This window comes from Pseudoxanthomonas sacheonensis (assembly GCF_010093305.1).
GTDB classification, from domain to species: Bacteria; Pseudomonadota; Gammaproteobacteria; order Xanthomonadales; family Xanthomonadaceae; genus Pseudoxanthomonas_A; species Pseudoxanthomonas_A sacheonensis.
In genome coordinates this window covers 1-54,913 of record NZ_PDWS01000006.1, presented here as the reverse complement: position 1 = coordinate 54,913, position 54,913 = coordinate 1, and the positions used below count along the sequence as shown (strand labels likewise).

Annotated in this window: 57 protein-coding genes (1 of these 57 cut by a window edge); 32 read left to right on the top strand and 25 right to left on the bottom strand. The window is 65.3% G+C overall.

Features of this window, described 5'->3' with window-relative positions:
* From CSC73_RS07255 to CSC73_RS07225, 7 genes are all read left to right on the top strand, one after another.
* Positions 1-534, top strand: the 3' end of a protein-coding gene (locus CSC73_RS07255) for an Hsp70 family protein (protein WP_163839776.1). The gene continues 834 nt to the left of window position 1, outside the view; the window shows 534 of its 1,368 coding nt (coding positions 835-1,368); its start codon lies beyond the left edge, outside the window; its stop codon occupies positions 532-534.
* Between the two features lie 204 nt (positions 535-738).
* Complete coding sequence (locus tag CSC73_RS07250) at positions 739-1,155, top strand: hypothetical protein (protein ID WP_163839775.1); 417 nt, start codon at positions 739-741, stop codon at positions 1,153-1,155.
* Between the two features lie 67 nt (positions 1,156-1,222).
* Positions 1,223-1,585 carry a gamma-glutamylcyclotransferase family protein gene (locus tag CSC73_RS07245; protein ID WP_163839774.1) on the top strand — a complete coding sequence of 121 codons (363 nt, stop codon included), beginning with the start codon at positions 1,223-1,225 and terminating at the stop codon, positions 1,583-1,585.
* A 133-nt stretch (positions 1,586-1,718) separates the two neighbouring features.
* A complete protein-coding gene (locus CSC73_RS07240) occupies positions 1,719-2,597 on the top strand; it encodes a methylglyoxal synthase (protein ID WP_163839773.1) in 879 nt (292 codons plus the stop codon).
* 1 nt (position 2,598) lies between these two features.
* On the top strand, positions 2,599-3,792 hold the full coding sequence (locus CSC73_RS07235) for a benzoate/H(+) symporter BenE family transporter (protein ID WP_163839772.1): 1,194 nt from the start codon (positions 2,599-2,601) through the stop codon (positions 3,790-3,792).
* 219 nt (positions 3,793-4,011) lie between these two features.
* Positions 4,012-4,452, top strand: a complete 441-nt coding sequence (locus CSC73_RS07230; protein WP_163839771.1) for a PepSY domain-containing protein — start codon at positions 4,012-4,014, stop codon at positions 4,450-4,452.
* 119 nt (positions 4,453-4,571) lie between these two features.
* Positions 4,572-4,931: a hypothetical protein gene (locus tag CSC73_RS07225; protein ID WP_163839770.1), complete on the top strand. Its 360-nt coding sequence runs from the start codon at positions 4,572-4,574 to the stop codon at positions 4,929-4,931.
* A gap of 27 nt (positions 4,932-4,958) precedes the next feature.
* Here the strand turns inward: CSC73_RS07225 and CSC73_RS07220 are convergent, their stop codons facing one another.
* The 7 genes from CSC73_RS07220 to recC form a co-directional block, all read right to left on the bottom strand.
* On the bottom strand, positions 4,959-5,804 hold the full coding sequence (locus CSC73_RS07220; protein ID WP_246197412.1) for a D-hexose-6-phosphate mutarotase: 846 nt from the start codon (positions 5,802-5,804) through the stop codon (positions 4,959-4,961).
* 2 nt (positions 5,805-5,806) lie between these two features.
* Positions 5,807-7,075 carry a TCR/Tet family MFS transporter gene (locus tag CSC73_RS07215; protein WP_163839768.1) on the bottom strand — a complete coding sequence of 423 codons (1,269 nt, stop codon included), beginning with the start codon at positions 7,073-7,075 and terminating at the stop codon, positions 5,807-5,809.
* A gap of 261 nt (positions 7,076-7,336) precedes the next feature.
* Positions 7,337-7,693 (bottom strand): endonuclease domain-containing protein, encoded by a 357-nt coding sequence (locus CSC73_RS07210; RefSeq protein ID WP_163839767.1) that lies wholly within the window; start codon positions 7,691-7,693, stop codon positions 7,337-7,339.
* Positions 7,694-7,744: 51 nt separating this feature from the next.
* Positions 7,745-8,356, bottom strand: coding sequence for a GTP cyclohydrolase I FolE (gene folE / locus CSC73_RS07205; RefSeq protein WP_163839766.1), 612 nt, complete (start codon positions 8,354-8,356; stop codon positions 7,745-7,747).
* A 40-nt stretch (positions 8,357-8,396) separates the two neighbouring features.
* Entirely contained in the window at positions 8,397-10,346 is a 1,950-nt protein-coding gene (gene recD / locus CSC73_RS07200) for an exodeoxyribonuclease V subunit alpha (protein WP_163839765.1), read from the bottom strand.
* A complete protein-coding gene (gene recB, locus CSC73_RS07195) occupies positions 10,343-13,984 on the bottom strand; it encodes an exodeoxyribonuclease V subunit beta (protein ID WP_163839764.1) in 3,642 nt (1,213 codons plus the stop codon). Before recB ends, recD begins: the two co-directional genes overlap by 4 nt.
* Positions 13,981-17,388, bottom strand: coding sequence for an exodeoxyribonuclease V subunit gamma (gene recC / locus CSC73_RS07190; protein WP_163839763.1), 3,408 nt, complete (start codon positions 17,386-17,388; stop codon positions 13,981-13,983). Before recC ends, recB begins: the two co-directional genes overlap by 4 nt.
* 180 nt (positions 17,389-17,568) lie before the next feature.
* On the opposite strand from recC, the gene CSC73_RS07185 reads away from it, so the two are divergent.
* Genes CSC73_RS07185 through CSC73_RS07155 form a run of 7 tightly spaced genes read left to right on the top strand, consistent with a single transcriptional unit; the run spans position 17,569 to position 21,872 of the window.
* Complete coding sequence (locus CSC73_RS07185) at positions 17,569-18,357, top strand: ABC transporter ATP-binding protein (RefSeq protein ID WP_093289596.1); 789 nt, start codon at positions 17,569-17,571, stop codon at positions 18,355-18,357.
* Complete coding sequence (locus tag CSC73_RS07180; RefSeq protein WP_163839762.1) at positions 18,354-18,563, top strand: hypothetical protein; 210 nt, start codon at positions 18,354-18,356, stop codon at positions 18,561-18,563. Before CSC73_RS07185 ends, CSC73_RS07180 begins: the two co-directional genes overlap by 4 nt.
* Positions 18,563-19,315 (top strand): MlaE family lipid ABC transporter permease subunit, encoded by a 753-nt coding sequence (locus CSC73_RS07175; RefSeq protein WP_163839761.1) that lies wholly within the window; start codon positions 18,563-18,565, stop codon positions 19,313-19,315. Before CSC73_RS07180 ends, CSC73_RS07175 begins: the two co-directional genes overlap by 1 nt.
* Before the next feature lie 4 nt (positions 19,316-19,319).
* Complete coding sequence (gene mlaD, locus CSC73_RS07170; RefSeq protein WP_163839760.1) at positions 19,320-19,865, top strand: outer membrane lipid asymmetry maintenance protein MlaD; 546 nt, start codon at positions 19,320-19,322, stop codon at positions 19,863-19,865.
* On the top strand, positions 19,862-20,521 hold the full coding sequence (locus tag CSC73_RS07165) for an MlaC/ttg2D family ABC transporter substrate-binding protein (RefSeq protein ID WP_163839759.1): 660 nt from the start codon (positions 19,862-19,864) through the stop codon (positions 20,519-20,521). The genes mlaD and CSC73_RS07165 overlap by 4 nt, the downstream gene beginning before the upstream one ends.
* On the top strand, positions 20,508-20,819 hold the full coding sequence (locus tag CSC73_RS07160) for an STAS domain-containing protein (protein WP_163839758.1): 312 nt from the start codon (positions 20,508-20,510) through the stop codon (positions 20,817-20,819). The genes CSC73_RS07165 and CSC73_RS07160 overlap by 14 nt, the downstream gene beginning before the upstream one ends.
* 15 nt (positions 20,820-20,834) lie before the next feature.
* Positions 20,835-21,872 carry an MlaA family lipoprotein gene (locus CSC73_RS07155; protein ID WP_163839757.1) on the top strand — a complete coding sequence of 346 codons (1,038 nt, stop codon included), beginning with the start codon at positions 20,835-20,837 and terminating at the stop codon, positions 21,870-21,872.
* Between the two features lie 250 nt (positions 21,873-22,122).
* On the opposite strand, the gene CSC73_RS07150 is transcribed toward CSC73_RS07155, so the two are convergent.
* On the bottom strand, positions 22,123-23,469 hold the full coding sequence (locus CSC73_RS07150; protein WP_163839756.1) for a DNA recombination protein RmuC: 1,347 nt from the start codon (positions 23,467-23,469) through the stop codon (positions 22,123-22,125).
* Between the two features lie 169 nt (positions 23,470-23,638).
* Between CSC73_RS07150 and CSC73_RS07145 the strand changes: the two genes are divergently transcribed.
* From CSC73_RS07145 to CSC73_RS07120, 6 genes are all read left to right on the top strand, one after another.
* A complete protein-coding gene (locus tag CSC73_RS07145; RefSeq protein WP_163839755.1) occupies positions 23,639-24,019 on the top strand; it encodes a VOC family protein in 381 nt (126 codons plus the stop codon).
* Positions 24,020-24,144: 125 nt separating this feature from the next.
* On the top strand, positions 24,145-24,534 hold the full coding sequence (locus tag CSC73_RS07140; RefSeq protein WP_163839754.1) for a YciI family protein: 390 nt from the start codon (positions 24,145-24,147) through the stop codon (positions 24,532-24,534).
* Between the two features lie 54 nt (positions 24,535-24,588).
* Positions 24,589-25,032: a hypothetical protein gene (locus CSC73_RS07135; RefSeq protein ID WP_163839753.1), complete on the top strand. Its 444-nt coding sequence runs from the start codon at positions 24,589-24,591 to the stop codon at positions 25,030-25,032.
* A 52-nt stretch (positions 25,033-25,084) separates the two neighbouring features.
* Complete coding sequence (locus CSC73_RS07130; protein WP_163839752.1) at positions 25,085-25,351, top strand: hypothetical protein; 267 nt, start codon at positions 25,085-25,087, stop codon at positions 25,349-25,351.
* Between the two features lie 28 nt (positions 25,352-25,379).
* Positions 25,380-25,856, top strand: coding sequence for a group II truncated hemoglobin (locus CSC73_RS07125; RefSeq protein WP_163839751.1), 477 nt, complete (start codon positions 25,380-25,382; stop codon positions 25,854-25,856).
* An 80-nt stretch (positions 25,857-25,936) separates the two neighbouring features.
* Positions 25,937-27,358: an amino acid permease gene (locus CSC73_RS07120; protein WP_163839750.1), complete on the top strand. Its 1,422-nt coding sequence runs from the start codon at positions 25,937-25,939 to the stop codon at positions 27,356-27,358.
* Positions 27,359-27,532: 174 nt separating this feature from the next.
* On the opposite strand, the gene CSC73_RS07115 is transcribed toward CSC73_RS07120, so the two are convergent.
* Positions 27,533-28,699 carry a class I SAM-dependent rRNA methyltransferase gene (locus CSC73_RS07115; RefSeq protein ID WP_163839749.1) on the bottom strand — a complete coding sequence of 389 codons (1,167 nt, stop codon included), beginning with the start codon at positions 28,697-28,699 and terminating at the stop codon, positions 27,533-27,535.
* A 360-nt stretch (positions 28,700-29,059) separates the two neighbouring features.
* On the opposite strand from CSC73_RS07115, the gene CSC73_RS07110 reads away from it, so the two are divergent.
* The 3 genes from CSC73_RS07110 to CSC73_RS07100 all read left to right on the top strand — a co-directional run bounded on the left by CSC73_RS07110 (position 29,060) and on the right by CSC73_RS07100 (position 32,180).
* Positions 29,060-29,839: a rhomboid family intramembrane serine protease gene (locus tag CSC73_RS07110; protein ID WP_163839748.1), complete on the top strand. Its 780-nt coding sequence runs from the start codon at positions 29,060-29,062 to the stop codon at positions 29,837-29,839.
* Between the two features lie 140 nt (positions 29,840-29,979).
* Positions 29,980-31,116, top strand: a complete 1,137-nt coding sequence (locus CSC73_RS07105; protein ID WP_163839747.1) for a glycoside hydrolase family 18 protein — start codon at positions 29,980-29,982, stop codon at positions 31,114-31,116.
* An 80-nt stretch (positions 31,117-31,196) separates the two neighbouring features.
* Positions 31,197-32,180, top strand: a complete 984-nt coding sequence (locus CSC73_RS07100; protein WP_163839746.1) for an NAD-dependent epimerase/dehydratase family protein — start codon at positions 31,197-31,199, stop codon at positions 32,178-32,180.
* A gap of 164 nt (positions 32,181-32,344) precedes the next feature.
* Here CSC73_RS07100 and CSC73_RS07095 read toward each other — a convergent pair whose 3' ends face one another.
* Entirely contained in the window at positions 32,345-34,636 is a 2,292-nt protein-coding gene (locus CSC73_RS07095) for a TonB-dependent receptor (RefSeq protein WP_163839745.1), read from the bottom strand.
* A gap of 322 nt (positions 34,637-34,958) precedes the next feature.
* Between CSC73_RS07095 and CSC73_RS07090 the strand changes: the two genes are divergently transcribed.
* On the top strand, positions 34,959-35,402 hold the full coding sequence (locus tag CSC73_RS07090) for a hypothetical protein (RefSeq protein WP_163839744.1): 444 nt from the start codon (positions 34,959-34,961) through the stop codon (positions 35,400-35,402).
* 215 nt (positions 35,403-35,617) lie between these two features.
* On the opposite strand, the gene CSC73_RS07085 is transcribed toward CSC73_RS07090, so the two are convergent.
* Positions 35,618-36,100 (bottom strand): Lrp/AsnC family transcriptional regulator, encoded by a 483-nt coding sequence (locus CSC73_RS07085; protein ID WP_163839743.1) that lies wholly within the window; start codon positions 36,098-36,100, stop codon positions 35,618-35,620.
* A 131-nt stretch (positions 36,101-36,231) separates the two neighbouring features.
* Between CSC73_RS07085 and phhA the strand changes: the two genes are divergently transcribed.
* Together phhA and CSC73_RS07075 are read left to right on the top strand one after the other, a co-directional pair.
* Entirely contained in the window at positions 36,232-37,119 is an 888-nt protein-coding gene (phhA, locus tag CSC73_RS07080) for a phenylalanine 4-monooxygenase (protein ID WP_163839742.1), read from the top strand.
* A 229-nt stretch (positions 37,120-37,348) separates the two neighbouring features.
* Positions 37,349-39,475, top strand: a complete 2,127-nt coding sequence (locus tag CSC73_RS07075; RefSeq protein WP_163839741.1) for a TonB-dependent receptor family protein — start codon at positions 37,349-37,351, stop codon at positions 39,473-39,475.
* A 184-nt stretch (positions 39,476-39,659) separates the two neighbouring features.
* On the opposite strand, the gene CSC73_RS07070 is transcribed toward CSC73_RS07075, so the two are convergent.
* The 7 genes from CSC73_RS07070 to CSC73_RS07040 form a co-directional block, all read right to left on the bottom strand.
* Positions 39,660-40,349, bottom strand: coding sequence for a helix-turn-helix transcriptional regulator (locus tag CSC73_RS07070; protein WP_163839740.1), 690 nt, complete (start codon positions 40,347-40,349; stop codon positions 39,660-39,662).
* Between the two features lie 39 nt (positions 40,350-40,388).
* On the bottom strand, positions 40,389-40,892 hold the full coding sequence (locus CSC73_RS07065; protein WP_163839739.1) for a hypothetical protein: 504 nt from the start codon (positions 40,890-40,892) through the stop codon (positions 40,389-40,391).
* Positions 40,889-41,614 (bottom strand): NIPSNAP family protein, encoded by a 726-nt coding sequence (locus CSC73_RS07060; protein WP_163839738.1) that lies wholly within the window; start codon positions 41,612-41,614, stop codon positions 40,889-40,891. Before CSC73_RS07060 ends, CSC73_RS07065 begins: the two co-directional genes overlap by 4 nt.
* 98 nt (positions 41,615-41,712) lie before the next feature.
* Entirely contained in the window at positions 41,713-42,066 is a 354-nt protein-coding gene (locus CSC73_RS07055) for an NIPSNAP family protein (RefSeq protein ID WP_246197411.1), read from the bottom strand.
* Positions 42,067-42,089: 23 nt separating this feature from the next.
* Entirely contained in the window at positions 42,090-42,695 is a 606-nt protein-coding gene (locus tag CSC73_RS07050; protein ID WP_211840838.1) for a hypothetical protein, read from the bottom strand.
* A gap of 95 nt (positions 42,696-42,790) precedes the next feature.
* The gene (locus tag CSC73_RS07045) at positions 42,791-44,320 is read right to left on the bottom strand and encodes a carotenoid oxygenase family protein (RefSeq protein WP_163839736.1); all 1,530 of its coding nucleotides are present in this window, start codon (positions 44,318-44,320) and stop codon (positions 42,791-42,793) included.
* 37 nt (positions 44,321-44,357) lie between these two features.
* A complete protein-coding gene (locus CSC73_RS07040; RefSeq protein ID WP_163839735.1) occupies positions 44,358-44,789 on the bottom strand; it encodes a DUF2141 domain-containing protein in 432 nt (143 codons plus the stop codon).
* 23 nt (positions 44,790-44,812) lie between these two features.
* Between CSC73_RS07040 and CSC73_RS07035 the strand changes: the two genes are divergently transcribed.
* From CSC73_RS07035 to CSC73_RS07025, 3 genes are all read left to right on the top strand, one after another.
* Positions 44,813-46,045, top strand: a complete 1,233-nt coding sequence (locus CSC73_RS07035; protein ID WP_425502284.1) for a sensor histidine kinase — start codon at positions 44,813-44,815, stop codon at positions 46,043-46,045.
* Between the two features lie 10 nt (positions 46,046-46,055).
* Entirely contained in the window at positions 46,056-46,694 is a 639-nt protein-coding gene (locus CSC73_RS07030) for a response regulator transcription factor (protein ID WP_163839733.1), read from the top strand.
* Between the two features lie 199 nt (positions 46,695-46,893).
* Complete coding sequence (locus CSC73_RS07025) at positions 46,894-47,586, top strand: 2OG-Fe(II) oxygenase (protein ID WP_163839732.1); 693 nt, start codon at positions 46,894-46,896, stop codon at positions 47,584-47,586.
* Between the two features lie 96 nt (positions 47,587-47,682).
* Here the strand turns inward: CSC73_RS07025 and CSC73_RS07020 are convergent, their stop codons facing one another.
* Together CSC73_RS07020 and CSC73_RS07015 are read right to left on the bottom strand one after the other, a co-directional pair.
* Positions 47,683-48,201 (bottom strand): tetratricopeptide repeat protein, encoded by a 519-nt coding sequence (locus tag CSC73_RS07020; RefSeq protein ID WP_163839731.1) that lies wholly within the window; start codon positions 48,199-48,201, stop codon positions 47,683-47,685.
* Between the two features lie 174 nt (positions 48,202-48,375).
* Complete coding sequence (locus tag CSC73_RS07015; RefSeq protein ID WP_163839730.1) at positions 48,376-49,452, bottom strand: PA0069 family radical SAM protein; 1,077 nt, start codon at positions 49,450-49,452, stop codon at positions 48,376-48,378.
* Between the two features lie 151 nt (positions 49,453-49,603).
* On the opposite strand from CSC73_RS07015, the gene cls reads away from it, so the two are divergent.
* The 3 genes from cls (at position 49,604) to CSC73_RS07000 (ending at position 52,187) form a co-directional block, all read left to right on the top strand.
* The gene (gene cls, locus CSC73_RS07010; RefSeq protein WP_163839729.1) at positions 49,604-51,058 is read left to right on the top strand and encodes a cardiolipin synthase; all 1,455 of its coding nucleotides are present in this window, start codon (positions 49,604-49,606) and stop codon (positions 51,056-51,058) included.
* A 78-nt stretch (positions 51,059-51,136) separates the two neighbouring features.
* Positions 51,137-51,400, top strand: coding sequence for a hypothetical protein (locus CSC73_RS07005; protein ID WP_163839728.1), 264 nt, complete (start codon positions 51,137-51,139; stop codon positions 51,398-51,400).
* Between the two features lie 31 nt (positions 51,401-51,431).
* Positions 51,432-52,187, top strand: a complete 756-nt coding sequence (locus CSC73_RS07000) for a pyridoxine 5'-phosphate synthase (RefSeq protein ID WP_163839727.1) — start codon at positions 51,432-51,434, stop codon at positions 52,185-52,187.
* A 36-nt stretch (positions 52,188-52,223) separates the two neighbouring features.
* On the opposite strand, the gene CSC73_RS06995 is transcribed toward CSC73_RS07000, so the two are convergent.
* The 5 genes from CSC73_RS06995 to CSC73_RS06975 all read right to left on the bottom strand — a co-directional run.
* The gene (locus CSC73_RS06995; protein WP_163839726.1) at positions 52,224-52,622 is read right to left on the bottom strand and encodes an ExbD/TolR family protein; all 399 of its coding nucleotides are present in this window, start codon (positions 52,620-52,622) and stop codon (positions 52,224-52,226) included.
* Positions 52,623-52,775: 153 nt separating this feature from the next.
* The gene (locus CSC73_RS06990) at positions 52,776-53,195 is read right to left on the bottom strand and encodes an ExbD/TolR family protein (RefSeq protein ID WP_093289455.1); all 420 of its coding nucleotides are present in this window, start codon (positions 53,193-53,195) and stop codon (positions 52,776-52,778) included.
* Positions 53,196-53,198: 3 nt separating this feature from the next.
* A complete protein-coding gene (locus CSC73_RS06985; protein WP_163839725.1) occupies positions 53,199-53,627 on the bottom strand; it encodes an ExbD/TolR family protein in 429 nt (142 codons plus the stop codon).
* Between the two features lie 41 nt (positions 53,628-53,668).
* A complete protein-coding gene (locus CSC73_RS06980) occupies positions 53,669-54,418 on the bottom strand; it encodes a MotA/TolQ/ExbB proton channel family protein (protein ID WP_163839724.1) in 750 nt (249 codons plus the stop codon).
* A gap of 103 nt (positions 54,419-54,521) precedes the next feature.
* The coding region (locus tag CSC73_RS06975; protein WP_163839723.1) for an energy transducer TonB at positions 54,522-54,913 on the bottom strand (392 nt) is incomplete at its 5' end.

Genomic DNA, 54,913 nt, shown 5'->3' with positions numbered 1-54,913 from the left:
AGCATGGCCCACTTCATGCCGCTGTTCGGGCGCGGCGATACCCGCGTGCCCGCGCATCATTTCGTGGATGCGGCCATGGTCCAGGACATGCCGCGCCAGCGCGCCTTCCACAAACGCGATTTCAGCGAAGTGCCCGCGCCTTACAACGCGCGGCTGCGGACCTTGCAGCACGACGGCGGCACCACCCGTTTGTATCGCGCGGTGGAGTCCATGAAGATCCGGCTCAGCGAACAGGACGACAGCCGGCATGCGCTGGACTATATCGATGCGGCATTGTCGGTCGCCGCCAGTCGCGAGGACCTGCGGATCGCCAGCGTGGATTTCCTGAGCCGGCTGGAACGGCTGCTGCGCGAAGTGGCGAGCGAGCTGGAAGCGCGCCCCGACAGCATTTTCCTGACCGGCGGCATGTCGCGCGCGCCGTATGTGCAGGCGGTCGTGCGGGAAGCATTTCCCAATGTGAGATTGGTGTTCGGGGATCCCTCGCTGGGAGTCGTTTCGGGTCTGGCCGATCACGCGCCGGGCGGGTTGAACTGATTTCCGGCCGGCGTTGACCGCCCGCCGACTCGCCGCTGCGTATTGGTATGTTTTCGCGTCGGCGTTCACCTTGGTCAGCGAAGGTCTTCACTCAAGTCATGAAGCCGTGCCTAAGCGCTCGCCTTCGGCTAAAGTTACAACCAGTCGCCACCCCACTCCGGTTCAGCTGAATTCAGGCGTTATTCGCCAGGGAGATTCTGTCGCATGCGTTTTATTGCCCCCCTCCTACTTGCTTTCGCATTGGTGCCGATGAGCGCGGTCGCGCAGCAGGATCCAGCGGCACGTAGTCCCTTCGTCGTCGAGCAGACTTATTGGATCAAGCCCGGCAAAGAGCTGCAGTTCATCGGCTTGTTCGAGAAGAACCGGATCCCGCTTTTGCGCGCCAAGATAAAAGACGGCCGTATTCTATGGGCGCGCTTGTCCAGGCCACGCTTCAACTCTGCCAACGAGCAATGGGATCTGCGGGTCACTGTCGCCTGGCGCGACGCGGACAGCGCCGTAGAGCCTGTTGCGCAGGGGAAGACGCAGCTGACCACGGAGCAGCAGATCATCGAAGAACTTGTCGTGGAGCGCACCGACGTGCCCATTCAAGAGTGGAATGTGAACATCAGCAGCAACTGACAGTCCATCCAAGCCTGGCCGCCTGGCGTGCCAGCTCATTTCAGGCGTTGATCGCCTTGAGGATTCAATGACCGACCGACTCTTCGTCTACGGTTCGCTCGCACCCGGCCGCCCGAATGCGCATGTGCTGGCTGAGGTTCCCGGCACCTGGGAGACCGCGACAGTCAGAGGCGCGTTGCGTCAACAAGGCTGGGGAGCGGCGATCGGCTATCCGGGCATCGTGGTGGATGAAGGCGGCGGCGAGGTCGCGGGATTCGTCTTTTCCTCCGGTGAGCTGGGCGCGCATTGGACGCGGCTCGATCGGTTCGAAGGCGAAGGTTATGTGCGCATGCTGGTTCCGGCAAAGCTCGAAACCGGCACTGTTGTCCAAGCCTACATTTACGCCCTCAGTGGAAACGGCCTGTCCCGGAGCCCGTCTGGCGACAGCTAAAGAAGATCCGAGCAAGTCGAATGTCATCCCGAGCGTAGCGAGGGATCCGATTTTTTCCCGAAAAAAGCAGATCCCTCGCTACGCTCGGGATGACAGAATTAGACTGTCTTCTCCTACACCCACGGATTCCCCCATGCGCCTGGGCCTCGCAGCCAATCGCCTACACCATCAGAACCAGGACGCGGCCCTGTTCCGCTGGTTGCGCGCCTGCGAAGCCGGCATCCGCGAACTGAAGCTGGGCCTGCATGCGATCGGACGTACCCACGACGCCATCGCCGCGGCCGGCATGCTGGCCCACTATCCTGGTCTGCGGCGTTATCCCTACGGTCGCGAAGGCGGCCTGATGAAGCTGGTCGCCGAAGTGGTGGGCCTGGAAGGCGCCGAGCGCAGCCTGGATGGCGCCATCTACCTGATCGATCCGGTGGACCCTTCCTCCATTTTTCCGGAAGCGATCGCGCTCAAGCGCCAATGCGTGATCCATGGCAAACCCTTCCTGTCCACGATGGCCTCTGCGCACGACTGGATCGAGATGGAGCGCATCCACGCCGGCTTTGCGCCGGACCCCGGCGCGGACCGCTTCCACGCGCTGGAAACGCAAACACTGGCGCTGATCGCGCACGATGCGATGAAGCCGCAGATGCTGGCCTTCGCGGCGGAGCATTTCGATACGCTGTCGCGTTTCGCGCACCGGATCGCCACCGGCACCACCGGCCAGCGCCTCAACGAACTGGCCTGGAGCCTTGGCTGGCCGCAGGACCGCCTGTGGGCCGAACGCTACCAGAGCGGGCCCATGGGCGGCGATGCGCAGATCGCCGACCGCGTGCTGGAGCGCCGGTGCCAGCGCGTGGTCTTCTTCGAAGATCCGCATGTCGCCCGGCAGCACGAAGCCGATATCCAGTTGCTGGAGCGCGCCGTCACCACGGTGACCGACGATGCGGTCTGCACGACCTCGCCCGCCGTCGCCCGTCGCTGGCTGCAGGCGGTCGCGCTGCGTGCCGGTCGCGGCGCCTGACATGGCCGGTTCTTCTTCGTCGCGCCTGCTTCGCGATTTTTCCCTTTCCGCAGTCGCCGCCGGTTTCGTCACCGTGCTGGTGGGCTTCACCGCTTCGGCGGTGATCGTGTTCCAGGCTGCGCAGGCGCTGGGCGCATCGGAAGCGGAGATCGCTTCATGGATGTGGGCGCTGGGCCTGGGCATGGGCCTGACCTGCATCGGCCTGTCGCTGCGCTACCGCATGCCGGTGGTGACGGCATGGTCCACGCCCGGCGCGGCGATGCTGATCGCCAGCACTGCGGGGTTGCCCTATCCGGAAGTGATCGGCGCCTTCGTGCTCTCGGCTCTGCTGATGGCCATCGCCGGCTTCAGCGGCGTGTTCGAGCGCAGCTTGAACCGCATTCCGGCCTCGCTGGCCTCGGGCATGCTGGCCGGCGTGCTGCTGCGCTTCGGACTGGATGTGTTCGTCTCCATGCAAACCCAGCTGGGCATGGCCTTGACCATGTTCGTGACCTATCTGTGCGGGCGCCGCCTGTTCCCGCGCTATGCGGTGATCGTTACGCTGTCGATGGGCATCGCCATCGCCGGCGCGACCGGCTTGCTGCATGCTGGCGGAGTGCGGCTGGAATTCGCACGCCCCGTGTTCACCCTGCCGTCGTTGTCGTTGGCTTCTGTGTTCGGCATCGCGCTGCCGTTGTTCATCGTCACCATGACCTCGCAGAACGTACCGGGCGTGGCCGTGATCCGCGCTTCGGGTTATGAGGTGCCGATTTCGCCTGTGATCGGCTGGACCGGCGTGGCCAACGTGCTGTTGGCGCCGTTCGGCGCGTTCGCCTTGAACCTGGCCGCGATCACCGCGGCGATCTGCATGGGCCGCGAAGCGCATCAGGATCCGGAGCGCCGTTACGTGGCCGCGGTGTTCGCCGGCCTGTTCTATGTGCTGGTCGGTCTGTTCGGCGCCACGGTCGCTGCGGTGTTCGCGGCGTTCCCGAAAGAGCTGGTGATGGCCATCGCCGGGCTCGCGCTGTTCGGCACCATCGGCAACAGCCTGGCGGCGGCGATGCGCGAGGAAAGCGATCGCGAACCGGCGCTGATCGCATTCCTGGTGACGGCTTCGGGCATCTCGCTGGGCGGGATCGGTTCGGCGTTCTGGGGACTCGTCGCCGGCGCGGTCACCTTGCTGGTGTGGCGCCGAAAAAATCATCTGAACGCGTAGGAGCGACGTGAGTCGCGAAGGCATCCTTCTCGCTCATCTATCGCAATCATTCCATTCATGCGCGGTTTGAAGCTATCGATTCGCGACTCACGTCGCTCCTACGCGCCCACGCGCCCTTTCCGTTTGCATTCGCTCAGCAATGTGCAGAGGGCGTGAGTTCATGCGGCAGTCCGATATACAGCGGCACACTCGCTGCTCATTCCAACGCGGGAGAAATCCATGCGCAAGTTCCAACCACGAATATTGTTGCTGTCTGCCGCACTGGTCGCGTCGGGAGCGGTCCTGGCGCAAAGACCCAAGGCCGATGCGCTCACCGAACCTCAAGTCCGCGCACTGCTGACGGAGAAGGGCTATACCCGCATCGACGATCTGGACTTCGAAGACGGCGCCTGGGAAACCGACGCCACCAGCGCCGATGGAAACCGTGTCGATGTGCGTGTCGATCCTGCCAGCAAGCGTATTTTCGCCGAAGCGCTGGTGTCCACGCTGAGCGAAGACGATGTCAAGGCCAAACTTTCGACGGCCGGCTACTCGAAGGTGCATGACGTCGACTTCGACGACGGCGTGTGGAAAGCCGAAGCCGAACGCGCCGACGGCAACGATGTCGAGATCCATCTCGATCCGAAGGATGGACACATCCTGCACGTAGAAAACGACTGAGTCCCCGCGACTCGCGAACAAGGAGAAGGCCGCAGCGATGCGGCCTTCTCTTTTTGTGAGGACCGGGCTGGCGCAGAGACGGCTTGCAATCCACAATGCCCTCACCCGGAGGACACCCCATGTTGAAGCGCAGCCTCATCGCCACCCTGCTCGCCGTCAGCGCGGCCGCCAGCGCCCAGACCGCGCCAGCGCCTGCGTCGCCCAAGGTCAGTCCATCGCTATACGCGATCAATTCGGCGGCGCTGGCGTCCGCCATGACTTACTGCAGCACCAAGCACGGCAACCTGCTGACCGGATCGCCGGGCCAGGCCTGTTTCATGAAGGCACGGCAGATATTGGCCAGTTACGGTTTGAAGAGAGTTTCCGCCGACGTCGACGAACGTTGCGGCAATCCCGCGACCTTCAATACCTGCCTGACGCCCGAAGTGGGCAAACTGGTGTACGCACTGAACGCTGAGTTCGTGAAGCAGGGCTTGTGACCTGCCTTTCGTAAGACGCCGCCGCTTCTACAGGCGGACAGCGCCGATCGTCTGTTGCAAAGCGTGCGTTTGGCCGGGCGCCAGCGAAACCGTATCTTCGCTGGCATTGGCCGCTTCCAGGCATACGAATCGATGCCAGCCGTCGGCCGGCGCATCGCCGATTGCGGCGATGCCGGACGCGCCCGGATTCCAGACCACCAGCGAACGGCTGCCCGAAGTGGTCAGGTCGATACGGCGGTGCAGCACCGGATCGATCAACGCGAAACGATTGCCGGTGCGGTGGTAGATGCGGTCGCTGCGGCCGGGATCGCGCGGATCCTGCAGGTTCCATTCCCCCGATTGCGCGTGTTCGTCGCCATCGTACTTGTCCGCATAGGTCAATCCGTCCAGCCCGCTCACCCGCACGCGTTCGGCATCGCCGACTTGGAAATAGGTATGCAACGCCTGGGTGAATACGACTGTTTCCGTGCCGGTGTTGCGCGTGGTCAACGATTGATGCAGTTCATGGCCGATGTGCAGCGTCTGCTTCAATCGCAGCGGAGTGTCCGCGCGTTCCGGCAGAGCCAGTTCTATCGTCGCCGCGCCTTCGGAATCGATGTTCGAGTCCGTCAGCGTCCACTGGGTGTTGCGCGCGAAGCCGTGCTGCGGCGCATCCGCCGATTGTCCCTGGCGGCCGAAGTACGGCCAGCACACCGGTACGCCACCGCGGATAGCGTCGGGCGCACGCTTGCTGACCGGCGAGAGCCACAACAGGTCGTCGAAGCCCCGCGGCGCATAGGACAGCAACTGGCCGCCATGCAGCGAGATCGCGGCGCTGGCCAGGGGCGTGTCGATCAGCAGCGCGGGCAGGCCCAGGAATTGGCCTGTTTCCATTTTCATGGCTCCTGTTCGGCGCGCGACCAGCTGGCGGGCGCGGGATGGGGCGTGCGAGCGTAACGCCAGCCTACCAGCCAAGCGCCGAACAGCAGTACCGCGGCCAGCAGCCACGGCGCGCCGGGCAATCGCGCAGGCGCGTTCTCGCTTATGAACAATCCGAAGGTGCTCGCGAACAGCATCGGACCGAACACTCCCGCCAGACTGACCAGGCTCATCAATGCGCCCTGGATGCGACCCTGGACGTCGGCGCCGACCTGGCGCGTGATCAACGCCTGGGTAGCGGGACCGGCCATTCCCCACAGCGCGCTGATCGGAATGCCGATCAGGAACACCCAGCCCACCGAGGCGAAACCGTAGATCACGAACCCGGCCACGCCGCAGGCGAGCCCGAACAACAACGCGCGGCGTTCGCCCATGCGCTTGACCAGCGGCCCGATCAGGCCGGCCTGCACGATCACGCTGCACACACCGACCATGGCCAGCACCCAGGCCACTTCGCGCGGGCCCCACTGGTAGCGATAGTCGGCGAACAACACGAACACGCTGGGATAGATGTAATGGGCCAGGTTCGCCAGCAACACCACCGCGGCCAAACCGAACACCTGCGGATAGCTTTTCAACAGCAGCATCGAACCGAACGGGTTGGCGTGCGACCAATCGAACCGCTTGGCGCGCTTTTCCTTCGGCAGCGATTCGGGCAGCACGAACCAGCCGTACAGGAAATTCAGCAACGCCAATCCCGCTGCGAACCAGAACGGCAACCGCAGGCTTATTTCGCCGAGCTGGCCGCCGATCAGCGGTCCGATGATGAAACCCAGACCGAAAGCGGCACCGATCATGCCGAACGCCTTGGCGCGCTGCTCCGGCGGAGTGATGTCGGCGATGTAGGCGTTGGCGGTGGTGAAGCTGGCCGAGGCGACACCCGAAATGATGCGGCCGATCATCAACCACGGCAGCGAATTGGCCAGCGCCATGAAGATGAAGTCCAGGCCCAGCCCCAGGCACGAGAGCAGGATCACCGGACGCCGGCCGAAGCGGTCCGACAATGCGCCCTGGATCGGCGAGCTGACGAACTGGATGGCCGCGAACACGGTGCCGAAGATGCCGACCCAATAGGCGGCGCTGGCGATGCTGCCACCTACGAAATCCTGCACCAGATGCGGCAGCACCGGAATGATCACGCCGAACGACAGCACGTCGATCAGTACGGTGACGAAGATGAATATGAGTGCGGCGTTGCGCTTGCCGGATGTGGGAACTGCGTTCACAGGATGGCCGGATGACAATGAAAGAGCGCAGTTTAGCTTTTCCCTTCTCCCCTTGTGGGAGAAGGTGCCCGTAGAGCTTGCCCCGTACTTGATACGGGGGCGGAAGAGGGGTGAGCGGAGTAGCAATCCATGGCCAATGTGGTCAACGCAACGTTCGATACCGAATGCGACAGCCACACTACTGGGGCAACTTTACTGGCTCCGCTCGCCCCTCTCCCGCCGCGCAGGCGCGTCGACCTCTCCCACGAGGGGAGAGGTGGGTCATTGGCCTCGCTTGATGCTCAACATTCTCAGTATTTCTGCCAGAACCAGGTCCGTACGCAGCAGCACATCGTCATTCCAGAACCGCAGAACCCGGAAACCTTCACTCTCCAGCCATTCCGTACGCAGGGCGTCCGAAAGCTGCGCTTCAAGGTGCTGCCCACCATCCACCTCGACGACAAGCCGCTGTTCAAAGCAGACGAAATCCACGATGCAGCGGCCGATGGGCTGCTGCCTTCTGAACTTGTATCCGGCGAGTCGCCCCGCCCGCAGGTTTCGCCACAGTTTTGCTTCGGCATCCGTAGCCGATCGATGCATGCGCTTTGCATGCAGCAACGAATTGGAGATTCTTGGCATGAGACCTCCTTGTCCCAAATCCCTTTCCGCTCAGGGAAAGATCACCCCACTCTAGCGCTTCCCGTTCCCCGCCTCGATGAAGCGCAGGAACTCCGCGCGCGTACGCGCATCCTCGCGGAAGCTGCCCAGCATCTTGGAAGTGATCATGCTGACGCCGCGCTTGTGGATGCCGCGGGTGGTCATGCATTCGTGCATGCCTTCCACCACCACGCCCACGCCCAGCGGCTGCAGCACGTCCTGGATGCAGCCGGCGATCTGCGCGGTCATCTTTTCCTGTACCTGGAAGCGGCGCGCGTAGGTTTCCACCACCCGCGCCAGTTTGCTGATGCCCACTACCTTGCCGTCGGGCAGGTAGCCCACGTGCGCCCTGCCGATGATCGGCGCCATGTGGTGCTCGCAGTGGCTTTCGAATTCGATGTCGCGCAGCACGATCATCTCGTCGTAGCCGGCCACTTCCTTGAAGGTGCGCTCCAGGAATTCGCGAGGATCCTCGCTGTAGCCGCTGTACCAGTCGCCATAGGCTTCGACCACGCGCTTGGGCGTGTCCAGCAGGCCTTCGCGGGTCGGGTCTTCGCCCGCCCAGGCCAGCAGCGTGCGTACGGCGGCTTCGGCCTGGTCTTTGGTGACGGCGGACTTTGCGGGTGTTTTCTTGTGGTTGCTCATGGGCGGAGAAATCCCGTGCGGGGGCGTGGATGGTAACGCATCAGGCCAGGCGCCCCGCCAGTCCGGTGACGCGCTGTGCCTTGCGCGCGAGCAGAGTGCGCAGGATGTCTTCGCGCGCGAACAGATGCACCCCATTGCGGGCGCGGGTCAGCGCGGTGTAAAGCAGCTCGCGGGTCAGCGTGCGTGCGTCCTGCTGCGGCAGCACGATCCAGGCCTGGTCGAATTCCGAACCCTGCGCCTTGTGCACCGTCAGCGCGAAGGCGCTGGCGTGCGCGGGCAAAGCGGCCGGATGGAAGGCGCGCACGTCCCGGCCGCCATCTGGAAAGAAAACCGCCATGTTGCCGTCCGGCTGGCGCAGGCAGATGCCGACATCGCCGTTGAACAGGCCGTGCCGGTAGCTGTTCTCGGTGACCAGCAGCAGGCGGCCGTGGAAGTAGGTTTCGCGCTGCGCCCCTGCCAGCGCCTCCTCGATCTGCGCGTTGAGCGTGGACGCGCCTTGCGGGCCTTCGCGCAAAGCCGTCAGCAGGCGCAGGCGGTCGGCGGCCGCCAGCGCAGCGACGGGTTCGGTTTCGGCCGCCATCGCACGCCAATGGGCGAGAAGCGCGTTGCGGGCATCGGAAACCAGCGGACTGCCCGCCTCTTCGTGGAAACGCACGCCGCGCAGCCGGCCATCGCGCAGATAACCCCGCGCGGCATCGGCATCGCCTTCGCGCACGGCATGGGCCAGGGGAGACAGATCCAGTTCGGCGGACTGGCGATACCCCCGCATGAGTTGGACGCGATGGCCGAACAGCGGTGAATGCTCTACCGCAGATGCGGCGCTAGGAACGACCGTAGGAGCGACGTGAGTCGCGATGGAAGAGCCCATGTCCTTCGAATCGAACATATCGCCCTGTTCGGGATTGTCGTGAGCCGTCCAACTCGTTTCGCGACTCACATCGCTCCTACGCGCGTTGGACGACAGCAACGGCGCCAGGGAGGAAGCCAGCGCCTCGGGAAGCGTGTCTCCATCGCCCGCCGCATCGCCGATGGCGGCCAGTACGTCGCCTGCTTCCACGGAAGGCAACTGGTCGCGGTCCCCGAGCAGGATCAGCCGCGCGCCGTCGGCCACGGCATCCACCAGCTTGCTCATCAGCGGCATGTCCACCATCGAGGCTTCATCGACCACGATCACGTCGAACGGCAACGGCTGGCCGGCATGATGCTGGAAACGCGGACTGCCCGGCCGGCTGCCGAGCAGGCGATGCAGGGTGCTGGCCTGCCGGGGCAGCGCAACCAGCCACTTCGGCTGCAATAGCGGCGAGGCTTCAAGGTTCGCGACAGCGGCATGCAGGCTCTCCGACATGCGGTCAGCGGCGCGGCCGGTCGGCGCGGCCAGCGCGATACGCAGCGCGGCGCCATCGGCATCGGCCTGCGCGATCAGCAGAAGCAACAGGCGCGCGATGGTGGTGGTCTTGCCGGTGCCCGGGCCGCCTGTAATCAACAACAGCGACTGCACCAGGGCCAGTGCCGCCGCGCGCGCCTGGCGATCGCCCTCTTGCGCGGCCGGGAACAACGCGTCGAACAGCGGCCGTATCGCCGCAAGGTCGGCACCGGCAAGCGATTGCGCCGCCAGGCGCTTGAGGCCAGAAGCCAGGCCGCGTTCGTATTCGCGATAACGGCGCAGGTACAGCAATCCGTTTTCCAGCACCAAGGGAAATGAGGCCGGTGCGGCGATGTCCGCTTCGGGTTCGCTCACCCAGGGCGATGCACGCCAGGCCGCGATCCATTCGTCCGCTTCGGGCAAACCCGGCACGCTTCCCAGCAGCAGTTGCAGCCGTGCCGGATCGCAGGCCGTGTGTCCGGTGCCGACGGCCAGCGAAGCCAATGCCGCCCCGGCGAGCACAAGCTCATCCGACGCAGGATCCAACCGACGCAAGGTATCGGCCAATGCGACATCCACCGCGCGCAGGCTGTCTTGCGAACGCTGCAGGTAGGCGATCAGGTTCATGCCGCCTGCTCCATCGGCGACACCAGCAACGCATCCACCGCTTCGACCAGCTCGCGCGCGAAGCGCGGCACGAACATACCCTGCGCCGGATCGGCGGCATCCAGGCCGCGGCAGAACACATAGCGCACGCCGCCGAAATCGCGGTCGTAGTCGTAGGACGGCCCCACCCGCAACCGCATCCAGCGGTGCACCGCCAGGGTGTAGAGCAAGGCCTGCAGGTCGTACTCGCTCGACGCCATGGTGTGGGAAAGCGCGGCTGCGTCGTAGGCCGGCAGATCGTTGGACTTGTAGTCCATCACGTAGACGCGTCCGCCATGACGATAGGTCAGGTCGATCTTGCCGTTCATCAGGCCGCTGAGCTGGGTCCATACGCCGAAGTCGTTGCGGTCCAGGGCCACGCCGTGGCGGTGCAGCAGCTCAAGGAAGGCATGGCTGGTGGCGCCGCGCAAAGCCAAATGGAATTCCAGTTCGACCAGGCGCGCTTCCGCCGGCAGATCGCACAGGCGCACGCCTTCGGGCAACGCGGCGTTGAGCGTGCGGGCGACCAGCGGCGCCAGTTCGCGGATGCCGGCTTCGTGCATGCGTTGCGGATAGCCTTGGCTGTTGAGCGCATCGATAAGGAAACGTTCCTGCGAAACCGGCGGCCATTCGCCGCCGTGATCGCGCCATGCGGCGAAGTCGACATGCTCCAGGGCATGATGCAGCACGTTGCCGAAGCGCGAGCCGAAGAACTGGCGCGGGCGCGAAGGCCCAAGGGAAGCCAGCGGCGCTTCGTCGTCTGCGGGCAGCGTTTCGATCATCGCGCTGGCGCCGTGCGACTGCTGTTTGTGCAGCTGGCTGAAGCTGTGGATCCACCAGTCGCGATGCAGCCGGCGTTGCGCGATGCGTGGCTGGGGCACGCGTTCGGAGGACAGCGGCGACAGCCGCGCAGGCTTGCCCACGGGTGGAAAGCCTTCGCTGAAAGCCGCTTTGTCGCCTAGCCTCGCTCTCAGTTCCGGGGTAGGCGCAGCGGCGCCCATCAGCCGATTCAACGACGCATTGCCATGCTGGGACAGCGGACCGCAGCACACCCACAACGCCTCGCTGGCGCGGGTCAGGCCGACGTACAGCAGGCGCATATCCTCGGCCGCTTCTTCTTTCAGATGCAGCCGCCTTGCGTCGGCCCAGGCAGGCGCGCCGTCGAAGAGCTGGGCGGTTTCCCATTGGCGCACGCGCCGCCCGCCTTCATCGGTGTACATGGCCAGCCCGTTGATTCTTTCCTGCCGGCCGATACCCGCGAAGGGCAGGTACACCAGCGGAAACTCCAGGCCTTTGCTCTTGTGCAGGGTGAGGATCTGCACGCGGCCGGCATCGGATTCCAGACGCGGCTGCTGCGCTTCGTTCTCGCCATCGGCGTGCACGATATCGTGACGCAGCGCATCCAGCTGGCCTTGTGTACCCAGATTGCGCCCCGATGCGGACTGCATCAATTCGCCCAGCTGCAGGTAGTTGGTCAGGCGCCGCTCGCCGCCAGCCTGTCGCAGCAGGCGCTCGGCGTTGGCGGCCAGCACTTCGGCCAGCATCGCCTGCGGGCCGTGCCGCTCCCAGCGCGTGCGCCAGGCCACCAGGTCCTGCTGCCATTGCCGCAAGGCCTGCCCCGTAGTACCCGACGCGGAGACGTCGCTGGCGACGAGCTCTTCGCCGCACCGATCGCGCGCCTCCATGTCCAGCGCGACGATGCGTTGCGCGTCCCATCCCAGCAACGGCGTCGCCAGCATGGCGCGCAGACGGCGTTCGTCGCCGGGCGAACGCAGCGCCAGCAGCAAGGTCAGCAAGTCCTGCGCTTCCTCGCTCTGGTACAGGCTTTCCTTGCCCGAAGCGACCGCCGGCACGCCGCGCACCGACAACGCGTGCCGGATCTCGGCGGCCTGGCGATGGTCGCGCACCAGCACGGCGAAATCGCGCGGTTGCAGTGGCCTAATCGTTTGCGTGCGCCGATCCTTTATCGACAACGGCGATCCATGGGAGGGCTGCAGCCGTTGCAGAATGTCGCCGGCGCAGAGTTCGGCGGCCATGCGCACCGAGACGGGCTTGGTGTAGTCCTTGCCGCTTTCCGCGGCGGGGATCGCATGGAAATGGATCGCGGGGGCGGGCAGGCCGTCCATCAGGAAATCGGCATCGCCGGCCTTGCCGCCCGCTTCGGTGGGCAGGAAAGCGATGCCCTCGCCCAATGCGCCTTCCGGCATCGACTGGAACAGGGTGTTGAGCGCATCGATCACGCAGGGCCGCGAACGGAAGTTCCGGTCCAGCGCGCTTTCGCGCTGTGCGGTGTCCGCCGCTTTCACGTAGGTGTTCACGTCGCCGCCACGGAAGCGGTAGATCGCCTGCTTGGGATCGCCGACCAGGATCAGGCTTCCCTCGCCGAACAGCCGCGAGAAGATTTCCCACTGGCGTGCGTCGGTGTCCTGGAATTCGTCGACCAGCACGCAGGGGAACTGTTTGCGCAATGCGCCGGCCAGCGTTCCCGGGTCGTTGGCCACCGCCTCGTGCAATTCTCCGATCAGGTCGTCGTAGTCGCGTACGTTGAAAGCCTGCTTGCGAGCGCGCTCGCGCCGCACCGCCTCGTCCCGAAGCGAATGCAGCTGCTGCAAGTCGTGCGCCTCGCGCCAAAGCTCGACGGCAGCCACCGCATCGACCAGCGGCTGGAAGCCATCGAACAAGGGCGATTGCGGAGTGCGTCCGGCCTTGGCCTTGAGCGTGCCTTTCTCGAGTGCGGCGGGGATGAACTTGTGCAACTTGGGATGCAGCTCGAGCGGGGGCGACGGCGAGCGCGTAACGGATTGCAGCCAGCGCCGCAGCGAAGAAGCATGCTCGGCCTTGTACTGGCTGGCATTGAGCACGGAGTCGGCGATGGCTTCGTCGATTTTCCCGCAGGCCGATTCTCCGTGCAGGGTGAACAGGTGGCAGACCTGTGCCCATGCTTGCATGAGTTGCGGCCGCGGGTCGGCCAACGCCTGCGGGGCGGGCGGAAGCAGCGGCTCGGGCGCGAGTAGATAGCGCAGGCGCCGGGCCAGATCTTCCAGGCGTCCGAACCGGCGGCGCAGGAAAGCCGCGCCTTCCTGGTCCCGCGAGAAGGCGCGCCACAGATCCGCCGCCAGTTTTTCGCGATGCGCGGCGCTGCCGGTTTCCAGTTCCGAAGCGATCAGCGGTTGCCGCGTGTCCAGCGCATGCTCGCGCAGCACGCGCTGGCAGAAGCCGTGGATGGTGGCGATGGCCGCCAGGTCCATTTCGCGCAGCGCGCGCGCAAGCCGCTGGCGCAGCGCGGGCAACGATTCGCGCGGTTCGGCCGTGAGCGACCGATGGAGCAAGCGGCGGAGCATCGCCGTCTCCGCAGCGTCGCCTTCCTGGGTTTCGCCGTCGCCCTCGCGCCAGGCATGGGCGAGATCGAGCGCCTGCTGCAGACGCAGGCGCACGCGTTCGTGCAGTTCCTGGGTGGCGGCGACGGTATAGGTCACCGCCAGGATCTGCGGCACCCGCAACCGCTCGGCGATCACCGCGCGCGCGAACAGGCCGGCCAGCGCGTAGGTCTTGCCGGTACCGGCGCTGGCTTCGATCAGGTTGCGCTGGTGCAGGTCGATGTCGAAGACCGCGTCGCTCATGACAGCCTCGCTCCTGTCAGAGCTTTCGCGTCGAAGGCTTCGCCGCGCTCGACCGCGCTGAAGATCAGATGCGACAGCAGTTCGAACGCATCGAGGGAATCCGCATCGCCATCCAGGAAAGGATCGCGTCCACGCAGGGCCAGGAGGGTCGCGGCCTGCGCTTCGCCCGGCCCGCCGAAGTCGTCGTCGCCACCGCCCCACACTTTCTGCGCTTCGGCCAACGCCTTGCCGGGATCGACCTGCGCGGTCAGCCACCAGGCATAACCGCTCTTGGGAAGGAAGCACAAAGGCCGCCCCATGCCGTAACCACGCAATGCCTGCAGCGAAGACAATGCCCGGCGCGCGTCATCCGGCGGCAAGGGAGCCCGCACCAATATCTGCGGCGTCGCGCCTTTCTTTTCTGCGGACAGTTCGTACAGCGGCAGTCCGTGCACGGAAGCGACCAGCCAGTCGAGCCCATGCCTCAACGCGTGGCCGCCATGCCGCCCATTGGGATTGAGCACGGCGCGGAACACACCTTGCAAACGCACGCCTTGCGAATGCACGCCTTGCGGATAGATGCGATCCAGCGCGCCCATCAGCATGCCTTGCGGTAGCGGCAACTCGAACGGCATCGACTCGCTGGGGCCTGCGAAGCCGGCCTGCACCGCAGCTTCGGCGAACGGCGCCACTTCCTCGATCACCCCTTGCAGCACCGCCATCCCATCGGCGCCCGGCGCAAGCAGGCCACGCGCGAGCAGTTGCGATTGCAGCGATTGCAGATCCGGCGCCTGGCCCGATTCGCACCAGGTGTCGAAAACGCGCTGGCGCAAACCGTACCGCGCCAGCGCGTCTGGCGTGCCGAACGGCTCGTGTTCTTCCAGCGCCGCTTCTTCTTCCGGCAGGCGCAGACCCACGCCTTGCTGCAAATAGAACTCGTGCGGCCGCATCAGCGCACCGCGCAGCTGCGCGAGCGAGACGATGGTTTCCGGTTCTTGCTGGCGAAGCGGGCGCGCGGGCGCGAAGACTTCGCGCTCGTCGCTGCCGATGGCCGCATCCGCCGCCGGATGCCAGCGCGCGTCGTAGCTGAAACGGCGCGCATCGCCCTGCCTTTCCTCCGGCAACGCCGCACCGAACGCCGCAGGCGAGAACGGCTGCAATGCATGCCGCACGATCAATCGCTCGCGTACCGGTTCCCCATCGGCTTGCCCGGCTTCGCCCTGGTGATAACGCGCCGCAACGTCGAGAAGCTCGGAAACCAGCATCGAAGGTTCGCGCTTGCTGCCGTCGCGCGCGTCCATGCCTATCCAGCTGAGGTAGAAAACACGGCTGGCGGACGAGAACAGCTGCAGGAACAGATAACGGTCCGCATCCCGCCGTGAAGGATCGCCGACGCGGCGCTGCGCGCTGTCCAGCGCCTGGTTGATGCGGTTGACCGGATCGCGCCCGTCGCGTGCGGGGAACGCCGCTTCCTCCATGCCCAACAGGCAGATCACGCGGAACGGGATCAAGCGCATCGGCACCATCTTGCCGAAGCACACCCCGCCGGACAGGAACGGCGCGCGCGCATCGCTGCTGGCCAGTTCGGCCTGGAAGTGATCCAGGGCGACGCTGTGCGCCACCGGTTGCTCGAACGCGGCCAGGTGCGCGCTATCGGCGAAGTCGGCCACCGCCTGGTGCAGGCGCTCCAGCACCGCGCGCTCGGAAGGATCGCGCGGCTCGGCGGCGAATAGCGCGGCGATCATCTCCGCCAGCAGTTCGGACCATTCGCCCGGTGCATGCGGCCCCTGCAGGCGCGTGCCGAAGCTGCGCAATGCGGCCAGCAGCCGCACCAGCGCATCCAGCGATTGCGTGGACTGCCCTTCCAGTTCCGGCCACGGCGCGACGCCGGCGATCATGTCGTCCGCGCCGCTGGCCATGCCCAGCAGCAAGCGATCCAGTGCGAATTCGAAGGTGTAGGCGCTTTCCCCACTGGCGTTGTGGCGTTCGCGGTCGGCGCCATCCAGGCCCCAGCGCGCGCCGCTGGCCTGCAGCCAGTCCTGCAGGCGCGCGCGGTCGGCGTCGTCCACGTCGAAGCGTTCGGCCAGCGCCGGCACCGCCAGCAGGTCGATCACGTCGGTCAGCGTCAGCGGCTGCATCGGCAGTCTGAGCAGGCGCAGGAAGGCTTCGGCGATCGCCGCGCTGGCCAGCGGACTGGTATCGGCGATGGTGTAGGGAATTTCGCGCGGGGTTCCCAGCGCGCCGCCGAACACGGCTTCCACATGCGGCGCGTAGGCGTCCACGTCCGGCATCAGCACGGCGATATCGCGCGGGTCGATGCGCTCGCGGCCGGGCGAGGCTTTTTCTTCCAGCAGGGCGCGCAGCTGATCGTGCATCACCTGCACTTCGCGCAGGCGGGTATGGCAGGCGTGGAATTGCAGGCTGACGTCGGCGGTATCGACGCGCTGGCGGGGCCAGGACTCGCCGGCGGCGGCATCGGCGAGCGGCGCCCTGTTTTCCAACACATCCTGCTGCAGGCGGCCGAGCAGCGTGTAGGCAAGCGGCTGGGTGAAGGCGGGCGTTTCGAAACGGGCGCGCACGGTTTCTCCGCCGCCCAGGGCGGCGATGAAATCGCGGCCGGCCTGGCCCCACGCGGCCAGCAGAGGATTCTCGCCGCCGAAGCGGTCGTCCTGGTCGGGACGGTAGTCGGCTGCCCATCGGTTCAAGTCGCCCCAATAGGCGCGCGACGGCGTATGCAGGAAGAAATGCTGAAGGCCCGCGCGCGCCTGGCTGGCGACGACCTGCAGCACGTCGGGCGAGATGTTCTGGCAGGCGAACACGAACAGCCTTGCCGGCAATCCGGCGGGCGCTTGGCCACCCTGGCCGCCGAACCGTTGCAGATACTCGCCGATGCGGCGCGCACGGTGTGCGCGCCCACTGCCGATTTTTTTCCACAGTTGCGCCTGCGCATCATCGCGCGGCGCACGGCGTTCCCAACCCAGCAGATCCTCGCGGCGCCACGCCTGGTATTTCTCGAAAGTATCGGCCAGCGAAACGGCCAGCGACCAGCTGCGTCTGGGGTCCACGCCAGAAAGGAAGCCTGCGAATTCCCGGGGCGGGTTCGTTTCCAGCTCGCGCAGCAGATGCCAGCGCAGGACTTCGGGCATCAGCCGGTCGGCGGGCGGCGCGGCGCCCAGGTTGGCCTCCAGCGCATGCTCGACGAACTCGCCCGGGGTCACGAAACGCACGTTGGTGCAGATGCCCAGCCGCTCGGCCAGCGACTGCTGCAGCCAGCGGCGCATGGAGAACTGCGGCACCAGCACCCATTCCTCGCGCCACCAGTCGCCATCGCCGGGCGCGCGCAACAGCTCGCCCAGCACGCCGGCCAGCACGTCCAGATCGTTGGAAGGGTAAAGGCGGAAATCGGCCTGCGGGCGTTCGGGCATGCCGTCATCTTGCCGTAGAGCGGTCGCATCTGCCGCGACCATGCCTGCGCGCCGGGTGCGGCGGCGCCCGGCCTGCCATTGCCTGCACGGCAAAAAATGCAAAAAATGAAACTGGACAGTGCACTATTGTTCAGCCATCTACCCTGATGCTTCACGGCTGTTCCGGAGTTGCCCGTGCCGATGACCTCCCCCGATTCGCCCGCAGTGCGCCTGTCCAACACCCGGCTAGACCGGGGCGGGCGCACCATCCTGCGCGACATCGACCTGTCGGTGCCGCGCGGCAGCATCACTGCGGTGCTGGGTCCGTCGGGCAGCGGAAAATCCACCTTGCTGGCGGCGCTGACCGGCGAGCTGCCGCCTGCGGCGGGCACGGTGGAGGTGTTCGGCAAGCCGGTGCCCCGCGGCACCCGCCACCTGCTGGAAATGCGCAAGGGCATCGGCGTGCTGCTGCAGGGCAACGGCCTGCTGACCGATCTGAGCGTGGGCGAAAACATCGCCCTGCCCCTGCGTACCCACACCCGATTGCCGGCGGCGCTGATCGAGCGCGTGGTCGCCTTCAAACTCAACGCCGTGGGCCTGCGGGCGGCGGCCGACGCCTACCCGCGCGAACTCTCCGGCGGCATGGCCCGGCGCGTGGCGCTGGCACGCGCACTGGCGCTGGACCCGCCGCTGATGCTCTACGACGAACCCCTGACCGGGCTGGACCCGATAGCCAGCGGCGTGATCATGAGCCTGATCCAGCGCCTCAACGACACCCTGGGCCTGACCAGCATCATCGTCAGCCACCATGTGCACGAAACCCTGCCCATCGCCGATCAGGCGGTGGTGATCGCCAACGGCGGCATCGTGTTCTCCGGCACCCCGGCGGAACTGGAAGCCACCACCGATCCGCTGGTGCAGCAGTTCCTGCGCGGGCAGCCGGACGGGCCGATCGGCTTCGATGCGACACCACGGACGGAGGCGGCATGAACAAGTCGAAATTCCATCGCTGCGACGCGCTGGGGTTTGCCCCCTTTGAAAAAGGGGGCGGGCGGCCGCGAAGCGGGCGACGGGGGATTTGCTTTTCGCGCGAAGAGCAAATCCCCCACAAGCCGCTGTCGCGTCTTGTCGCCCCCTTTTTCAAAGGGGGCTGTTCCGGGCGCCTGCCTGTTCAGATGATCGGGACGGTGCACTGATGCCCCTTGCCGCCTCCATCCGCTCCGTCGGCCGCGCCGGCCTGTTCACCCTGTCGGTGCTCCGGTCCTCGAAGCCGACCAAGGACTTTTTCGCCGAACTTACCCGCGAAATATACAAAATAGGCGCGCGTTCGCTGCCGATCATCGCCGTGGGCGGCGCCTTCGTGGGCCTGGTGCTGACCCTGCAGGGCTACCGCACGCTGACCACTTTCGGCGCTTCCGACGCCCTGTCCACGCTGTTGGGGCTGTCCCTGTACCGCGAACTGGGCCCGGTGCTGACCGCCCTGCTGTTCATCGGGCGCGCTGGCTCCTCGATCGCCGCCGAGCTGGGCCTGATGCGCGCCACCGACCAGATCAAGGCACTGGAGCTGATGGCCATCGACCCGGTGGCCAAGGCCGTGGCCCCGCGCTTCTGGGCCGCGGTGCTGACCGTGCCGCTGCTGACCGGCTTCTTCTGCAGCCTGGCCATCAGCGCCAGCTACCTGGAAGCGGTGCACGTACTGGGACTGGACAACGGCGTGTTCTGGTCGGCGCTGAGCAACAGCGTCGATTTCTGGGACGACTTCGGCGTAGCCCTGTTGAAGTCGGCCGTGTTCGGCGGCACCTGCGCCCTGGTTGCCGCCTACGAAGGCTTCCATGCCGAGCCCACCATCGAAGGCACTTCGGTGGCCACCACCCGCGCGGTGGTGAACGCCTCGCTGCTGGTGCTGATGTTCAATTTCGTTCTTTCCGCCTTGTTGTTCAGGAGTTGATGCCATGGCCGTCCGTGGACCCCGTCTAGAATTCGCCGTCGGCGCCTTCCTTGTCCTGGCGCTGGCTTCGCTGCTGGTGCTGGCGATTGCTTCGACCAACAAGAAGTTCGGCTTCGGCAGCAGCAGCTACGAGCTGACCGCGCGCTTCACCAACCTGGGCCAGCTGCGTCCGCAGGCGCCGGTGAAGATCGGCGGCGTGGTCATCGGCCAGGTGTCGAAGATCGCGCTGGACCCGGTGAAGTTCGATTCGGTGGTCACCCTCGACATCAATAATGAATACAAGGACCTGCCCGCCGATACCTCGGCCGGCATCTTCACCAGCGGTTTGTTGGGCGAGAACTACATTGGCCTCTCTCCCGGCGGCGACCCGGAAGTCCTGAAGCCCGGCGAAGAGATCGCCTACACCCAACCCGCGGTCGACCTGCTGCAGCTGGTCGGCAAATACATGTTCAGCGGCGGCGGCAAGCCGGCCGGCTCCGGCGATGCAAGCAGCACCGACGCCAGCGCCCCGCCCGCCGCTACCCCGCCCACCGAGGAACCCGCCAAATGAAGAAGTCCCTGCTCTCTCTCGTCATCGCCTCCGCGCTGCTGGCCGGCGCTCCCTTGCTGGCCGGCGCCCAAACCGCCAAAGCGGCCGCCGCCGCGCCCGCAGCCCAGGGCAGCGCCAGCAAAGTGGTGCTGGACAGCAGCACGCGCATCCTGACCACGCTGGAGCAGCGCCGTGCCGAATTCCGCAAGAGCCCGCCCGCGCTCAAGCAGTTCATCACCACCGAATTCAACCGCATGTTCGACCGCGACTACGCTGCCCGCCTGGTGCTGGGCGTGCATGGCCGCGGCGCATCCGACGCCGATGTGAAGCTGTTCGCCGACGCCCTGGCCGACAACCTGACGGCCCGCTACGGCACCTCGCTGCTGGACTTCAACACCAAGCTGCGCGTGCGCATCAAGTCCGAATCGCCGCTGCCCGGCAACCGCGGGGTCAAGGTCTCCAGCGAGATGCTGCGCGACGGCGGCGACCCGATTCCGGTGGACTACCTGATCCGCAACGTCGGCGGCCAATGGAAAGCGTTCGACGTGATGATCGAAGGCATTTCCTACGTGCAGACCTTCAAGAACCAGTTCGACGCCCCGCTGCGGCAGAAATCCATCGCCCAGGTCGCCGCCGACCTGCGCGCCGGCAAGCTGCAGGCCAATGGCAGCAACTGACGCCAGCGCCGAGCGCGTCGGCGACGCCCTGGTTTTCGCCGGCGCGCTGGACCGCGCCGCGGCCGCCGCTTTGTGGCCCTCGGCCAGCAAAATGCTGGCGGGCGCGCAACGCATTGTCCTGACCAAAGTCACTTCCGTGGACAGCGCCGGGCTGGCATTGTTGGCCGAACTGGCCGCGCGCTTGCGCGCGGCAGGCGCGGCTCCGCACATAGAAGGCGAGCCCGCAGGCCTGTCCGAACTGCGCACCGCTTATCGATTGACGTCCGGGCTGGATTTCCCCGGCACCCCCACGCCGTAATACCCAGGAAACGGGATGAACCTGTTACGCATCGCTGTCGTCGTTGTTGTCGCTGCGCTGGCTTCGGCCTGCGCATCGACCAAGCCCACCGCCTCCGCGCCGCCTCCGGCCGAGACCCTCGTGGTTGGCCAGGCTCCGGAGGCCCCACCGGTCCAAGCGCCGGCGGCCGATCAAGCCGATGCCGGCGCCGTGGCCGTGACCGACGCCAGCGGACTTCCGGCGGCGCCCGCCACGACTACCGCCGGCGCTGAGACCGCCGCCGAAGACGACTTCGCCGCCATCTACGGCCAGGATGAATACAACCCGGTCGCCGACCCCACCCTGCCGCCCGGCGTGGAAATGCCCAAGTCGTACGATCCGTGGGAAAAACTCAACCGCAAGGTGCACACCTTCAACAACGCGGTGGACCGCACCATCGCGCGGCCGCTGGCGCGCGGCTACGTGAAGGTGGTGCCGCGTCCGGTGCGGCTGGGCGTCAGCAATTTCTTCAGCAACCTGGGCGAGCCCATCACCGCGCTCAACAGTCTGCTGCAGGGCAAGCCCAAGCAGGCCGGACAGTCGCTGGGCCGTTTCCTGTTGAATTCGACGCTGGGCATCGGCGGCATCTTCGATCCGGCCAGCGACGCCAAGCTGCCGCGCAAGAACGAGGATTTCGGCCAGACCCTGGGCGTGTGGGGCTGGAAGCGCTCGCGCTACGTGGAGCTGCCGCTGTTCGGTCCGCGCACGGTGCGCGATGTGTTCGGCCTGGTCGGCGACGCGCCGCTGTCGCCGATCCGCCAGGTGGAAAGCGACAAGACCCGCTTCTTCCTGCAGGGGCTGCAGCTGGTCGACGTGCGCGCGCAGCTGTTGTCGATCGATTCCTTGCGCGAAGGCGCAGTTGACGAGTACGCGTTGTTCCGCGATTCGTGGCTGCAGCGCCGCAACTACCAGATTGGCGAGGACCGCAAGAAGTCGGACGACGAGAATCTGCCCGATTACCTGCTGGAAGAAGAAGACAACCCCACCGTACCGATGGACGCGATGCCGGCGATCGTGCCGACGCCGGGCGGTTGAGGCTGTTGTTCCCTTCTCCCCTTGCGGGGGAACGTGGCTGATTCCCTTCTCCCCTTGTGGGAGAAGGTGCCCGCAGGGCGGAAGAGGGGCGAACGAAGAATGAAAGCCTCAATCTTCAGCAAACCCCCAACAAGCGGCTCTGGATTGTTGATCGAACCCAATGATCTGAAGCTTTCCTGCTTCGCTCTTCCCCTCTCCCGCCGCGCAAGCGCGTCGACCTCTCCCACAAGGGGAGAGGTGGAAAATCGAGCTACTCCGCCTCGTCACTGGCGGCCACATCTCCCAGCAACCCCGGCTCCCCCTCGCTAGGCAGCGACTCCACCTCGCGCAACCTGCGCTCGATGGCCCGCGTGCGCACGCCGGTCTTTTCGATCTGGGTGCTGGCCTGGTCCAGTTTGCTCTTCACCGAGTCCAGCACGTCGCCGAACTTGGAGAATTCGGTCTTCACCGCGCCCAGGGTCTTCCACACTTCGCTGGAACGCTTTTCGATGGCCAGGGTGCGGAAACCCATGTGGAAGCTGGTCATCAGGGCGAGCAAGGTGGTGGGGCCGGCGACGGCGATGCGCTGGTCGCGCTGCAATGCATCGACCAGGCCGGGGCGGCGCAGCACTTCGGCGTACAGGCCTTCGGTGGGCAGGAACAGGATGGCGAATTCGGTGGTGCTGGGCGGGGAAACGTATTTGTCGCGGATGCGTGCCGCTTCCAGGCGCACGCGGCGTTCCAGCGCATCGCCCGCGGCGCGCGCGCCATCGGCGTCGGCTTTTTCCTGGGCGTCGAGCAGGCGCTCGTAATCCTCGCGCGGGAATTTGGCGTCGATCGGCAGCCACACCACCGAGTCGGCGGAAGAGCCGGGGAAGCGCACGGCGAATTCCACGCGCTCGCTGCTGCCGGGCACGGTGGCGACATTGGCCGCGTACTGGTCGGGTGCGAATACCTGCTCCAGTAATCCGGCCAACTGCACTTCGCCGAACACGCCGCGCGACTTGACGTTGTTGAGCACGCGCTGCAGTCCGCCGACGTCGGCGGCAAGTTTGTTCATGTCGCCCAGGCCCTGGTGCACCTGTGCCAGCATGGCGGTGACGTTGCCGAAGCTTTCGGTCAGGCGGGTTTCCAGGGTGGCGTGCAGTTTTTCGTCCACGGTCTGGCGCATCTGTTCGAGTTTGGCGGTGTTGTCGGCCTGCAGTTCCTTGAGCCGCGATTCCAGGGTGGCGCGCAGTTCGCCGATGCGCAGTTCGTTGCGCTGGGTCAGTTCGTTGAGGCGCTGGCTGAGGGTGTCGCTGAAACGCTGCTGCTGTTCGCTGCTTTCCAGCCGGCCCTTGCGGGCGTCTTCGCCCAGGGCTTCGCGCAGCAGGTCCAGGCGCTGGTCGGTACGGGTGCTCAGCTCGGTCAGGTTGCGTCCGAAGCCTTCGATCCGGGTTTCCTGCTGCCTGGACAGGCTGTCCAGCTGTTCCCGCAACTCGCTACGCCCGCTGCGCTGTTCCTCGCGCAGGGCCAGCTCCAGGCGCTGCTCGGGGCGGCGCAGGAGCAGGACGACCAGCAGGACGACGGCGACTGCGGCCAGGACGAGGAGGATCAGCAGGAGGGTGTTGGTATCCATGGGGACAGTGTAGCGGGGTCGGTCTCAGGGGTTGAGCCGTGAGACCTCACAGTTGATTTGCCGCGAACGGTCACGCGGCATCTGATCGCTAGACCCCGCGTCCCGGGTCTCGCGGCGCTCTTCGCGGGCTACGTTATTGGCCTCGATATCCAAACCTGCAGGTAAGCCCATGCACCACTCCCGACTCTGCGCCCTGCTGATCGATTGCAACACGCCCGATGTCGATCAGGCCGCCGGCTTCTGGGCCGGTGCATTGGGCCGCGCGATGGATCCCGACCACCCCGGCACCCGCGGCAACTACCGCATGCTGGAAACCCCGCCCGACGAACCCATCGTGCAGATCCAGCGCGTCGAGCATGAAAGCAGGGTGCACATCGACATCGAAACCGACGACATTCCCGCCGAAGTGGCTCGCCTGGAAAAACTGGGCGCCAGCGTCGTCGACCGTTTGGAGCGGTGGGTGGTGATGCAGGCCCCAACTGGGCAACGGTTCTGCGTAGTACGCGTCCAGCGGCCCGGTTTTCCCAAAAACGCGAACCTCTGGGATTAGCTTTTGAACGGGCTGCCTATTGGTCTGCCCTAGGGCGGGCAATCGCCCGTCTTGGCACAGCCGGGCGCCCGCAGGTTTCGATACGCTTTGCCGTCTACGATCCTTCCACCACTTTGGAAACCATCATGACCGACCAGGCGCCTTCCGAATACCTGATCCTCTCCCGCGGCCAATGGGACAAGGACGCCGCGCCCGCCGACATCCAGGTGGCCATCGACGAGTTTTACGACTGGCTGGAACGCATGATCGCCGAAGGAAAAATGAAGACCGGCCAGCGCCTGGATACGCCCGGCGCGACGGTTTCGAAGAAAAAGGGCGTGGTGACCGACGGACCTTTCGGTGAATCCAAGGAAGTCGTGGGCGGCTACTGGTTCATCCTGGCGCACAGCCTGGAAGAAGCCGCGCAACTGGCCGCGCAGAATCCGTGCATGCAATACGGCCTGTTCTACGAGATCCGGCCGATAGATCCGCAGAAGGGCAGCGCGTACAACGTGACCAACGAAACGCCGAGCTGACACGGAACTCCACAAGCCGGATACCATCCAGCCATCACCCAAGGAGCGGCACCCGTGACCGACCTCGCCTTCAAGCAATCGATCCTCGACGAAGAACACCTGCGCCTGCTTTCCATCGGCTACTACATTTCGGCCGGCGTCAGCGGGTTCTTTTCCCTGTTCGGCCTGATGTACATGTTCATGGGCGTGATGATGGGCGCGGTCATTTCATCCGCGGCGAAGACCGGCCAGCATGCCGATGCCATGCCGCCGCACATGATGGGCTGGATGTTCGGCATCTTCGGCGGGCTGTTCTTCCTGTTCGGCGCAGGCATGGCGATCGCCAAGTTCCTCACCGGCAAATACCTCAGGCAACGCCGGTCGCGGACCTTCTGCCAGGTGATCGCCGGCATTACCTGTCTGTCGATTCCCTTCGGCACGGCGCTCGGCGTGGCGACGTTCATGGTGCTGGGCAAACCGAGCGTGCAGAGCCTGTTCAATCGCTCCACCGCCGCCTGACCGCCTGCGGTGAAGGGCGGCGCTGCGACATCGCCAGCTGGACACCGACGACATGGGCGCCGATTCTGGCTCGGGGCGCGCCACTCATCCGGACCTCCCCCTTTGCAAAAGGGGGATTGAGGGGGATTTGCTCTTGATCTTGATGTTGCTTCTAGGAGCAACAGACAAAAGCAAGATCAAGATCAAGATCAAGAGCAAATCCCCCGTAGGCCCCCTTTGCAAAAGGGGGCAAAGCAACGGCAGCAGCAACAGCAGCAACGGCAACGGCAACGGCAACGGCAACAGCAACAGCAACAGCAACAGCAGCAACGCACCATGAAATCGCCAACAGGCTCTGAGACCTGCGTATGACCAACCCTATTCCCACCCTCTACCAATGGGCCGGCGGCAGCGACGCCCTCAACCGCCTGACCGCGCGCTTCTACCAACGCGTGCACGACAACGAAATCCTGGCGCCGATCTTCGCGCACATGGACAGCGAACACCCACAGCATGTCGCCGCGTTCCTGGCCGAAGTGCTGGGCGGGCCGGCGGAGTACTCGGCCGCTCATGGCGGTCACCCGCACATGATCCGCCAGCACCTCAACCGTCATCTGAGCCAGGCCCAGCGGCGCGAATGGGTGGCGTTGTTGCTGGATACCGCCGACGAACTGGGGCTGCCGGACGATCCGGAGTTCCGCTCGGCACTGGTCGGCTATCTGGAATGGGGATCGCGGCTGGCGGTGATCAACTCCCAGGACGGCGCGGAGGCGGACGAAAACGCGCCGATGCCGCGCTGGGGCTGGGGCGAAACCAAGGGCCCCTATCTGCCGCCCGGCGGCTGATCGCCGCAGCGCATATCGCATCGGCGCGGTCGATGCGCCACTATGTGCCACCTTTTCCAGAAACAAACTCAGGGGCTCGCATGCAGACTTGGCTCAGGCGCAAATCCATCGACCAGGTGACCGTGCACGAAGAAGGCCGGCGGCTGGTTCCCAGCCTGAGCTGGCCGCACCTGATCGCGCTGGGCATCGGCGCCATTGTCGGCACCGGCATCTACACCCTGATCGGCGTCGGCGCCAACCTGGCGGGACCGGCGGTGCTTTTGTCCTTCGCCATCGCCGGCATCGTCTGCGCCTGCGCGGCGCTGGCCTACGCGGAGATGGCCACCATGATGCCGGCCGCCGGCAGCGCCTATACCTACAGCTACATCGTGCTGGGCGAAACCCTGGCCTGGATCGTGGGCTGGAGCCTGATCCTGGAATATTCGCTGGTGGTGAGTACGGTGGCGGTCGGGTGGTCGGGCTACATGGTCGGGATTCTCAAAGGAATCGGCATCGACCTGCCGCTCTGGGCGACGGCAGGCCCGCATGCGGGAGGTTTCATCAACATTCCGGCGGTGGGTATCGTATTCGTGGTCGCCGGCATGCTGATGGCTGGCACGCGCGAAAGCGCCACATTGAACGCGGCGCTGGTGGTGGTGAAAGTGATAGCGCTGGCGATTTTCGTCGCGATCGCTCTTCCCCATTTCGACGCTATCCGGCTGGAGCCGTTCATGCCGTTCGGTTTCTCCAAATCGATGGGCGCAGACGGGGTTGAGCGCGGCGTGATGGCTGCGGCGGCGATCATCTTCTTCGCCTTCTACGGATTCGATGCGATCTCCACCGCCGCCGAGGAAACCAAGAACCCGGAGCGTGACCTTTCCATCGGCATCATTGGCTCAATGGTTGGTTGCACGCTGATCTACATGATCGTTGCGCTGGCCGCGGTTGGAGCTTTGAGCTACGCCGTATTCGGCAACAGCCCTGAGCCTCTGGCATTGATCCTGCGGGAACTCAAACAGGGCAACGCAGCCACGATCATTGGTCTCGCGGCGGTGATCGCGCTGCCGACGGTACTGCTGGCGTTCCTGTACGGCCAGAGCCGCATCTTCTTCGTGATGTCCCGCGACGGCCTGCTGCCGCGCGGCTTGTCCAAGGTCAACAAGCGCACCGGCACGCCCATCGCCACCACGCTGTTCACCGCGATTTTGGTGGCCGCGCTGGCCGGCGTGGCGCGCCTGGACGAAATAGCCGCGCTGGCCAACGCCGGCACCCTGGCCGCCTTCATCGCGGTGTCGGTGTGCCTGCTGGTGCTGCGCAAGCGCGACCCTTCGCGCAAGCGCGTGTTCCGCACGCCGCTGGCGTGGGTGGTGGGACCTATCGCGATCTTCGGCTGCCTGTACCTGTTCTGGAGCCTGCCGCAACGCACGCAGCTGTATTTCCTGATCTGGAATGCGGTCGGGCTGGTGGCTTACCTGGCTTATGGCCGGCGTGCGAGTCTGCTGGCCAAGGGCGGGGATGCCTAACCTCTCGTCTCTCCCTTTGAAGAAGAGGAGCCGTTTACCTCCCCCTTTGAAAAAGGGGGATTGAGGGGGATTTGCTCTTGCTCTTGCTTTGACTCGGAAAAGCAAGAGCAAGAGCAAATCCCCCGTCAGCCGCTACGCGACTGCCAGCCCCCTTTTGCAAAGGGGGCAAGAGCATCAGAACACCCGGCAGAACACCGCCTTCAGATACCGCGACTCCTGCGCATGCGCCATGAACGGATGGTCGGCGCCGGCGCCCGAGACTTTCAGGATCTGGATGGTGCGGCCTGAGAAATAAGCGGCGCGGCGCAGCATGTCCAGGAACTCCTGCTCGCTGACCAGTCCGGTGCAGGAGAAGGTAGCGAACAATCCGCCCGGCTTCACCACGCCCAGCGCCAGCTTGTTCATGTCCAGGTATTTCTTCAGCGCCGCGATCACCTGTTCGCGGTCGCGGGTCATCTTGGCCGGGTCCAGGATCACCACGTCGTACAGATCCTTCGCGTTGCCCGCATCGCGCAGCCACGGGAAGATGTCGGCCTGCACGAACTTCAATTTCACATCGTTGAGCTTGGCGTTGCCCTTGGCGATGGAAATCACGTCCTCGTCGATGTCCACGCCCACCACTTCCTCGGCGCCGCGCACCTTGGCGTACACGCCGAAACCGCCGGTGTTGCAGCACAGATCCAGCACCCGCTTGCCGGCGACCTGCTGCGAAAGCCACTGCCGGTTTTCGCGCTGGTCGGCGAAGAAGCCGGTCTTGTGCGCGCCGGCCGGGTCGGCGCGGAAACGCACGCCGTATTCGCTGATGATGGCCGGCGCTGGCGGTTCGGTGCCGCGGAAATCGAAGCTTTCCTGCTTCTGCACGTGTTCTTCGGCGAAGCTGTAGAAACGCGCGCCGGGAAACTGTTCCTTCAACGCCTCGTAGATCCACTCGCGGTGGCGGAACATGCCCGCGCTGAAGAACTCGACCACGAGAAGATCGTCGTAACGATCCACCACCAGGCCGGACAGCCCGTCGCCTTCGGCATGCACCACGCGCCAGGCGTTGGAGACTTCGTCCAGCTTCAGTATGTCGCGCCGCAGGGAAACCGCTTCGGCGATCTTGCGCGAGAACCAGCCGGCATCGACGGCGATGTCGGGATCGGTTTCCAGGATGCGTACGGCGATACGCGAGTGGCCGTTGTAGAAACCGCGGCCGATCCATTCGCCTTCCACGCCGATCACATCGACGATGTTGCCGGGTTTGGGTTTCTGTTCGGGCTTGGCCACCAGTTTCTGGAAGATCCAAGGGTGGCTGGAACGCCAGGCGTTTTTTAGGTGAACGGTGGGGAGTGGGGTATTCATGCGTGCATTCTACCGGCTGAGACTATCTCCGACCTTGGCAGAGCCCCCTTCTCCCCTTGTGGGAGAAGAGCCTGCCCCGTACTTGATACGGGGTGCCCGTAGGGCGGATGCGGGGCGAGCGGAGAGGAAAACTTCGGCCCCCGGCTTTGCTCAACAAGCGGCTTTTGGATTGTTGAAAAACCTCATCGAGCTAAGCGCGCCGGCTCCGCTCGCCCCTCTCCCGCCGCGCAAGCGCGTCGACCTCTCCCACGAGGGGAGAGGTGGCCCATTCACACTTTTCCTGCGCGCGAAGGCCACGGGATTCACCATCCCGGCTCCGCCCACCCTTGCATTCCCTCAACCCGCCGCCATCCAAGTCCCATGGACCCGCATCACCCCGACGACCCGCGTTACGACGCCGAACGGCAAGGCAAGACCGACCGCCGCCGCCTGATCCGTGCCCTGAACATCAGCCTGGCCTTCGTGCTGACGCTGATCCTGGTGTATTCGGCGCAGGGCAGTTTCGACTGGGCGCCGTTCGCCGTTGCGCCGCATAGCGCGCAAGGCCTGCTCGGCGTGCTCACCGCACCGCTCCTGCACGGGTCGGTGGAGCATATCGCCGCCAACGGCGTGGCCCTGCTGATGCTGGGCACGCTGGCCGGCAGCGTGTATCCGCGCGCCACTTTGTGGTCGTTGCCGTTGCTGTGGATCGGATCGGGACTCGGCGCGTGGTTGCTGGGCGATGCCGGGTCGCGCCACCTCGGCGCCAGCGGCGTGACCCATGGATTGATGTTCCTGATCTTCGGCCTGGGCGTGCTGCGCCGCGACCGGCCCGCCATCGCCACCGGCATGATCGCGTTCCTGTTCTACGGCGGCATGTTGCTGACCGTGTTGCCGCACGAACCCGGTGTGTCCTGGCAGTCGCACCTGGGCGGCGCGGTGGGCGGCCTGCTGGCCGCGCTGCTGTTCCGCAAGTTGGATCCCGCTTTGCCGCGCAAGCGCTACAGCTGGGAAGACGAGGAAGAAAACCTCGCGCCGCTGGACGACGAACTGGAACCGCCCGCACCGCGCGAAGTGCCGGTGCTGTGGGTGCGGCCCCAGGACGAAGGATCGCGCGGCGTGATCCTGCGCTTTCCCCCGCGCGATCCGCCGAGTTCCTGATCGGACATCCGTAGCGACAGTCATTCGAACAGGTTTTGTCCCGCGCTTGCCGGACGGCCATGCGATGTCTTTGCTCCATGCCGGACACCGCGCCGTTATAGTTTGTTCTTTGCGATCCGCGCAGGCATACGAGAATGGAAGTGTTGCACAGATGCATCATCCGCTTGGCGACAAGCCTGGCTTTGGCTGCGGCGTTCGTCCATGGTCCCGCGTATGCGAAAGACACGGTGCGCGACTACCGCATCATCGGCTATGTCGCCGATGGCCCCGCATTGCCGAAGATCAGCGCGGACAAGCTAGACGTCATCAACTTCGCATTCGCGCAGGTCAACCCGGCGCATGAGGTTTTCCTGCCGCAGGAGACCGCTGCTCGTTCGCTGACGGGTTTGGTGGCTTTGCGCAAGGTCAATCCGGACCTGAAGGTGTTGCTGTCGATCGGCGGCTGGGGCGCCGGGAATTTTTCCGAAGCCGCGCTCACCGACGCCTCGCGCGCGCGTTTCGCCGACACCGCGCTGGCGCTGGTGCGCAAGCACGATCTGGATGGGTTGGACATCGATTGGGAGTACCCCGCCCATCCGGGGCCCGGCATCAGCCATCGTCCGGAGGACAAGCAGAACTTCACCCTGCTGCTGCAGACAATACGCGCCAAGCTCGACGCGCTGGGTACAAGCCAAAGCGGCCGCCGCTATCTGCTGACCATCGCCGCGGCCGACGGCGAAGCCGCGCGTGGATTGGAGATCGCCCGCATCTCCGAGGTATTGGATTGGATCAATCTGATGACCTACGACTTCTACGGCAGCCTCACGCCGACTACCGGCCATCATGCATCGTTGTATCGTTCGCGCACGGCGGCGCCGGGCAGCCGTACTACCGAACAGGCGGTGGACGAGTTCCTGAACGCCGGCACCCCGCCGCGCAAGCTCAACGTCGGCCTGGCGTTCTATGGGCGCGTGTTCGGCAAGGTGGCCGACGCGCAACAGGGATTGCACCAGCCCTTCGCCAGCGAAGGCGGCTTCGTCACCTGGCAGGAAATCGCCCGCGATCACCTGGACAAGGGCGGTTTCGTCCGCCTCTGGGACGAACAGGCGCAAGCGGCCTGGCTGTGGAACGAAAAAGATAGGCGCCTGATCAGCTACGAAGACCCGCAGGCGCTGCGGGCCAAGGCGGATTTCGTGCGCGAACGCGGCCTGGGCGGCGTGATGTACTGGGAGCAGCGCACCGATCCGGACGAGCAGTTGCTGGACGTAGTCCACGCGGCCCTGCACAAAACGCGGTAATGATCCTTAGGTGCGCATGGGCGCGGTGCACGGATCGGAGCCACCACTATAATCGCCGTTTTCGAACGGCGGCACGCGACATGCGGATACTGGTCACCGGCAGTGCGGGACACTTGGGCGAAGGGCTGGTACGCACGCTGCGCGCGCAAGGCCGCGAAGTCACGGGCGTCGATATCTCGCCTTCATCGCACACCGATCTGGTCGGCTCCATCGCCGACCGCGCCTTCGTCGACCGCTGCATGCGCGGCACCGACGCCGTGCTGCACTCGGCCACGTTGCATAAACCGCACGTGGCCACGCACACGCGGCAGGACTTCGTGGACACCAACATCACCGGCACGCTCAATCTGCTGGAAGCGGCCAAGCGCAACGGCGTCGGCGCTTTCGTGTTCACCAGCACCACCAGCCTCTACGGCTACGCGCTGGTGCCGCCGCCGGGCGCGCCTGCGGCCTGGATCACCGAAGAGGTGGTGCCGGTGCCGAAGAACATCTACGGCGTGACCAAGGTCGCGGCCGAGAATCTGTGCCAGCTGTTCCATCGCAATGAAAAGCTGCCGTGCGTGGTGCTGCGCGCCGCGCGCTTCTTTCCCGAGGCCGACGACCGCAGGCAGGTGCGCGAGAGTTTCGCCGACGCCAACATCAAGGCCAACGAATTCCTGTACCGCCGCGCGGATCTGCAGGACGTGGTGGATGCGCACCTGCTGGCGCTGGAGCGTGCGGGCGATATCGGCTTCGGCCGCTTCATCGTCAGCGCCACCACGCCGTTCACCCGCGAGGACCTGCAACAGCTGCACGACGATGCGCCGGCCGTGGTGGCGCGGCACTTTCCCGGCTATGAAGCGGACTACGCGCGGCTGGGCTGGCGCATGTTCGCGGGCATCGAACGCGTCTACGTCAACGCCGCCGCACGGCAAGCGTTGGGATGGGAGCCGGTCTATGGTTTCGCCCACGTCCTGGAACGTCTGCGCGCCGGCGAAGATCCACGCAGCCCGCTGGCCGTCGAAGTCGGCGCGAAGGGCTACCACGCGCAAACCTTCGAAGACGGACCCTATCCGGTGAATTAAGCACTCGTCCTTGTACTTGTAGGAGCGACGCAAGTCGCGAAGCCATCGGCAAACGAACTGCCTTCTATTCCGCAATCCGGCAGGCTACCGAGCTTCGCGACTTGCGTCGCTCCTACAGAGCGCCAACGGCTCTCCCTTCCGGGGAAAGGAGAGCCGCCGTTGCATCAGAACCTTGCGCTGAACTCCACGCCCACCGTGCGCGGCTCGTTGAGGAAGCCGGTGAGATTGTTGAAGTCGATGCCGCCGACGATGCGGGTCTGGTCGGTGATGTTGCGGCCGAACACCGCTACGCCGTAATCGCCCTGGTTCCAGTTGTAGCCGACGCGCAGGCCGCCTTCGAGCGAGGACTTGCCGGTGAACTCGATCGAATCGTAGAGGAAGAAGTTCACCTCGCTGCGGTAGGCCCAGTCGGTGAATACGTAGAACTCGCCGCCTTCGCCCACCGGCATGGCCCAGCGCGCGGTCACGTTGTGCACCCACTTGGGCGCCTGCGGCAGCGAGTTGCCGTCGATCAGGTACAGGCCCGAACCCGGCGCGGTTTCCGGATCGGTCACGGTGCAGCCGCCGCCGCAACCGGGCACGGCCAGAGTGGGGTCGTCGATCTCGGTGTCGTTGTAGCTGCTGCCCAGCGTCACCAGCAGGTTGTCGGTCAGATACGCTTCCAGGTCCAGCTCGAAGCCCTGGCCGATGGTCTTGTCCGCGTTGAGCAGCGTGGCGGTGTTGGAACCGCCGCCGACGGCGATGATCTGCTGGTCGCTGACGTCGTAGCGGAACACGTTGAAGCCCAAGCGCGCGCGCTTGTCCCACAGGTCGGCCTTGATGCCGGCCTCATAGGAAATCACTTCTTCCGAATCGGCGGTGGATACACCGCCATTGGGCGCCAGCGCGCTGGCGAACAGCAACCGGCCCTGGATCGACGGTGCGCGGAAGCCTTTGGCCACGCGTGCGTACAGATTGACGTCTTCATTGAGCGCGTAGACGCCGCTCAGATCCCAGCTGACGTCGTCGACGTCGGTGTTGACGAAGTACGGGCCGCCGACCGGTGCGCCGAACGGCGCGCCTTCCAGCACCGAAGCGCTGAAGTCCTTCTGGTCCTTGGTGTAGCGCAGGCCGCCGCGCAGAGTGAAGGCGTCGGTGACTTCGAAGTCGCCGCTGGCGAATACCGCCCAGGCCTTGTTGCGCTGTTCCTGGATCGCATGGCCGGCCTGCGGATTGCCGGCGGTCAGCGAGTCGTAGTTGAAGCTGTCGATGGTGATGTCTTCGTCGTACCAGAACACGCCGGCCTGCCAGTCGAAGCGGCCCCACTCGTTGGATTCGACGCGGAATTCCTGGGTGATCTGGCGGTGATCGGGCAAGCCGTCGGCCGATTCGGAAGCGAACGGGATGAAACCCGGGCCGGAATTGCCCGGGCCCAGGAACGCCGCGCCGAAGCCGCCGTCGATATCCCCGCGGTTGAGCGATTCGGCGGTTTCGTAACCGGTGATGGAGTACAGGTTCACGCTGCCCAGCTCCCAGCGCAGGCGCGCACTGCCGCCCCAGGTGTCGAGTTCGGAGAAGTTGATGCCGTCGGTGGACACTTCGTCGCGGTCGAAACCGTCGACCAGATTGTTGGTGCCCGGCTCGATGATGTTGGCGCGGAACAAACGCGCGGTGCCGTTGAGGTGGCGCTTGTGCAGGTTGAACAGACCTTCGAAGGTGTCGCCCTCGTACAGGAACTGCACGCGCGCGGCCGATTCGTCGTAGCCTTCGGCGCCGCGGTCGGGACCGGGGATGTAGGTGTTGGTCACCGAATCTTCGCGGCGCTGGAACAGCACCGAAGCGCGCGCCGACCAGCGATCGGTCAGGCCGCCGCCGACGGCGCCTTCCACGTTCCACATGTCATCGGTGCCGTAGGACACCTTGCCGTAGCCGCCGAATTCCTGGGTCGGCTTGGCCGATTCGAACTTGACCACGCCGGCCGGCGTGTTGCGGCCGAACAGCGTGCCTTGCGGACCGCGCAGCACTTCGATGCGCTCCAGGTCGAACACCGGGAAGCCTTTCAGCAGCGGGCTTTCCTGCACGACGTCGTCGTAGATCAACGACACGGGCTGGGAAGCGTTGAGGTCGAAGTCGGTATTACCCAGGCCGCGGATGTAGAAGCGCGGGAAAGCGCGGCCGTAGGAGGATTCGATGTTGAGGCTGGGTACGCGCGCGGACAGGAAGCGCACGTCGTTGCCGCCGGAGGCCAGCACGTCGAGCTTTTCGCTGCTTACGGTACTGATGGAAACGGGCACGTCCTGGATGTTTTCGACGCGGCGCTGCGCGGTGACTTGCACCGCATCCAGCGTGGTGGCTTCGCTTTGCGTCGACGCGGCGGGCGCGGCTTCCTGGGCGAGGACTGTGCCGAACGGCAACAGGGCGGCAATGGCGAGGGCGAGTCGGTGCGGACGCACGGACGAGGAGCGGCTGACGGGCATGTTGGCTTCCGGAGGGTGGTGGAAGGAGGCTAAGGCGGGGTTTGGCACCTAGCACGCGCATGTTGCAGGACAGCAACAATCGGGGCAATGGCCGGAAGTCCCGTTCAGCCAATCGGATCACGAACGGGACTTCCCGGATTTTGCGATCCTGCCCTCTTCCCTACCCGTGGAGAATGGCGTGAAGCGATCCGGATTGGTGGTTCTGTTGGCCTGTGGCGGGCTGTTGTCGTCGGCTTGCTCGCCTGTCGCTGCCCCACCGGGACCGGCCGCAGCGCCCGCCCCGGCGGTTTCCGCAGCCCCCGCAGCTCCGCCCGTGTCTCCCGTGCCCGCCCTGCAAACGGCCCCGGTAGAGCCGGAATTGGCCAAGCAGATCAACAGCGAAATCGACGCCAAGGGGGCCAAGGCGGTCATCGCCGCGCTGGATCGGGACGAGCTGCGTTTCGGCAAGGTCGGCGAGGCCATCGCCACCGCCGATCCGGTCTGGCTGACCATCGCCCTGCGTCTGCGCGCCGGTTCCGATGCCGGCACCGGCGAGACCTTGAGCTACGCATTGGCCCAGGCACTGCCGAACGCGCCCGAGCGCGTGCTGGCGCTGGTAGACCATGGCTATACCGTCGGCAATCTGTGCACTTCGCCTTTCATCGAACCGGCGCCGGGTGTGGCCGAAGCCTATGAAGCAAAAGCGGTCGCCGCATTGCAGTCGGTGACCGACCCGGCCCTGCAAACCACGGTCGCCGAGTGCATCAAAAGCATCAGCCTGCCGTAGCAAGTCTTTCCCAATGCAGCGCCACGACCTCCCCCTTTGCAGCGCTTTTCAACAGCCGAATGGCTGGTCAAAAGGGGGATTGAGGGGGATTTGCTCTTGCTCTTGCTGTTGTCTTTGTTCGCTAAAGGCCAAGCATAAAATCAAAAGCAAATCCCCCGTAGCCCCCTTTTCCAAAGGGGGCGAAGCAACGGCAAAAGCACAAGCTACGCAGTACGTTATTGCAAATGCCCCAGCGGCAACGCCCGCGTCTGCTTGACCGTGCGCAGGACGAAACTGGAGTTCACGTCAGCCACGCCGGTGGCGTTGATCAGTTTGTCCAGCAGGAAGCGGGAGAAATGCTCCAGGTCCTGCACCACTACCTGCAGCAGGTAATCCATGTCGCCGGTGAGCGCGTGGCAGGCCACCACTTCGTCCCAGTCGTTCACGCCGTCGATGAACCGGTCCAGCCCCAGCTGCCCGTGCTTTTCCAATTGCACGCGCACGAAGGCCTGCAGGCCCAGGCCTACCCGCTTGGGATCGACCAGGGCCGCGTAACCGCGGATCACGCCCGTGGATTCCAGCCGCTGGATCCTCCTCAGGCAGGCGGACGGGGACAGGTTCACCTGCGCGGCGATGTCGGCATTGGTGGCGCGCCCGTTCTGCTGCAGCAGCGCGAGCAGGCGCAGGTCGGTGCGGTCCAAGGAGACGGATTCGGCCATTTCATGCTCGATATAAGATATTTGCGCACGAATATTGCGCCAAATCCATCGGCTCACGCAACTTTGCAACCCTGTTGCGCGCTTGCGGCGCTAACATCAAGTGCCACTTCCATCTTCCCGGAGACCCGCCCATGAACGAGCCACGCCGCGTCGAGCACCAGCAGACCGACAAAGGCTACGTGCCGGTCTATACGACCGCCGTGGTGGAACAGCCGTGGGAGGACTACCGGGCCGAGGACCACGCCACCTGGGGCGCTCTGTACCAGCGCCAGCGCGAGCTGCTGGTGGGCCGGGCCTGCGAGGAATTCCTGCACGCCCAGGACGACATGGGCATGACCCCGCACGCGATCCCGCGCTTCGACCAATTGAACGAAGTGCTGGGCGCGGCCACCGGCTGGACCCTGATCGGCGTGGAAGGCCTGCTGCCGGAACTGGATTTCTTCGACCACCTGGCCAACCGTCGCTTCCCGGTGACCTGGTGGATACGCCGTCCGGACCAGATCGACTACATCGCCGAACCGGATCTCTTCCACGACCTGTTCGGCCATGTGCCGTTGCTGATGAATCCGCTGTTCGCCGACTACATGCAGGCCTACGGCCGCGGCGGCGTGAAGGCGCACGGCATCGGCCCGGAGGCGCTGGTCAACCTGACGCGCCTGTACTGGTACACGGTGGAGTTCGGCCTGATCGACACGCCGCAGGGCCTGCGCATCTACGGCAGCGGCATCGTCTCGTCGAAGGGCGAGTCGCTGTATTCGCTGGAATCGGACGCGCCCAACCGCATCGGTTTCGATCTGCAGCGGGTGATGCGCACGCGCTACCGCATCGACACCTTCCAGAAGACCTACTTCGTCATCGACAGCTTCGAGCAGCTGATCGCCGCCACGGAGCCGGACTTCACACCGATCTATGCGCGGCTGGCCCGGAGCGAAGCGTTTCCGGCCGGCAAGGTGCTGGATACCGACAGGGTTTACACGCGCGGCACCGGCGAAGGCTGGGCCATGGACGCGGACGTATAGCCGTTTTGTAGAGCCGAGCTTGCTCGGCTGCTCTTCGCGGGCAGGTGAACGATCAAAAGAAGCCGAGCAAGCTCGGCTCTACAAAGGGATCGCCAGGATTGATCGCCACGAAAATAAGGAGCCGTCATCCCGGCGAAAGCCGGGACCCAACTTTCCGTCGGTGTGGGACTTGAATCCCGGCTTTCGCCGGGATGACGACCCTTGAGGATGAGATGCGCGATCATGGCGCATGACTTACGGATACTCCGCACTCGCCCTGCTCGGCTTTCTTTCGTTCAGTACGGGCGCATACGCACAATCCCCCGGCGACGACCCCGTCACTCTCGACCGCATCCGCGTGCAAGCCACGCGCCTGATCGGCGTCGGCGATTTCGACACGCCGGCTTCGGTCCATACCGTATCCCTTGGCGACGACGGCAACGGCGATGCGGTCGATGTTTCCGATGCGCTGGGCAGCGTCCCCGGACTGTTGGCACGCGACCGGCAGAATTATGCGCAGGATACCCAGCTTTCGATCCGCGGGTTCGGCGCGCGCTCGACCTTCGGCGTGCGCGGCGTGCGCCTGTTTTCCGACGGCATTCCCGCATCGATGCCGGATGGTCAAGGGCAACTTTCGCATTTCAACGTACTGGGCGGCGAACGCATCGAGATCATGCGCGGCCCTTTTTCCGCGCTGTACGGAAACTCTTCCGGCGGCGTGGTGCAGTTGTGGAGCGCCGAAGGAAAGGAAGGCGACCCGTGGCGGGTCCGCGCCACGGCCGGCGGCGATGATGCGTACACGCTGGGCGCACAATTGCGGGGCGCCCACGGCGATCTGGGCTACAACCTCGCCGCTTCGCGCTTCGACACCCAGGGCTATCGCGATCACAGCGCGGCGCGGCGCGATTCGCTCAATGCGCGCTTCGATTTCCGCATCGATCCCTCGCGCAAGCTGACCCTGGTGTTGAACCATGTCGATCTGCCCGACGCCGACGACCCGCTGGGGCTGACCCGCGCGCAGTACCAGGCCGATCCGCGCCAGGCCGCTGCGGTCGCCACGCAGTTCGACACGCGCAAGTCGGTGCGCCAGAGCCAGGGCGGACTGACTTACGAACAGCAAGTCGGCAATGCGCAGACCTGGCGTGTGATGGCTTATGCGGGGCGACGCGTAGTGGAGCAGTTCCTGGCCTTGCCGGTCGCGGCGCAAGCCAATCCGCTCAACGCCGGCGGCGTGATCGACCTGGCCAGCGACTATGGCGGCGCCGATCTGCGCTGGAGCTGGCAGGGTGAGTTGGCCTCGAAACCGTTCGAGCTCACCGCCGGCGCCGATTTCGACCAGCAGGATCAGCAACGGCGCGGCTACGAGAACTTCATCGGAACCACGCTGGGCGTCAGGGGCGCGCTGCGGCGCAACGAAAGCAACCGGGTGCGCAACGTGGACCGGTTCGCGCAGGCATGGTGGCGGTTCGCGCCGCGCTGGTCGCTGCTGGCCGGCGCGCGCCATAGCGAAGTGGAGTTCACCGCCCGCGACCGCTATGTCGCCGCCGGCAATCCCGACGACAGCGGAGAAGTGCGCTTTCGCGAGACGACGCCGGTCGCCGGGCTGATGTTCGAACCGGGTGAAGATCTGCGCTTTTATGTTTCCGCCGGCCGGGGTTTCGAAACGCCGACCTTCAACGAGTTGGGCTACCGCGCCGATGGCGGCGCAGGTCTGGCTTTCGATCTGCAGCCGGCGATCAGCCGCAATGTGGAGTTGGGAATGAAATGGCGCGGCGAAGGAGACACGCGCCTGGAAGCCGCGCTGTTCCGCGCCGACACCGACGACGAGCTGGCGGTGGTGCGCAACGTCGGCGGTCGCAGCAGTTTCCGCAACGTGGCGCGCGCGCGGCGGCAGGGGTTGGAGACTTCGTTCGAGACGGCGCTCTCGGACCAATGGCGCCTGCAGCTGGCCTATACCTGGCTGGACGCGACTTTCCGCAGCGCCTATCTGGTTTGCACCGGCGCCGGTTGCACCGTTCCTTCGACGCCGGTGGCGGCGGGGTCGCGCATTCCAGGCGTCGCGCGCCAGCAATTGTTCGGCCGTCTGCAATGGCGCGGAAGCGTGTGGAGCGCGGCCGCCGAAGGCGAAGGTGTTGGCGACGTCGTGGTCAACGATGTGGCCAGCGAATCTGCGCCCGGCTACTTCCTGCTGCATCTGGAAGCGGCGCGCGAATGGAAGCTCCCCTCCGGCAGCCTGCGCGCCTTCGCGCGGATCGACAACGCGCTAGACCATGGTTACATCGGTTCGGTGATCGTCAACGAAGGCAATGGCCGCTTCTACGAACCCGGACCCGGCCGCACGTTCCTGGTCGGCGCGCAGTGGCAGTGGTCGCGCTGACTGCTTTACCCCCTTCGCACGCGCCGACTGCTTTACCCCCTTTGCAAAAGGGGGTCGTCCGGCGAAGCCGGGCGGGGGGATTTGCTCTTGATCTTGATTTATACCGATCAGAAGCAAAAGCAAATCCCCCTCAATCCCCCTTTTCCAAAGGGGGAGGCGCTTTTTTTTGATGGCGTTGCTGGGCTCAGGCTTCATTCCTTCCGACAGCCTGCAGATAGGCACTCAAATCGCGGCCGGTGATCTCGAAGAACACTCCCCCTGTCGTCTCGACACCGACAATTCTGTCCGGCCTGAAATTGCGGAAATCCTCGCGCAGCCGGCACCACGCGCCCAGCGTCCAGCTGCCGCCCCAGAAGGTCAGGCATAGCGGTTCCACTTCGCGGGCGGTTTCGCTGCCGGACGGGTCGCGGTATTGCAGACGCAACACCTGGCGCGCTTCCACCGCCGCATGCAGGCGATCGATCATGCCGCTGGCCTCGATGCGGTTGTCCAGCTCAGGCGCGTAGATGCGGGTGCGGCGCGAGCGCTCGCGCAGTTCCGGCGGCAGTACCGCTTCTATCTTCAGCAATGCCGCGCTTGCGCTCACCCCCAGGCGTTCGCCGCCGAAAGCGCGCACGAAACGCGTGCCCACCACCAGCGCTTCCAGTTCGTCGGCGTTGAACATCAGCGGCGGGATGTCCGAACCCTTGCGCAGCACGTAGCCGATGCCGGCCTCGCCTTCGATCGGCACCCCTGACAGCTGCAGATCGGCGACGTCGCGGTAGATGGTGCGCAGGGAGACATGCAGGGTTCCGGCCAGTTGCTGCGCGGTCATCGCCGAACGGCGACCGCGCAGGGCGTGGATGATCAGGAACAGGCGGTCGGCGCGGCGCATGCGGCCATCATGGCGTGCCGCGGCGCCCGGATCAAAGGCTCATCCGGCGATCCGCGTCATCCACATGTGCCAGTTGGTTTCCCAGCTTGCGCCTTCGTCGGTGGAAAACGCCTGCTGCCAGTGCGCCGAATCGGCGGTGACGTCCGACCAGAGGAAGCGCGCCAGCACCGGTATGTCTTCGTGGATATCGCGTCCGTAAAAGGTGCCGATGCCCGCTTCGAATCGGCCCATCACCGGGGGTTCCAGCACGCCGCTGCGATTGCTGGCCCAGTAGATGCGCCATTGCCTGGCCTGCAGGTCGAACAGCCGCAAGGTCATGCCGCGGAATCCGCCGTTCCATCCGGTGGCGAAGTCGTCCAGGTTACCGATGCCGTCGAGCAGCGGCCGGCAGCTTTGTGTGGCCTCGAAGGTTTCCCATTCGTCGCTGCCGGCCAGACGTTGTTTCAGGCGTTCGTTACGTACCTTCCAGTGGCCGTAGTAGAAATCGAAGTCGTGGCGTCCGTCGTTCTCCGAAGGCGACACGATCGGGGAGGGCGATGTCATGGCTGCGTCTCCTGCGTACCGCGCAACAGGGATCCGGCAGTGGGCGACAGATGCAGGCGTTCGGCCGGCGCGGATTGCAAAGGCTGGAGAACGGCCGCGATTTCTTCGAGCGCGACGCACTGCGCATCGTAGGCGGCCTGGTCGGCGAAACCCGCTACCCACACCAGCACTTCCTCGCCCAGCCGCACCGGCAAGGCGAGGAATGTGTTTTCGCTATGCTCGCTGACCAGCACCGCCTGCAGTTGCGCGCCGGAAGACTGCAAGGCCGAACGCAGACGCCACTCCATGTCCCCCACCGTGGACGCACTCACAGGCCGCTGCAGATAGTGCAGGTACGCCACCACCAGGCCCGCCGGACGCCGGTCGCGCGCCAGTCCCTGCAAAGCGAATCCGGAGGTCGCCGTAGCCGGCCGCAGCAGCAGCACGTTGTCCGAATCGATCATGGTGCCGTTGGCCGTGGTGCGGTTGCCCTGCCACACCGGCCCGCCGTAGAAGGTTTCCAGCGCCCGCTTGCGTTGCGGCATGCCGGCGAAGCCGCGCAACCAGACGAAGCGGTCCGGCGCGTCCAGATCGCGGAACTGGCCGACGATGGTCATGCCGGCGTCTTCCTGGCCGGCGACGAACTTGTCGTCGAACAAACCGATCAGGACCTCGCGCTGTCCGGGCTTGAGCGTGTATTGGCGCAGCTCGAGCACTTCGCAGCAGGTGGTGGTCGTTTGCATGGCTCGGGCTCCTGTTTCATCGGTATCGTTCGCGTGCGCGGCGGCGACAGAACTCAGGCAAGCGCCCAGCAACAATGCCAGCTGCAATCCTGTCGTCTTCATGCCGACGCTCCATGCGATGGCGCGATCCGCAATGCCTCGACCGTCGTCGGCTCCAGTTCGAGCACGATGGAAGTGAAGTTCTCGATCAACGCCAGGATCGCTGCGCGCGGGCCGTCCTTCCATTCATGGCTGCCGTAGAAGGTATCCTGGCTCTGCTGGCGGTCGGCGAGGCTGGCGTAGGCGCGGATCAGATAATAGGAATCGTCGTCGTGCGGCGACGGTCCGTGCGCCACCACATCGACTTCCCAGCGTCGCAGCATCGGAATGGCCTGTTGCGAGGCGATGCGGTCGAACTCCTCGCGCGTGCCTGGCTTGAGCGCATAGGAACGTATTTCTACGAATCTGCTCATGTGGACTTCCTGCATGTCGTGGATCAGGCCTGCCGGATCATGCGCATGGTCCAGTTGGTTTCCCAGGACTTGCCGTGATCTGTAGAGAAGGCCTGTTCCCAGTGCACTTCGTCCGTGCCGGGTTGCGTCCACAACGCGCGGACCCGCACCGGGCGGCCTTCGAATCGATCCTCGCCGAAGAACGTGCCAACGCCACCGGAGAATGCGCCGATCACCGGCGGTCCAAGCACGCCGCCGCGTTTGGTGGCCCAGTAATCGCTCCATCGCCGCGCTTCCGGGTCGTACAAGCGCAGGCTGAGTCCATGGATGCCTTCGCCGAAGTCGGCGAGGACTTCATCGATATTGCCGATGCCGCCGAGCAGGGACTGGCAATGCAGGCGGCCCTCGAATTCGACCCACTCGTCGGAATCAGCGAGCCAGGTTTTCAGGCGCCGGTTGTGCAGATGCCAGCGACCGTGGAAGAAATCGAAATCGTGGCGGCCGTCGCCGGCCGGTCCGGGCGACGAGCTTGCCATCGCCGCGCTACTTGCGGAGGCGACGCCATGCGTCTGGGCAAGGGCATCGGCCAGCAGTGTGGCGGCGGTGCCGCCGAGACAGGCGGCGGCGATCAATCGGCGTTGCGGATCCATGGGATGTCGTCATGACTGAGGTATGACAAGTCTGTGTGCCCGCTGCTGACAACGTGTTGTCAGCAGTCCGGGGCACCGACGGACCCCTTCGACCGTTAGCGCGAAGCGAAATGGCCGTGGAAACCCAATGGCACGGTGTAAGGCAGCCATGCCTGCGCCAGCGGTCCGTCTTCCACGCGCTGCGCATCCAGCACCGCGATGCCGCTGCGGCCGCGCGCGCTGTCCAGCAGCGTGCCCACCAGCCAGCCGTCGCCGGCACGCGCGCTGCCGGGGCGTGGCACGAACACATGCTCCTCCGCCAGCACCGACTCGCCGTAGTTGTGCACGCGCCGGCGGCCGCGTTCGACATCGTAGGAAGCGACCGCGTTGAAATAAGGCGCGGTGTGGGCGCCTTCGTTGGTCGGCGCGTACAGACGCGCCGCGCGGTCGCCGCGCGTGCGCGGATCGAACAGCGGGAACTCGATTCCTCCCACCCCCGTGTCCTGCCAACGTGCCTTGCCGTCGCGCAGGCCCAGGTGCAGCTCGCGCAGCTTGCCCTTGCCGCCCTCCACTTCCGCATGTCCTTTCATCGCGGCCTGCATCGGCGAGCGCGCCTCTTCGATATCGATATGCTGCACGGCGCGCATCACGATCTCGCCGTTGCGCTCGTAGGCATCGCCGAAATGATAGATGGCGGCGAACTCGGCCTCGAACCACCGCGCCTGCGTCGGCGCATCCTTCGGCACCACCGCCACGCGCAGCGACTGCTCGGGCTGGAAGCGCAGGCGTTCGAAGAACGCGCCTTCGCCTTCCAGATAGCGGAACGGAATCAGGGCGAACACCAGATGTTTGTCGGTCATGGCGAAGCTGTGCAGATAGCCGCGTATCGGCGTATCCAGCATGTCGGCCGAAACCAGCTTGCCATCCGCGCCCACGTGCCAGATCACCAGGCCCGAACCGCCCATCAGGCTGACCGCGCCGAAATTCCAGGCCGAGCCATCGCGGTCTATCAACGGATGCGCGGAGAACGGAATGCTGGCCAAGTCCGGACGCCAGGTCACCGGCCCCAGCGTGGTCAGCTGGTCGGGATCCAGCTCGAAGGCCGAACCCGCTTCGCACAACGCGAACAAGCGGCCGTTGAGCGTCATCACCGAAGTGTTGGCGGCATTGGCGTCGTCGTTGTTGCGTACCGGCTGCGAATCGGGGATGCGCGTGCCGGCAGCCGGATACAGGAAGCGTCCGGCTTTCTGTTCGCGGGTGAACTTGGGCGTGGCGACCATGCGTCCGCGATGGGTCAGCTGGCCGCGGTCGAAACGCCAGCCGTGCACCATGCCGTCGCCATCGAACCAGTGTTCGTAGCGGAAGCCGGCACGTTCGGTCCAGGCCGGTCCGTTGCGGTAGAGCGTACCTGCGAAACCTTCGGGCAGTCGCCCTTCGATCTGCACGGTGGTCGGGCCCAGCGACTCGGCGGTCGCGCTTTTCCAGCCCGCCATCCACGGATGCTCGCGCAGACCGCGCGCGAACTCGGCGGCATCGCCGGCCGACGCGTCCTGGCCGTGCAACAGCGTCGGAGCCAGCGCTATGACCGTGGCGCCGGAAAGCAGGTTGCGCAGAAAACGACGGCGGCTGTTGCCGAGTGTGCTCATGGCGATGCTCCTGATGTGCGCTTGGCGTGGATGCGCTTCAGCGCAGGTCGACGTCGATGGCCGCGCCGGTAGCGGTGACCTGGAAGCGGGCTTCGTCCCAGGTCGGCTTGCGCATCACCTGCGGGTTGTTGCTGAAACCGTAGCCTTCCAGCGGCATGCCCACGAGGTTGGTGTCCATCTTGCCGTTGCCGTTTTCGTCGTGGGTGATCATCACCGCGTAGCTGCCCGGCTTGAGATCCTTGAAAGTAAAGCTGGCCTCCTCGCCCTGCGCGGGAGCGCCGTCGGCCTGCACCGGGGCGGCCTTGCCGTCCCATGCTTCCTGCGAATCGACCACGGCCACCTTGACCAGGCCGGTCTGTGCACGGATGCCATGTAGTTTTACGGTGAGGTCCCCGGCGAATGCGCTGGCGCTCGACAGCGCGGCGATCAATGCGAACGGGGCGATACGGAAGGCGGCGGCGCGATTCATGGCGAAGTCCTGTGCTGTGGTGGATGACGGGGCCAGTGTGCGCAGCGGACCAGCACCGATCAGCTGCCGGCAGTCACCACTGCGCAGTGCCGGAAGTCACTTTCTGCGCCGGATGCATTGCCAACGCCGTGGCCACCCCGCAGCATGCCGGCATGCGCGCACTGCTACGCCACCTGCTGCGACCCCTTAACCTCGCCCTGCTGCTGACCTGGCTGGCGGTCGGCCTTTCCCTGCGCGATGCGGAACCGCAAAGCCTGGTCTTGTGCTGGAGCCTGATGGCGGCCTTCCTGATGCTCAGCCTGCTCTGCGACCTGCCGCAGCTCAGGCCTTGGCAGGTGAACGCGCTGCTGGTGCTCATCGCCGCCTGCTCGCTGACGCTGGTCTGGCTGGCCCCGCGCACGGGCACCACGCCGGTGTTGCTGGTGGTGCTGGCGGCGCAGCTGAGCCTGGTGTGGTCGCTGCGCGCGACGCTGCTGGCGATGCTGGTGGTCGACGTGCTGTTCTATCTGCTGCTGCGCGACGCCGGCTTTTCCTCGCCGTCCCTGATGGTGCTGATCTATGCCGGCTTCCAGGCGTTCGCTTTGCTGGTGGGCCATTACGCGAGCAATGCCGAGCGCACGCGCGACCGGCTTGCGCTGGTCAACGCCGACCTGCTGGCCACCCGCGCGTTGCTGGCCGACAGCGCGCGCGATGCCGAGCGCCTGCGCATGGCGCGCGAACTGCACGATGTGGCCGGACACAAGCTGACCGCGATACACCTCAACCTGCGTGCGCTGGCGTCGGATCCGGCGTTCTCCCAGCGCCAGGAGATCCACCTTGCGCAACAGCTGTCCAGCGAACTGCTGACCGACATCCGCAACGTGGTGCAGGCCTTGCGCGACAGCCGCGGCCTGGACCTGGAAACCGCATTGCGCGCGCTGGCCGCGCCGTTGCCCAAACTGCGCATGGACCTGCGTATCGACGGCGACGTGCAGGTGACCGATCCCGCCCAGGCCGAGACCCTTTTGCGCCTGGTGCAGGAATCGCTGACCAATGCGGCGCGCCATGCGGGCGCAAGCCGCGTGTCCGTGGAAATCTCGCGCCAAGGCGATGGAGTGATGCTGCGGATCGAGGATGATGGCGTAGTGAAAGGCGCCCTCCGGGAAGGCAACGGCATGGCCGGGATGCGCGAACGCGTGGAAGCATCGCGGGGCGATTTCCGGGCAAGCGTCGCGCCGCACGGCGGATTGCGCATCGAAGCGAGACTTCCCGTATGAGCACGCCCGCATGAGTACGAAGACGATCCGCGTGGCATTGGCCGACGACCAGGCGCTGGTCCGCGCCGGCCTGCGCGCGCTGCTGCTGCAACAGAATATCGAGGTGACACTGGAAGCCGAGGACGGCGACGACCTGCTGCAGAAGCTGGAGCAGCAGTCCGTGGACGTGGTGCTCAGCGATATCCGCATGCCGGGCACCGACGGCATCCAGGCGCTGCTGCGGTTGCGCGAACGCGGCGACGCCACGCCCATGCTGCTGCTGACCACCTTCGACGACAGCGACCTGCTGCTGCGCGCGGCCGATGCGGGGGCGCAGGGTTTCCTGCTGAAGGACGCCGCGCCGGAAGACCTGCGCGAGGCCATCGTCCGGGTGGCCGCCGGCGAGACCTTGCTGCAGCCGGTGAGCACCGACCCGGTGCGCGCACGTTTCCGCTTCCGCGACGAATCCGAGCCTACCGAAACCTTCGGCACCCGCGAAGTGGCGATCCTGCGGCTGCTGGCCGGAGGTTATTCCAACAAGGAGATCGCGCGCAGCCTGTTCCTGGCCGAAGGCACGGTGAAGAACTACGTCTCCACCATCCTGGACAAACTCGGCACCCGCGACCGCACCCGCGCGGTGCTGAAGGCGATCACCCTGAGAATCATCTGACGCAGCGTCGTGGGAGCGGCGTCCCGCCGCGAGCTGTTGCTTGTGTTCGGTTTTCTGGCCAGAGCTCGCGGCGGGGACGCCGCTCCCACGACACTGCTCGCGCCTCGCTGCTACGGGGTCTCGGCGTCGAGACCGATCTCAGCCAGCGAGGACGATTCCGCGATAAAGTTGCGCAGGTCTGCTCAGAGTATCTGCCTGCATGGATTTCATTGAAGTCATCGACGACGCCCTGGACCGCGCCACCTGCGAGGCCATCGTCGCGCGGATGCGCGGCAGCGACCGTCTGCAACCCGGTCGCGTAGGCGGCGGCGTATATCCGGAACTCAAGCACAGTCGCGATCTTCGCATCAGCGGCAATGCGGACTGGGCCAACGTGGATGCGCGCCTGCAGCAGGCCGTCTTCGCCGGACTGCTGGGCTATCTGCGCAAGTATCCGCAGGTGCTGATCTCGCCGCTGATGCTGCAGCAGCCCGACGCCAACGGTGGGACGCGGCGCCTGCAGGCCGAGGATTTCGCCACGATGGACGACAAGGCGGTGGCCGAACTGGCGCGCACCTGCCTGCGTCCAGGCGCGATCAACCTGCAATGGTATTCGGCGGGCGAAGGCGGATACCCGTATTGGCATTGCGAGCTGTACCCGCGCGACGCCAGCGTCGAAACCCTGCACCGGCACCTGCTATGGACGTTGTATCTCAACGACGGCTTCGACGAAGGCGAAACCGAATTCCTGTTCCAGCAACGCAAGGTCGAACCGCGCACCGGCAGCCTGCTGATCGCACCCACCGCCTTCACCCATACCCACCGCGGCAACCGCCCGCAGAATGGCGACAAGTTCATCGCCACCAGTTGGATCCTGTTCCAGCCGGCGGAGAAGCTTTACGCAGCAAGCTGATCTTCTGTTGCCGTCATCCCAGCGAAAGCTGGGATGACGGCAAGAGCCGAGCAAGCTCGGCTCTAAATGGAACACCCGCGCTCGTCTGGCGGCGAGTTATTCCTGCGGCGGTACGTCCAGGTAGCTGCCGGCCGCAGCGACCGTCGACCACAGCTCGTCTTCGCGCTGGAAGGAACGGTCGAACAGCTGTTCGGCGGTGGCGCGGTCGCCAAGCAGCATGTAGTAGGCGCCCAGCTCGGCTATGCCCTGGACGTCCTTCGGTTTCTCCTGCAATGCGCGTTCGAACAGCGGCTTGGCCCGCTCCCATTCGCCGGCCTGCCGGTAGATCCGCGCGATGCGGAACAGATCGGTGCCTTCCGGATCGTTGGCAAGCACATCGTCGAAGATCGCCTGGCCCTCGGCCTTGAATCCCCCCAGGTAGTAGATGCGGCCGATCGCGATGCGCTCCCAGCTGCCCTTCCCGGCCTGCACTTTGGCCACTTCCAGCAGAGCGCGGGCGGCCTCCTGCTTGTCCTTGCCGTGGTACTGCGACGGCGCGATTTCCTGCGCGGCAACCGCGGCCGGAGCGATCAGAACGAACAGCGCCGCGGCAACCGGCATGGAACTGAATTTCATTGGTATCCCCTTGATGAGAGGCCAGGCAACCACGTGCCGGCCCTGATTGACCCGTTTCGGATTCTTCCTGCTTCCCCAGGCAATGACGTCGCTTCGAGATTTACAACTCAATAACGCGCCATTGTCAAAGCTTAACGTGTTTCGGGTCGCCGGCGATTTTCCATCGCGTAGTCGTCAGAACAACTCGCCTTGCGGCGACGGTGCGCGCGGCGCGATGAAGCGGGTGCAATCGAGCCCGCGCGGTTGCCGCGCCGGAAACCCGCAGCGCTTCAGCGCCAGCGCGAAGCGGCGTTCCAGCAGATCGGCATATACGCCTTCGCCGCGCATGCGTTTGCCGAAGGCCGAGTCGTAGTCCTTGCCGCCGCGCAATTGCTGGATGGTGCTCATGACGTGGGCGGCGCGGTCGGGTACGTGCGTCTGCAGCCAGTCGCGGAACAACGGCGCCACTTCGTGCGGCAACCGCAGCAGCACGTAGCCCGCCGATCCAGCCCCGGCTTCGCGTACTGCCTCGAGCACCGCTTCCAGCTCGCTGTCGTTCACCCACGGGATTACCGGCGCCACCATGACGCCGACCGGCACGCCGGCTTCGCGCATCGCGCGGATGGCGCGCAAGCGCGAGTGCGGCGCCGACGCGCGCGGTTCGAGCGCCGCGGAAAGGCGGTTGTCCAGCGAGGTGACCGAGAAATGCACGCTGACCAGGTTTTCGCGCGCCAACGGCGCCAGCAAATCGATGTCTCGCGTGACCAATGCGTTCTTGGTGATCAGCGAGAACGGATGCTTCGTTTCGGCGAAGACTTCGATGATGCTGCGGGTCAACTGCAGCTTGCGTTCTATCGGCTGATAGGCGTCGGTGTTGATGCCCAGCGCGATCGGGCTGACCTGGTAGCCGGGCTTGGCCAGTTCGCGGCGCAGCAGCTCCGGCGCGTTGGTCTTGGCGAAGATCCTGGTTTCGAAATCCAGGCCTGGCGACAGACCCAGGTAGGCATGCGAAGGACGCGCGAAACAATACGAACAACCATGCTCGCAGCCGCGATAAGGATTGACCGACTGCGAGAAGAAGATGTCCGGCGATTTGTTGCGGGTGATGATGGTGCGCGCGGTTTCCACGCGCACCTGGGTGCGCGGCAGGACCGAGGCGAATTCCTCTTCCTGCTGCGCATGCCAACCGTCGTCGACGCTCTGGCTGACCGTCACTTCGAAGCGGCCCGGCAAGTAGCCGGTTGAGCCGCGGCCTTTGATCAACTCGCCCATGCGCCAATCCTAGCGCCGCGCTGTCTCAAGGCAGGCGACACGTAGGTCGGGGCTACGCCCCCGACATGCGCGGAGTCCGGGTTCCCGTGCGTCGGGGGCGTAGCCCCGACCTACGTTTGGTTGAATCCGCGACAGGCCCTAGTATCCGTACATGCTAGAAACCTTCCAGAATCTGTGGCACGCGCTTTGGGCCATCCCACACCTCAAGTTGTACCTGACCCTGGCCTGGCTGCTGTACATCGTATTGCTATGCGGCTGGATAGTGCTGCAGAAGCGCGAGCCGGTGGCGACTCTTACCTGGGTGCTGTCGCTGGCGCTGCTGCCCTATCTGGGCTACCTGATCTATTTCCTGCTCGGCCCGCAGAAGATCCATCGCCAGCGTCTGCGCCGATACCATTCGCGCAAGGGCATGGAATCGCACGAAGCTTCCTGCCCGGTCGAGGGCAACTGTTCGGAACTGGCTTTGATGGGCCAAGCCACGACCGGCCTGCCGCCTTCCAGCGCGACCTCCGTGCTGCTGCTGGTGGATGGCGGCGCCACCTACGACGCGCTGATAGACGCCATTGCCGCAGCGCGCAACCACGTCCATCTGGAGTACTACATCTACATGCCCGATGCGATCGGCACGCGCGTGCGCGATGCGCTGGTCGAACGCGCCCGTGCAGGCGTCAAGGTGCGCCTGCTGCTGGATGCGGTAGGTTCGTCGAAGATCGGCCGGCGCTTCCTGCAGCCATTGCTGGAGGCCGGCGGGGAATTCGCCTGGTTCCACCCTACCCGCTTCCGCCCGTTCACCCGCAGCTGGGTCAATTTGCGTACCCACCGCAAGATCGTGGTGGTGGACGGCAAGGTGGCTTTCACCGGCGGCATCAACATCACCGACGAAGAAGACGAACGCCTGGGCGACACCGCCTACCGCGACCTGCATCTGCGCCTGGAGGGCGAGGTGGTGCGCAGCGTGCAACTGGTGTTCGTGGAAGACTGGGCATACGCCACCGGGCAGAAGCGCAAGGATTTCGAAGGCACCGCCTTGTGGCAGGCGACCGAGCCCGGGATCCAGGGCAGCATCGCGGCGCAGACCCTGGTCTCCGGGCCGGACTCCTCATGGGAGGCGATCCACCGCGCCCATGTCGTCGCCATCCATGAAGCGCGCAGCCGGGTCTGGCTGGTGACCCCGTATTTCGTGCCCGGCGAAGCCGCGCGCATGGCGCTGACTTCGGCCGCGCTGGGCGGCCTGGACGTGCGGCTGGTAGTGCCCAAGCTGAGCGATTCGCGTCTGGTGACCTTTGCTGCGCGCTCCTATTTCGACGAACTGCTGGCGGCCGGGGTGAGGGTCTACGAGTTCGGACCGCGCCTGCTCCACACCAAGGCCCTGCTCTGCGACGACGACCTGGCCATCATCGGCAGCGCCAACTTCGACCATCGCAGTTTCCGCCTCAATTTCGAGATCTCCCTGCTGTTCCGCGACCGCACGATCGCTGCGACCCTGGCCCAGCTCGTAGAGGGGGAAATCGCTGCTTCCGAGCCCGTGCACGACCTGCGCAACCGCTCGCTCTGGCGCAACCGCCTGCCCGAGGCGCTGGCCCGGCTGATGTCGCCTTTGCTGTGACTGTTGCTGTGAACGGGTTGGCGTTTCGCCACGGCGGAAATAGTAAACTTCGTCCACTGTCTGGAGGGGACGTACCGCATGCACTGGCTATTCCTGCTGCTGGCCCTGGGGGCGATGGGGATCGCGTTGAAGACCTCGTCGGTGGTGTTGATGCTGGTCTGTCTGCTGGCTTCGCTGGGTTTGTTCGTCGCCTGGATCATGGGCTGGTACGCGGTGCGCGTGGGCAGCACCAGTCGCGACGAAAGCCACATGATCGATCCGGCGGAGCTGCGCCGCCTGCGCGAGATCGCCGAAGCGCGCAAGGCCGGACTGCAGCCGCCCGAGCCGCCGGTCAATTCTTGAACCTGGATCTCCCTATGCGGGTAGGCGCGCGATGACTGCGCTGAGCGTCAACGTCAACAAGATCGCGGTGCTGCGCAATTCGCGCGGCGGCGGCGAACCCGACGTGGTCCGCGCCGCACGCACCTGCCTGCAATCGGGCGCCCACGGCATCACCGTGCATCCGCGCCCGGACCAGCGCCACATCCGCACCGACGATGTGCTGGCCCTGGCCGCGCTGACCCTGGAGCACGAGGTCGAATTCAATCTGGAAGGCAATCCTTTCGCTCCGCCGCGCGAGGGTTACCCCGGTTTCCTGGCGCTATGCGAACGGGTGCGCCCGGCCCAGGCCACCCTGGTGCCCGATGGCGATGGGCAGCTCACTTCCGACCATGGCTTCGATTTTTCCCGCGACGCCGAACGCCTTCGTCCGCTGATCGCGGAACTGAAATCGCTGGGCTGCCGGGTCAGTCTGTTCGTCGACGCCGGCGGCGCCGGGCTGGACCTGGCCAGGGAAATCGGTGCCGACCGCATCGAAATCTATACCGGTCCCTTCGCCCACGCACAGGCTGCGGGCGATGCGGGCGCCGCCCTCGCCGCCTGCATCGATACGGCGCGGCAGGCGCAGGCGCTGGGCCTGGGCGTGAACGCGGGCCACGACCTCAGCCAGGCCAATCTGCCCGAATTCCTGGAGGCCATGCCGCAGGTGCTGGAAGTTTCCATCGGCCACGCGCTGATCAGCGAGGCGCTGTACGTGGGCCTGCAGCGCACCGTGCACAACTATCTGCAGATCCTTTCCGACTCGCAGTGACGGCGGCAGCGTGCCGCCGCTCGTTACGACTTAGACTCAGTGCTGCACGCTCAAATTGGCGATACCTTGCCTGCGCGCCTCGGCCAGCGCGTTAACGACCTGCTGGTAATCGGCTGCGGACGAGCCATGCACGCGCAGCACAGCGCGCGGGTCCGAGATCGCGGCCTCGCCCAGGCGAGCGCCCAGTTCGGACTGTGACAACAAGCGTCCATCCAGCCGATAGGAGCCGTCGTCGCCAATGTCCAGCTGCAATTGCAGTGGCTTGATCGTTTCCGGATCGTCCGACGTTATCTGGGGCAGGCTGGCATCGACCGTTTTGGTCAGTAGCGGCGCCGACACCATGAAGATCACCAGCAGCACCAGCATCACGTCCACCAGCGGCGTGATGTTCATTTCGGCAACGACGGAATTCCTTTCGGTAGCGGAGAAAGCCATGGCGTACTCCTGAGCGTCGGTGGATGGACCCACGCTACTCCCGCCCTTCCCGCTCCGCAAGCCAGGCCTGTTTCCATCAAATCCGGAACCCGTAAACGACCACGCCGCCCGTAGGCGGCGTGGAAGCTTTCTTTCTGGCGCCGTCCGCAGGCATCACTCCTGCTGGACGAAACCGATCTTCTGCATCTGCGCGTTCTTGGCCGCGGCCAGCACCTTGGCCATGACGTCGTACTGCGCGTCGGGGTTGGCGTCGATCTGCAGCAGCGGCTGGTTGGTCGGATCGCGCTGCACTTCGTTTTCCATCATGGCCTGTACCGCGGAGACCTGGACCGGATTGTTGTTCCAGGTCACCTGGCCGGAGGCGTCGATCTTCAACTCGATCGGCGGCGGCGGCTCGCGCAGCTGCGGCGGCGGGTTGATCACGCGCTGCGGCAGGTCCACGTCGATCGGATAGGTCATGACCGGCGCGGTCACGATGAAGATGATCAGCAACACCAGCATCACGTCCACCAGGGGCGTGACGTTGATGTCGGCCATCGGCTGGCCCTTGCCGGAACCGGTTGCGAATGCCATGGCTTAGTGTCCCCTGTCTTTGGTGGCGACGAAGCCGATATCCAGCATGCCCTGTTCCTGCGCGATCTTGGTGACCTCGTTGATGGTACGCATCTTGGTGGTGCGGTCGCCACGCAGGTTCAACGGCGGCTGCGGGGTCAGCTGGGCCGCGCTGGACAGCCGCGACTCCAGGATCTCCTTGGTGATGCGCTCGTCGTTCCAGTACAGGGTGCCGTCTTCCTTGACCGCCAGATTGATCGGCGCAATGCGCTTGGTGGCATCTTCCGGCTTCTGGTTCAGATTGGCTTCGGGAAGCTTGATCTGGACCTTATGCGACATCAGCGGCGCGGTGATGATGAAGATGATCAGCAGCACCAGCATCACGTCCACGAGGGGCGTGACGTTGATGTCGGCCATGGGGCCGCCGCTATCGTTACCACTACTGAAGGCCATTCTCGGGCTCCGTTATTGATCTGTTCGAATTCGACGCAGGCTTAGCGGACGCGCGAGCCGGTGGCGAAGAAGTCGTGCAGGTCGTGCGCGAAGGTGTCGAACTTGGCGTTGGTGGCGCTGTTGGTGCGGTTGAAGAAGTTGTACGCCAACACCGCCGGGATCGCGACGAACAGGCCGAGCGCGGTCATGATCAGCGCCTCGCCCACCGGGCCGGCCACTGCGTCGATGGAAGCCTGGCCGGTGGCGCCGATGCGGATCAGGGCGCCGTAGATGCCCCACACCGTACCCAGCAGGCCCACGAACGGCGCGGTGGCGCCGACGGTGGCCAGCACGGTCATGCCGGCCTGCAGCTTGGAGCTTTCGCGGGTGACGGCCTGGCGCAGGGCGCGGTCGACGAACTCGGAACGGTTCAGCGATTCGGCCAGCTTGGAGCCTTCGCTGCGCTGGTGGTGGGCAGCGGCCTGGGCGGCGTCCAGCGCGATCTTGGAGAACGGCTCATTGCGCGGCTGTTCTTCCATCAGGCGGATGGCGTCCTGGGCGTTGGCCGTGTCCCAGAAAGTTCCGGTGACGCGCTCGGCCTGGCCCTTCAGGCGCATGCTCTTGATGAAGTTGATGATGGTCCAGTACCAGGCCAGGGCGGACATGATCAACAGTGTGATCAACACAACCCAGGAAACAACGTACGAGCCGGGGGTGCCGGTCATTTCGCTAATAAGGTGCTCAAAGCCCATGTTGTTCAGGGCTTGGGCGGCATTGTTGCCTCCAGCAGCGGCGGTGGTTTCCTGCAGCATGACGCTTACCTTTTATTTGTGATGATGAGAATGATGCGGGTTTGAGGGTTGTAGCGGTGTGTATTCGATTTGCGGCTAGTGCGGGTTGAAGCTTGTCCGCGCTTTACATCTTGAAGTCAACCGGCACGCGTACGCGGCCAGCGACGCTCTGGCTTCCCTGTTTGCCGGGGTTGAAGCGCCATTTGCGCGCAGCATCCATGGCGGCACGGTCCAGATCGCGGTTACGGCTGGATTTCTCGACGGACACGTTGGTGACGTTGCCGCTGGCGTCGACGTCGATGATCAGGATCACCGTACCCTGAATGCCTGCGCGGGCGGCGGCGGGCGGGTACTTGGGCGGATTCATGTTCTTGGACGAGATGTCCACGCTGGCGCCGATGCTCTGCACCGGAGCCGGCGGCGCGGGCGGAGCCGGCGGCACGAAGGTATCGGTCGGACGCGGCTCGGCCACGTCGATCGGCGGCGCTTCGGGCGGCGGCGGCAGCGGGGTGGTGG

Bases quoted from the DNA above. Each gene is read 5' to 3' on its own strand.
- CSC73_RS07250 (WP_163839775.1), top strand. From the start codon at position 739: ATGCGTTTTATTGCCCCCCTCCTACTTGCTTTCGCATTGGTGCCGATG.
- CSC73_RS07245 (WP_163839774.1), top strand. From the start codon at position 1,223: ATGACCGACCGACTCTTCGTCTACGGTTCGCTCGCACCCGGCCGCCCG.
- CSC73_RS07240 (WP_163839773.1), top strand. From the start codon at position 1,719: ATGCGCCTGGGCCTCGCAGCCAATCGCCTACACCATCAGAACCAGGAC.
- CSC73_RS07235 (WP_163839772.1), top strand. From the start codon at position 2,599: ATGGCCGGTTCTTCTTCGTCGCGCCTGCTTCGCGATTTTTCCCTTTCC.
- CSC73_RS07230 (WP_163839771.1), top strand. From the start codon at position 4,012: ATGCGCAAGTTCCAACCACGAATATTGTTGCTGTCTGCCGCACTGGTC.
- CSC73_RS07225 (WP_163839770.1), top strand. From the start codon at position 4,572: ATGTTGAAGCGCAGCCTCATCGCCACCCTGCTCGCCGTCAGCGCGGCC.
- CSC73_RS07220 (WP_246197412.1), bottom strand. From the start codon at position 5,804: ATGGAAACAGGCCAATTCCTGGGCCTGCCCGCGCTGCTGATCGACACG.
- CSC73_RS07210 (WP_163839767.1), bottom strand. From the start codon at position 7,693: ATGCCAAGAATCTCCAATTCGTTGCTGCATGCAAAGCGCATGCATCGA.
- folE (WP_163839766.1), bottom strand. From the start codon at position 8,356: ATGAGCAACCACAAGAAAACACCCGCAAAGTCCGCCGTCACCAAAGAC.
- recD (WP_163839765.1), bottom strand. From the start codon at position 10,346: ATGAACCTGATCGCCTACCTGCAGCGTTCGCAAGACAGCCTGCGCGCG.
- recB (WP_163839764.1), bottom strand. From the start codon at position 13,984: ATGAGCGACGCGGTCTTCGACATCGACCTGCACCAGCGCAACCTGATC.
- recC (WP_163839763.1), bottom strand. From the start codon at position 17,388: ATGCCCGAACGCCCGCAGGCCGATTTCCGCCTTTACCCTTCCAACGAT.
- CSC73_RS07185 (WP_093289596.1), top strand. From the start codon at position 17,569: ATGACCTCCCCCGATTCGCCCGCAGTGCGCCTGTCCAACACCCGGCTA.
- CSC73_RS07180 (WP_163839762.1), top strand. From the start codon at position 18,354: ATGAACAAGTCGAAATTCCATCGCTGCGACGCGCTGGGGTTTGCCCCC.
- CSC73_RS07175 (WP_163839761.1), top strand. From the start codon at position 18,563: ATGCCCCTTGCCGCCTCCATCCGCTCCGTCGGCCGCGCCGGCCTGTTC.
- mlaD (WP_163839760.1), top strand. From the start codon at position 19,320: ATGGCCGTCCGTGGACCCCGTCTAGAATTCGCCGTCGGCGCCTTCCTT.
- CSC73_RS07165 (WP_163839759.1), top strand. From the start codon at position 19,862: ATGAAGAAGTCCCTGCTCTCTCTCGTCATCGCCTCCGCGCTGCTGGCC.
- CSC73_RS07160 (WP_163839758.1), top strand. From the start codon at position 20,508: ATGGCAGCAACTGACGCCAGCGCCGAGCGCGTCGGCGACGCCCTGGTT.
- CSC73_RS07155 (WP_163839757.1), top strand. From the start codon at position 20,835: ATGAACCTGTTACGCATCGCTGTCGTCGTTGTTGTCGCTGCGCTGGCT.
- CSC73_RS07150 (WP_163839756.1), bottom strand. From the start codon at position 23,469: ATGGATACCAACACCCTCCTGCTGATCCTCCTCGTCCTGGCCGCAGTC.
- CSC73_RS07145 (WP_163839755.1), top strand. From the start codon at position 23,639: ATGCACCACTCCCGACTCTGCGCCCTGCTGATCGATTGCAACACGCCC.
- CSC73_RS07140 (WP_163839754.1), top strand. From the start codon at position 24,145: ATGACCGACCAGGCGCCTTCCGAATACCTGATCCTCTCCCGCGGCCAA.
- CSC73_RS07130 (WP_163839752.1), top strand. From the start codon at position 25,085: ATGGGCGCCGATTCTGGCTCGGGGCGCGCCACTCATCCGGACCTCCCC.
- CSC73_RS07125 (WP_163839751.1), top strand. From the start codon at position 25,380: ATGACCAACCCTATTCCCACCCTCTACCAATGGGCCGGCGGCAGCGAC.
- CSC73_RS07120 (WP_163839750.1), top strand. From the start codon at position 25,937: ATGCAGACTTGGCTCAGGCGCAAATCCATCGACCAGGTGACCGTGCAC.
- CSC73_RS07115 (WP_163839749.1), bottom strand. From the start codon at position 28,699: ATGAATACCCCACTCCCCACCGTTCACCTAAAAAACGCCTGGCGTTCC.
- CSC73_RS07110 (WP_163839748.1), top strand. From the start codon at position 29,060: ATGGACCCGCATCACCCCGACGACCCGCGTTACGACGCCGAACGGCAA.
- CSC73_RS07100 (WP_163839746.1), top strand. From the start codon at position 31,197: ATGCGGATACTGGTCACCGGCAGTGCGGGACACTTGGGCGAAGGGCTG.
- CSC73_RS07095 (WP_163839745.1), bottom strand. From the start codon at position 34,636: ATGCCCGTCAGCCGCTCCTCGTCCGTGCGTCCGCACCGACTCGCCCTC.
- CSC73_RS07085 (WP_163839743.1), bottom strand. From the start codon at position 36,100: ATGGCCGAATCCGTCTCCTTGGACCGCACCGACCTGCGCCTGCTCGCG.
- phhA (WP_163839742.1), top strand. From the start codon at position 36,232: ATGAACGAGCCACGCCGCGTCGAGCACCAGCAGACCGACAAAGGCTAC.
- CSC73_RS07075 (WP_163839741.1), top strand. From the start codon at position 37,349: ATGACTTACGGATACTCCGCACTCGCCCTGCTCGGCTTTCTTTCGTTC.
- CSC73_RS07070 (WP_163839740.1), bottom strand. From the start codon at position 40,349: ATGCGCCGCGCCGACCGCCTGTTCCTGATCATCCACGCCCTGCGCGGT.
- CSC73_RS07065 (WP_163839739.1), bottom strand. From the start codon at position 40,892: ATGACATCGCCCTCCCCGATCGTGTCGCCTTCGGAGAACGACGGACGC.
- CSC73_RS07060 (WP_163839738.1), bottom strand. From the start codon at position 41,614: ATGCAAACGACCACCACCTGCTGCGAAGTGCTCGAGCTGCGCCAATAC.
- CSC73_RS07055 (WP_246197411.1), bottom strand. From the start codon at position 42,066: ATGAGCAGATTCGTAGAAATACGTTCCTATGCGCTCAAGCCAGGCACG.
- CSC73_RS07050 (WP_211840838.1), bottom strand. From the start codon at position 42,695: ATGGATCCGCAACGCCGATTGATCGCCGCCGCCTGTCTCGGCGGCACC.
- CSC73_RS07045 (WP_163839736.1), bottom strand. From the start codon at position 44,320: ATGAGCACACTCGGCAACAGCCGCCGTCGTTTTCTGCGCAACCTGCTT.
- CSC73_RS07040 (WP_163839735.1), bottom strand. From the start codon at position 44,789: ATGAATCGCGCCGCCGCCTTCCGTATCGCCCCGTTCGCATTGATCGCC.
- CSC73_RS07035 (WP_425502284.1), top strand. From the start codon at position 44,813: ATGACGGGGCCAGTGTGCGCAGCGGACCAGCACCGATCAGCTGCCGGC.
- CSC73_RS07030 (WP_163839733.1), top strand. From the start codon at position 46,056: ATGAGTACGAAGACGATCCGCGTGGCATTGGCCGACGACCAGGCGCTG.
- CSC73_RS07025 (WP_163839732.1), top strand. From the start codon at position 46,894: ATGGATTTCATTGAAGTCATCGACGACGCCCTGGACCGCGCCACCTGC.
- CSC73_RS07020 (WP_163839731.1), bottom strand. From the start codon at position 48,201: ATGAAATTCAGTTCCATGCCGGTTGCCGCGGCGCTGTTCGTTCTGATC.
- CSC73_RS07015 (WP_163839730.1), bottom strand. From the start codon at position 49,452: ATGGGCGAGTTGATCAAAGGCCGCGGCTCAACCGGCTACTTGCCGGGC.
- cls (WP_163839729.1), top strand. From the start codon at position 49,604: ATGCTAGAAACCTTCCAGAATCTGTGGCACGCGCTTTGGGCCATCCCA.
- CSC73_RS07005 (WP_163839728.1), top strand. From the start codon at position 51,137: ATGCACTGGCTATTCCTGCTGCTGGCCCTGGGGGCGATGGGGATCGCG.
- CSC73_RS07000 (WP_163839727.1), top strand. From the start codon at position 51,432: ATGACTGCGCTGAGCGTCAACGTCAACAAGATCGCGGTGCTGCGCAAT.
- CSC73_RS06995 (WP_163839726.1), bottom strand. From the start codon at position 52,622: ATGGCTTTCTCCGCTACCGAAAGGAATTCCGTCGTTGCCGAAATGAAC.
- CSC73_RS06990 (WP_093289455.1), bottom strand. From the start codon at position 53,195: ATGGCATTCGCAACCGGTTCCGGCAAGGGCCAGCCGATGGCCGACATC.
- CSC73_RS06985 (WP_163839725.1), bottom strand. From the start codon at position 53,627: ATGGCCTTCAGTAGTGGTAACGATAGCGGCGGCCCCATGGCCGACATC.
- CSC73_RS06980 (WP_163839724.1), bottom strand. From the start codon at position 54,418: ATGCTGCAGGAAACCACCGCCGCTGCTGGAGGCAACAATGCCGCCCAA.